Below are 48,898 nucleotides of genomic sequence, written 5' to 3' on the forward strand. Positions count from 1 at the left end.
ATCTATGTACTGGTTGTTACCGAAACCATTGTACTCCTCGTTACGAAAAACTCTGCACTTCTATTTACCGACTACAAGCCACCTTTTATAATTGGAAGTCGAAGTACGGAGGCATGGAAGCGTCCGATGTCAAGCGGCTAAAGGATTTGGAGGCGGAACATGCCGAACTGAAGAAGATGTATGCCGAGCTGAGCATTGAGAACCGGGCGATGAAAAACCTGATCGAAAAAAAGCTATAACGCCTTCGGAGAAACGGGAAGCAGTTGGTTACCTGGTTGACCAGGAACAACTGAGTGTTCGCAAGGCGTGTAAGATCGTAGCTATCCCCAGAAGCACCTACGAGTATAAGGCCATCCCCAAAGACGACGCACCGGTCCAGGAGGCGCTGACAGCCTTAACGGACAAGCACGTTGACATTGGGTTTTGGCAATCCTATCATCGATTAAGGAATAAAGGGTTTATGTGGAATCACAAGCGGCTATACCGGGTTTATATACAGATGAGACTTAATATCCGGAGAAGACCCAAAAGGCGCCTGCCGGCCCGGATCCGGGAAGCCCTATTCATCCCGGAGGGTCCGAATGAGGTCTGGAGTATGGACTTCATGAGTGATGCCCTGGTCGACGGTAGAAAGTTCCGGGTATTGAACGTTATAGATGATTTTAACCGGGAATCATTAGCCATTGAGGTAGATACCTCTCTACCCGCGCGGCGAGTTATCCGGGTATTGGAAAGGATCATAGCACGTCGCGGCAAGCCAGCCTGTATCCGTACAGATAATGGGCCGGAATTTATCAGTCATCTGCTCCAGCAATGGTGCGACGCTAACGGAATCAGGTTGGTCTATATCCAGCCGGGAAAACCAACGCAGAATGCATTTATCGAGCGGAAAAACGGCACCATGCGAAGGGGACTACTGAATGCCTACCTGTTCTACAGCCTTACCGAGGTAAGGATGATGGCCGAAGAATGGCAGCTGGACTACAATATTGAACGACCGCATAAATCGCTGGGATATCTTTCTCCGGTCAAATATGCTGAACAGTATTACCAAAGCCGAGCAAAGGAACCGAAGCTTTATCCACAAACGGCGAACGAAAATCCTTCCAAAATTGAAGGGCGCCGTTTAGTGGATAAAATACTTGAAAGGTCGGAAAACTCTAATTGATCGTGGCCCAGTTTTAAGGGAAGCTTACAATAGGTTATTAAAGTATAAAGGCACCCCCTTTTTCGGAGAACCCTAAAGTAGAGATTTCGGGATTTTGAAGGCACCGACAAATAAGTGGGGAAATAAATCAATAAAAATTATTAAACTATTAAAGGGTTGATTTTCTGTAAGTTGTGTTTCCTTATTAATAATACTTTCAGGCTTTTATCCAAACAAACAAATAAAGAAAGATAATCTTTTTTAAAATTATATTGAATTTGACTAGTTCCAAATGGAATCTTAAGTGTTTATGTATGGGGGAAAACTATTCTTAATATGCAATTATAAAGAATTAACAACCCATTTTCCATTATTGGTATTTAAATTTGAAATCCCCTAATTTGGAAACCATTTCTGCCTCAAGAATGAAAGATTTGTTTCGGAATTAAATAAAAATGGTTAGTAAGATAACTTTTTGAGTGACGAGGTTTATATGTCGGTTTTCTATTTTAAAATGTTTAGTATATGAAAAAAAAATGGGTAATTATTGCATTGTTGTTTAATTCTACACAATTATTTTCTCAAGGTCTATTAAATGTTAAAAATAAACCTGCCATAAATTTCTCTGCTATAAAGAATTGGCCAAAATTGGCAAATTCAATTAGAATAAGTCCCAATGGAGAATATATATTGTACACTATTATAAATCAACCTATTGGAGGGTCTACCGTTATTGCCCAGGCCGTTAATAATTCATGGACAAAAGAATTTGTTGGAGTCGAAAGTGATGAATTTTCTGATGATAGCCAGTGGGCAATTTTGAAAGAAGGGGACAGTCTTGGACTTTTGTCCCTTGGTAATAATGATATAGCATGGCTTACTAAAATTGGACAGTATGTAAGTATTATGAAGAATAATAGGTCTTGTGTTGCTTATATGCGAAATAATGGAGATCGGGATTTGGTTATTAGGGAATTAGGTAGTGGTAAAAATGAAAGTTTTCATGATGTAATTGACTTTCAACTTGATGACCAAAAAAAATATCTTACCTGGAGATCATGCAAAAAGAACGATATTGGTTTTTTGTATGATTTTCATTTTATGAACCTAGTAAATGACCAAAAGAAAATAATTTGCCAAAACGCAGCGATTCCGTTTAATAACATGGGATTCAATCAACGTGGAAATTCTTTGTTATATAGTTGTATTAGTCAGACAGATAAGGACACTCTTTATTTTCTGCATTTGTATGAGTCAGGTACTAATTTGGATCAGATAATATGGGAGAATAAACGAGCTCCCGGAAATTGCACATGGGACAAGAGCGGACAACAAATCACTTTTTATACTCGCGATACAATTTGGTATTTTAAAAAAGGGATGGTAAAAATGAAACCTCTTATAACAAATTCAACTGCAGGAATAAGTGAAGGTTTTAAAATTAATCCCGATGGCCCTGTAACATTTAATCAGACTGGAAAGATAATAATGTTTTATATAGTTGAGAGAGAGAAAGTATTGCCTCTGCCCTCTCCAAATTCAATTAAGGTAGATGTTTGGCATTATCGAGATAAGGAACTTCAATCTGTACAATTAGGATCCGACGGTGTTTCTTTTAAATCATTTGCGGCAGCTGCGAATATTGTCGACTCAAAGGTAATACGTATTGAGCAAGAAGGGGAGCGATCTAGTTCCCCCCTTTGGAATGCAAAAAACCATTTAATCCTTTTGCCAGAATCAAATTCAGCTACAATTGAAAATTTTTGGCAAAAAGGGAAGAAGGATACCAGTTCTTTCCTTTTTTCATTAAAGGACGGGTCCCGGACACCTTTAAAAATTGAAATTGGATACTTTGACCCTGTCTTGGAATTATCTCCAAAAGATGACTATGTTTTGTATTATGACCCTTTTGAAGATGGTTATTGCAGTTATCAGATTTCGCAAGGAATTACCAGACATCTGACAAAAAAATTGGGGCTTTCTTGGCGTAGAACGCAGTTTTATCAGTATTTTAATACCCCAAACCCTTTTTTTGAAAAGGATCCTCGACCTCGTGGAATTGCTGGTTGGACAGAAGGAGATACTTCTTTGCTGGTTTATGATAGTTATGACCTTTGGAAGATTGATCCTTCAGGAGTTAAAAACCCGGTAAATATTACTCACGGGTATGGGCGCAAAAATCATGTAGTACTTGAAATTAACTCAATTTGTCGGTTTGAGGATAGAGATGTATTTAATGAAACTTCATTAATTTTCAATGCATTTAATGAAGACACTAAACACTCAGGATATTTTCGGATTCCCTCAGATTTTGACCGGAACCAAAGCTCTGAACCTTTATCGATGGGACCTTATTCTAACATTGATTTGCTAAAAGCGACCAATTCTGATACTTGGATTTTAACTCGAGGCAGTTTTAATAATGCCCCAAATCTTTATGCTACTAATGATTTTAAAAGGTTTACCCGGCTAAGCAATATTCAACCTCATAAGGAGTTTAATTGGTATACTACTGAGCTAGTAAATTGGAAGCTGTCGAATGGAGAAAATTGCCAAGGCCTTCTTTTCAAACCGGAGAATTTGGATTCAAGTAAAAAATATCCTCTTTTATTTAATTATTATCAGAGCTCCTCTGATGGTGCATTTACTTATTTTGAGCCAAAATTTGCATATGCAAGTAACATTAATATTCCATACTTTGTAAGTAAAGAATACTTAGTATTCATGCCGGACATACATTTCAGGATGGGCCATCCTGGAGAAAGCGTGCTTAATTCCCTCATTTCTGTTGTTCAAGAACTATCGAAGCGTTCGTATGTTGATTTAAAAAGGATGGGCTTAGCTGGTCATAGTTGGGGCGGCTATGAGACGAATTATTTGGTTACTCATAGCCATCTATTTGAGGCGGCATCAGAAGGTGCTGGACCATCTGATTTTATTAGCGATTATAATGGAATCAATGGATTAAACGGAATTGGCCCATGCCACCAATCACTTTATGAGGTGGGACAATCCAGAATAGGAGGAACACTTTGGCAAAAGCCAGACCTTTTTATCGAAAATTCTCCAATATTTAACGCAGATCAAGTTACGACTCCATTATTGATTGTTCATAATAAAAATGATAAGTCTGTACCTTGGTCACAAGGCGTAGAGATGTTTACAGCACTTCGTCGATTAGGAAAGAGAGTCTGGATGCTGCAATACGATAATGAAGAACATAATTTAACCCAAGCAGGGAATATTATAGATTATACGATTCGGCTAACCCAATTTTTTGATCACTATTTGAAAAACCTGCCTGCTCCTAAATGGATGACTGAAGGAATACCTGCGTCTCAAAAAGGGATAGTCGATGGTCTTGAATTAGATTTGTCGAGAAATGAGCCATGATAATAAAGATATAAAATGTCCCGTTCAAAAAAAATGATAAAAAAGTGCTTTCATGGAATGACTTTAGAAATGTAACAATTAGGCGATTGACATTATGGAAGCAATTGCTTCTGTAATTTTTCAGTTGATCTTGTAGTTTCATCGTCTTTCTAATTTCTGTTGACGTTTATTCATTCCTGCGAAGGATACAATATCGGTGAAGGCTATGAAGGCTTATCGCTTTTAAAGGCATCGCTGATATTGACCTCCTCCTCATAAATCGGACTTTATAAATCAGAGAAATGGGCAGATTTCCATAACTTAAAAAAATGAAAATTTGCTCATTCTGTAACCGACCATTCATTCGCAAGCTTATCGAGAAAGCCCCGTTCATATCAGTTTCCAGAGGCTTAATCTTTTTCTGCGCTTGTGGTAAACCAAAAGTGAGGAGAGGCTTCACACCTCAATTATATTAATGCACGGGAAACAGTTAAAAGTATAATATAATCAAATATATAACTTGCAACAATGTACGTAGAATTCTAAAGCCCGTCTAAATTTGTATCACTTTATCTTCCGTACACTGGACAGAGTAATACCTTTTAGTATCATGTCTCGTCTGTCTCGTCCAAGAAAAGCTTTACACGGATTGACTTTCCGGAAAAGATTAATGCATTTCAGTTTTCTTATAAAAACTTTTGCTAAGTATTATAATAGATTCTTTGGGTTTACAAGTTTTGATCTGTATTGAGATGGCGTTAAACCTTGTGTTTTTTTAAAATAATCTCCAAAATGACTTGGGGTCTTGTACCCAATCTTATTTGCAATTTCTTTTACGGAAAGGTCAAAATCAGAGAGCAATAGTTTTGCATTTTCCATTCGAACTTTAATAAGATAGTCGTGCAAACCCATGCCTGTTTTTTTTTTAATTCCTTGCTGAAGTTTTCTAATAGGTAATGAAAATATTTCAGCTAAATCAGTAGAAGTAAAATCTTTCATAAAATGATCTTGCACATATGTGATGGACTGATCAATTGCTTTTAATTCAATCGGTCTGAATTGAACGATGCCGGCAATCCTTATGCTCATAATAAAATTGTTTAATCAAAAAATAAGGTTTATTTGCTCCTAAGAAAGGCATACCAACTAGACAATTTAAATTTTAGGCGTGATCATGTAAATTTAGGTTTTCTCCCTGCATGTAACATGCAGGGAAAATTGATACCTTTCCTCTATTTACAATCTTAAGCAGGTGCCTAAATTTAGAATCTATGAAGGAAGGGAAATTTGCGCCATTTTATTTTTTGCGATCTTTGCATTTCTTTTAGGAATATCATATGGGTATAGTCAGATTCCTATTGCTAAAGTTGGCTTCAAAGATACACTTCCGAAAAAAATACAGACAGATTCAAGCTTCCATAAATATGATACCCTGACGATGGTGATTGTTACTCCAAGAACGGCCACGCCACATTTGAGGGGTGATACTTTAGAGTATAATGTATCAAACCTGAAATTACATATCAATGCTAATGTGGAAGAAATGCTGGCTCGATTACCAGGGGTCCAGATTGATCCAGACGGCGGTATCACGGTAAATGGGAAAAAAATTCAGCGATTATTATTGGATGGGGAAGATTTTTTTGGCGGTGATCCTACTGTTGTAACGCGTAATTTTAACGCAGACATGATTGCAAAGGTCCAGATTCTGGATAAAAAGAGCCGGCAAGCGGAATTTACCGGGGTGAATGATGGCCAGACGACGAAGACTATAAATCTTACCTTAAAAGATAATAGTAAACAAGGCTTTTTTTCCAAGGTTGGTGCCGGAACTTCTCCGCAGGGTTATTATAATATTAACGGGATCCTGGGAGCTTTCAAAGGGCGACGGCAATTGGGGGTCTTGGGTTTGGTGGCAAATAACGGAGCTACTGGTTTTGGTGGAAACGTGGGAGAGATGGGCGCAGGTCTTTCGTTGGGTGGAGGTGGTGGAGATGCATTCGGTGCATCGGCGGGAGCAGGAATTCCTAATGCTATTGCCGGAGGAATTCATTATGCCGATAAATGGAATGGGTTGGAAGATCATTTAGTAGCGAATTATCATTTTGGCCAAATAAACACCAACCCCTTTTCTTCTAATATTTCCCGGCAGGTCCTTCCGGATTCCATTTATACTCAAGCGCAAAAGAACAGTTCGATCAACCGGCAACATCAGCATGCCTTCTCCGGAGAGTATGATTATACTCCGGATTCCATCTCCGCCTTTCATTTTGCTTTTGGAGCAGGAACCATGAAAGGGAATAATCGACTAAGTTCCACTGGCCGCAGTGCATTTAACGATACCCTGATCAATAGTAGTCAAAGGAATATTGAATCTGCCGTACAGAACCAAAATTTTAATGGGAGTGTCATGTGGTCGATACATGGCGCTAAAGAAAAAAGGCGGAATTTTTCTATATTGGCAGGAATGGCCACAGATGACAATACCACCAATGGCTTCATTAAATCTGTCAATAATTTCTATCGACCAAATGGAACTTTGCTGAAGGCTGATACGACTGATCAGCGGAAGGTGTTTAAGACAAATGGACTGATTGTTAACGCGAATATGTATTATATCGAACCGCTTTGGAATGCTACAGTCCTGGCCGCCAGTTATGGTTTGTCTTTTAACAAAAGCGGATCATTGATGAATACCTATAATAAAGGGGATGGAAAATACCAGGATTATATAGATAGCCTGAGTAATAATTACCAAACTAATCTTACTACCCAACGGCTGACACTCAATCTGCAGAGCGATGGAAAAAAAATCAGTTATACCATTGGAGCAGATTTACTTCATTTTTCCTATCGTCAGGCAGATTTGTTGAAAGATACCGTTTTTAGGTATCAGTATGTAAACATTGCCCCCCGTATCGATGCCCGGTATAATATAGATAATTACCGAAATTTTTCTTTTGGGTATAGCAGCAGTACCCAGCAGCCATCGATTACACAATTGCAGCCGGTACAAAATAATAATGATCAGCTCCATATTGTGATAGGTAATCCCGGTCTGCGATCCAGCTTTACCCAGAATTTTGCATTTGGGTTTACCGATCTGAAACCTTTTGTATGGACTCTTGGAGGGACATATAGTTTTACCAGCAATGATATTAGCACAAAGACTATTACTGACAGTCTGGGCCAACAGATCAGCCAGGCTGTAAATGTAAATGGTTCAAAAAATGCTAGCGTTAATTTCTCGATCAATAAAAAATTAAAACCCATCGATTGGGATCTTGCTTTTAACACCAACTTGTTATATAGCCATAGCCTGAATTATCTCAACCAATACTTAAGCAGAAATGATAATTATAATACCGCGGCAAGTATTTCTCTTACAAAATATGTAGCAGAAAAGTATACTTTCATGGTTAGATCGAATTTTACCTATACTGATCTGAAAAGTTCCGTAAATACAGCAGCCCTCACGAGTTTTTGGACGCAAAATCATTCTGTTTCTGTAGTCCTTTATCCTTTTCCCGGATTTAGAATTCACTCCAATTTTGACTATTCCTGGCGGCAAAAGTTGGACAATTTTGATAAAAACAATTCCGTTGCCTATTGGGTGATTGGACTGCATAAAGAACTCTTCCAGCACCGGTTGGATTTGGACTGGATAATGCCGGATATCCTGGGACAGAATAAAGGTATTACCCGGACTAATATTAACAATACGATCAATGAAAGTACCGCACAAGTGATTGGTCGTTACTGGATGTTATCCGCCGTATATCACATTATAAGTAAGGGAAAATCAAAGTAATCTTATAGTTCCTGTTCAGTAATATTGAACACCTACGGTTTCCGGTAAAGAGGGCTGAAATTGTCGTAAATGTTCTTTTAAACGGGGAATTTCCAGCGAATCCAGGGCAAAAAAGGATACCTGGTCATTGGCGCACATGACGTTATTCTGGATTTGCCAGATCCCGCATTTATGCCAGCGTCGTAATAAGTCTGGTGGAAACCATTTATCATATACGATCGCTATTTTTACTTTTTCTGATCTGGCCAGGCTATCCAGAAAATCCGGTCCCCAATAATATTCTTTCCTGGCCCTGGCTACGGCGATATTTCCCAGGCCGATCATATCCAGGTTCTTTCCTTCGGTTAGATAGGAGACCGCGCCTATATCGTTAAAGGCAACTGGAGTAGTATTATAATACCGGTTCAGGAACCGGCCCATCTGGTATTGCTGCTCATAGATATTGACACAAGCCTGCTCTTCTACCCGGAAGGCTTCCTTGGTCCGGTATGGCAGCGGCAGAGCTAAGAGCAATACCAATAAAGCCGTCCCCCAGGCGGCGGCTCCCATTTTTTTGGTGAAAACTTCTTTCCCATAACGATCTATTAGTGCGCCTAGAACAGGAATGGCGCTGGTCACTAAATAGGCTTCATACCGGGGATATTGCCTGGTTGCGGCCAGCGCGATATGAAAGAATAAGGAACCTATTACCAGGACGAGTATGGACATATAGGTTTTCGCTTGTTTGATCTGATCGATAAAAAACAAATAAAAAAAGAGGAGCAGGAGTAGTAGTCGTTGCACCATCGCCGTATTGATGCCAAAGCTGGTATAGGTAAAGTTGTTGAAAAGATCTTCTGTAAAAAAGAGGACAAGTCCATCGAAGGTAAGGGGGGGAGCCCCTGACTTTAATAGTACAGAATTCGGGATAAAATAACTTCCTTTAGAAACCGAAATAATACCGAAGATCAATATCGGCAGCAGCCCGATAAAACCCAATTGAAGGGAAAGAAACAACTTCCGGTAATATAGTAATAAGAGGCAGGCAATCATGACCGTAAATACCCCTTCATAACGGGTGGCTATTAACAGCGCCGCATACAAATAGATCGTCCATGGTAATTTTCCAATTTTCTCACCCGAACGAACCTGTTTGCCCAACCATCCGGCAAAGGTATAAATGAACAAAAATGTGAACAGACAATGCATGGTATGTTCCATCCCGGTGATCACCATAACAGAAAGGGGGGTAAAAATGGTCGTAGCCAGCAGAATACAGGCCTGCCCGATTATGCTGACTTCCTGTTGCCTCAGCCATAACTGGATGGCAACCAATAAGATAATAGCCGTTATCAGGTTGAGGATAAAGGGTAAGGCCAATTGGGCCCCCGCTATTTTGAAGGCCCCTGCCAGCAAAACGGTTTCCAGGGGAGAGGAGGAGGCTGAGGCGAATTCATGCGGGGAGATTCCCCAGACTCCATGAAAGGCCAGGTTCTTCGCAATGGCCATATGGATAAAAGTATCGTCCTGAGGATAGGAAAAAATGCCTTTTGTGGCCTGCAGGACAGACGTTTCGATATAAATGATCGGTAGTAATAAGACTCCCAGGGATATTATTAATACCAGGCTGTCCTGCGTGGTCCATTTGGCGGTAGTCATGATAACGGAGATTAAGGGAATAAATATACCCTCCCTCCCTGCGATAGGATTGCAAGCAAAAGGCCGAAAAAATTAATTTTCACCATATAGAAAAAAAATATCGCATATGACTAGTACTTTTTTTGGGTATAAGTGTTTCTATGTAGAAGAATTATTTATTTGGTAGATAATTCATTTTATAACCTAAATCCTTATTATGCGCAGAAAACTAATCCTGTTAGTCTTACTGGTGCCCTATCTTTTACAGATACATGGGCAGCCTAACCTTTTTGCGGACACCAAGAACAAATTTGTCGTTCAGATTGGCTTCCTACAGACAAACAAATTTGAGGAACACGGCACTGGCCTGATTACCTATTTTTTAATTGACACCTGCCAGGTCGTATGTATTATTACGGCCAGACATATCATCGACGATTTTGTCAATACTAAAAAATCCTTTTTAATCCGTCCGGCCTGGGCGGATAGTTTAAAGACCACGGATTATTTTGGAATACTTACTCCTTTGGAACTAAATTTCAAGAAAAATTACTTTACGGCAAAAGATACGGGAGTCGATCTGGGTTGTATCTTATTGCATATTGATTTCGATCCGGTCGCCAAAATGTACTACCAATCCAATAAATTATTTACTTTCCCCCTTAATCTGATCGTCGATCCGGAAGTTGGGATGTCCGTATTTATTCCCGGGTATCCGCAGAACATGGAGAAATTTTTGAACCAAGCAGGCTATTCACAATGCACCAACCTGCATGGTTCTATTACCTGGATGGCACAAACTAATAACCCTTCTGTATTGGATAATTACCTGATGATTAATTCTGATGCTTCTCACGGCAATAGTGGGGGACCAGTATTTACCAATCCTAAAAATGATTTGGATTCGATCAGACTGGCAGGGATTGTTCATGGAGAATTGATGGAAAACCAGGAATTTTTCCTTAAGGTAAACGGTAAGAACTATATAGAACCCTCTACGGGTAAACCCATTTCGGTCATTATCCCTAAACCCGGGAGCACATTGATCGTTAAAGCCAGTGTAGTTCGTAATTTTATCGATGAGGTCAGACAGTATCTGCAAAAAAATAAGGAAACCTATTTTGGGAACGGGGGATAAACGTAATTATAAAGGCAACAAATCTGAAAAATAGTTCTCCCCGGACTAGTTCTTTTTGGTGACTTAAGTGTTTTATGATTGGCAATAACCTGTTTCAAGGTCAAAATTTTATGTAAATTCCTTAAAAGCACGGTTCTGTTATTCATCCTTAAGCTTTTATCTGTTATGAAAAAATTCCCGCTGGCACTGGCTATCCTTATTTGTTATTTGGCCGGTCAGGCTCAATCTATCGATAAAAATATTTCCGTTGATTTTGCCCGGAAGGGGGCGGAGATCTCGCCAACGATGTATGGGGTCTTTTTTGAGGAAATCGGCCATGCCGGCGAAGGCGGCCTTTACGGTGAGTTGCTTCGGAACCGGAGTTTTGAGGACAATATCCTGGTACCCACGACTACCTATAAGGACGGGTTTATGGTTGCCCCGCATTCGCTCAACTATGTTCCGCAGCGTTCTCCCAAAACGGGAGGCTATTCGGATTTTAAGATAAAATTCGATACCAGCCAGCTCCAGGGATGGACTTTGCGCTTATCCGGAAATGCCGGGGCTGCCGTCACTCAGACCGCCCTGGATCCCTTATTTCCCACCTCGCCGCATAACCTTCAGCTTACCATTGGGAAAGGGGACAAACAGAACGAAGTCAGCCTGCTGAACAGTGGATTCTCCGGTCAGCACTACGATACCCAGGGACAACCTTACCGGTATAATGTGTTTAACCCGCCCATAGAGTTGGCTCCCTACGGGATTCATTTTTTAAAAAACGAACCCTACAATATTCGCATCCTGGTCAAGGCTAAAGGTGACTATAAGGGCAATATCATTGCGCGGATGTTAGATGCCGATGGCAAGGTGGTCGGCGAACAATCTTTCCCGGTAAAAAAGAAAAATACCTGGCAGGAATACAACTGTCAATTAAAACCCAGCCAGACCGTATCAAACGGTAAATTCGCCCTGAGCTTCGATGGGCAAGGCACGGTATGGGTAGATTTTGTATCAGTTATGCCTGCCAATAGCTTTAATAACCGGCCGAATGGTCTTCGCCGGGATATGGCTACATTATTGGCCAACTTGAAACCCGGATTTATCCGTTGGCCCGGCGGTTGTATCGTAGAAGGGCTTACCCTGGAAAACCGGTTCAAATGGAAAGAGACCCTGGGGGACCCAGCCTCCCGTCCCGGAAATTTCGATTTGTGGGGTTACCGGAATTCCTATGGTTTTGGGTATCACGAATTTCTACAGTATTGCGAGGACATAGGCGCTGCCGGTATGTTTGTTTGTAATGTCGGTCTTTCCTGTCTGTATCGGAACGGGGACTATTGCCCGAAGGAGGATGTGCCCAAATTCATACAGGACGCCCTGGATGCTATCGAATATGCGCTCGGAGACGTGGGCACAACCTGGGGGGCAAAAAGAGCAGCAGCAGGACATCCCTCACCATTTCCGCTAAAGTATATCGAAGTGGGTAACGAGAACCGTTTTGAAATGTACAATGAACGGTATGATCAGTTCTACAAAGCTATCAAGGCCAAATATCCCCAACTGGTAATCATTTCCGATTATGGCATCGAAGAGGCAGAAGCCTATTCCGCGCCCGGCAGGACCATGGAGATGATCGACCCGCATTGGTATGATACGCCGGACTTTTTTTTCAGGAACCATAATTTATTCGATTCCGTACAGCCGCGTCCCAATTATAAAATGTACGTAGGAGAATATTCAGCCAATCAGAACATCGGGCTGGGTGATATGGAAGGAGCGTTAAGTGAAGCGGTGTTTGCGATGGGGATGGAACGAAATGCCGACCTGGTCAAAATGTGTTCCTATGCGCCCTTATTACAACATAAAGACGATAATACCTGGCCGGTGAATATGATCATCTTTAATACCGATACCGTTTACGGGCGGACTTCCTATTATGTTCAGAAAATGTTAGGGGGCAACAAACCGGATATCAACCTGAAGACGACCATCAGCAGTGAAGTAAATGATCAGGCTACCCATGCCGAAGGCGTGCCCCTCTGGCAATATTCCATTGCGGGCTATGATAACAAGACCAATGAGATCATCATCAAAGTGATCAATAGCGAGCCGACTATCTTCCGTACGCATATCGATCTGAAAAATGCCGGTCCGCTGGCTGCTGACGGAACGGCGATTATTTTATCCGCCGAGTCGGGCAAACAAGAAAATTCTTTTGCTGCCCCGGAAAAAATAGCTCCAAAAACAGAAACACTCAGGGGCGTGAAGGATTCCTTCGATTATGCCTTTAAACCCTATTCCTTTACCGTGCTAAGAATAAAACGTATTACCAGGGGGTAAGTACCCTGGCCTCTACCATTGATTACTAACCGCTGGGTGTATCACTTTCCTGTAGGAAATGGGGTACACCCTTTCTGCATTTTTGCTGCAGTGGAACAATTTATATTTATAGGCTTTCCCATTACCATTAATAAAAGCCGATAAAATTAACTGCACATGGCAGCGCAAAAACTTTTTGTGACGATAAAATATCTTTTCGTTGCCTTTAGCGTTCTTTTTTCTTTTGCCGCTGTCTATGCCTATACGGCTTCGGACTATTATTCCTTCCTGCTGAATTTTCTCCTTTCCACGGAACGGACAAAAGAATATATACCCCTCCTCCAAACCGACCCTTACTTTACCAATATACACCATCCTTTTTCCAAAGAAGAATACGAGTCCCTGGCCAATAATGCCATCCTCCAGGTGATCTATTCCGTTGTCAAATTCGAGCTTGTGTTTCTATTGGGTTTGCTCTTATTCTGGATACATGACCTGATGACGGCCGGGAAGACCCGTTTATCAATTTTTGTTCATCGTATACTAAGAGGGTTAACCAATTCTATCATCCAAAATTTCGGTTATGTCAAAGCATGGAAACCCTTCATCAAATGGTCGATGGGACTCCTTTTTTTGATCCAGGCGATTTTCCTTTTGTTTTTTCTGCTGAATATTCCCTTTGAATATGACGAGATGATGAGTTATTTCTGTTTTTCTTCGCGGAGTTTCTTACAAACGGCCACCTTTTATCCTTTTCCCAATAATCATATTCTCTATAGTCATATGGCCACCCTTTTTGCCCATTTACCCCTTTCTCCAGCGATAACCACCCGGATCCCCAGTTTCCTTTTTTATTTTATGGCTGAGTATTATTTTTTTAAACTATCCCGGCGTTACTTTTCCGATGCTATATCCCTGGTCATTACTACCCTGTACACTGTCTCCTATCCTGTCATTTTTTATGCGATCATGGCCAGGGGGTATACCTTCATGTATTGTTTTACAATTTTGCTGTTCTACGCAGCTGATAATTTAGTCGCCGATCCTGGCAGTAGAAAATACCGGGCTCTTTATTTTTTTTCCATGCTTGCTGCTGTATACACGATCCCTTCCTGTCTGTTTATACTTTTCGGAATGGGGCTTGCCGTGTCTTCTTATTACCTGTATACCCGACGATGGCAAGTACTCATTAGATTTGTCCTGGACAATTGCCTGATCATTATTTGTATCCTTTTATTATATCTTCCCATCGTTCTTTGTAACGGGTTGTCGAAGATCAGTGACCCTACCGGTGCACCCCATTTATCCCTGAGAGCGGCGTTCTCCGCTGCCTATCCTCTTTTTGAGCGGACATGGACATACCTGGCCCGGGGATTTTACCTTCCACTGCTTGCCATCATTCCCCTGATACTGGCTGCTTTTTATGCTGGAGGCAAAAAGGACAAAAATGCCTTTGGCGGCTGGATGACCGGCGTTATGTTAATCTCACCGATCCTTATTTTTTTTCTTCACCGGGTGGAAACGGCCGAAAGGGTGCATGGTTACCTGATCGTTCCAATCTGTCTCTCGGCAGGGTTTTTATTATCCCTGCTTTTACCTTATGCCAAAAGAGGGCTCGATCGACTAAAGGCCCTGGCACTTTTCTTTAAATGGAAGGAACAATTGCTGCTTTGCTGGATGGTCCTGTTAACCGTGTTGTTATTCGCCACTTACCGGTCCTATCATCAGGAGACCCGGCCTGTGGTTTATTTTGCAGATAACCTATTCAGAAAGATCGGTCATGATATGGAGCATATCCAAACCATCGGGTACACCCCTGATTATTTTAGTGAATATATCTGCGAATGTATCCTGATGCGCTGTTATATGCTTGATCCGGAAAAAAAGTTCGAATTAGGTCAGATAAAACCAGGAGTTCCGAACGATGCTGAGATAAGATTTCCGGATGGGAAGGATAGCCTGCGATCGGATCAATATACCTATCTGAATTCCTATTACTTCTACCAACAGAGTCATGTGGATGCATACTTAAGGAAGAGATAAGGATAATACTATTTCTTTGATGCAGGTATTCCCTCAGTCATCCACAAAGGAGCAGAAACACCTTTCAGGTAATGATCAAAGAATTGTGTTAGCCGGATCGTATAATCTTTTATATTCTTTTCCTGGAATAAGGAATGGTCTTCTCCATCATATTGCAACATCCAAGCCCGACGGCCTAATCGGCGGAGCGCCGTGAATAACTCAACACCCTGGGCCCAGGGTACTGCCTTGTCTCCTTTATTATGAAGGATCAATAATGGGGTAGTTACCTGGTTCGCCTTTATTATCGGGGAATTCTCCCAGTACAGTTTCGGGTTTTGCCAAAGCGTACAGCCCATCCTGGATTGAGCCACCTCATAGACCCATTGTTTGCTGAATCCGATTCCATTTACTCCATCAATTCCATTATAATCTCCGATAAAATCAGAGGGCCCTGCCCCTTCCGCTGCTGCAACAAAGAGATGACTATGTGTGATGATATAATTCGTTTCATAACCGCCCCAGCTATGACCGGCTAGTCCCATTTTGGTGGAATCTACATAAGGACGTTGGGATAAGATTTTCGCTGCAGAGACGACGGAATTAAGTGCGCTTTCCCCGGGATACCCGATCCGGTAATGAATATCAGGCATAAAGACCAGGTAGCCCCTGCTCACAAAATAGGGCACATTAATATTGCAGGAAGCGGCCAACGCAGGAGGAAAGTAAGCAAAAGCTCCTTGGGAGGAAGTCTCGTAGTAATTAAATAATAGAGGGTATTTTTTCTTCGGATCAAAATTACCCGGTTTGAAAAGGAGGCCCTGGCAGGTATCTCCGTCCGGCAGTTGCCAATTCACCAATTCCGTTGTATACCAGTTATAGTCTTTTTGGGGTTGATTATTACTCAACCGCGTATAGGTTTTAAAATCCTTTGTCTCATAGAGGTTAGGGGCATCGGAAAAACAGGTTCGTTGAGTGACCCATACCTGGACATCTCTTGCTTTCTCCGGGTGACCAATGGAATAAGGGCTCATTATTAACAACTCCGGGTCTCCCTTTTTCTCCGGAATTATTCGGTAGAAACCTTGTTGTTTGTTGTCTTCATTGAATGCCCCCAGAATCCAGGATTCACGGCTGGATAACTGGTTGCTATATGGACTAATGGGGAAAAATTCGAACTTTATATGGTGTTTTCGTCCGTAGCCGTTAGTTACATTTACTGGAGCTTTGGTGCCTGAAGGATCCAGTTTCCAGATATCGTAACTTTCATAGACGAGCAAACTGTTGTCTCCATCAACCCAACCGGCAATTCCTGCCGGTCGGGGGTCAACCCCAAAATATGGGTTAGGTGTATTATAATACCGGTATTGTTCTCTTTTCCAGGAAACACCGCTTCCTTTGGTCAGTTGCCGGATGATCCCTTTGTTAATTTGGTAGCTGCAATACGCATCCGCAGCCGGGTCATAATAGATGACGTAGTCATCGTGCGGAGATATCAACAATACAGGGCTAATATATCGGGTATCGATCTGCAACGATTTCCGGGAACCATCCGTCAGCGATAATAAGGTAAAGGATGGTTGGCTTCCGGTCTGCCACCATTCACGAATATTCCGTTCCCCTGGGAAAAGTAGCGCATAATGATTCACCTCCCAGAAGGAATCCCAAAGTTTTTCTCCTTTTTCTTCCATCCGTCTCACCTTGGGGGCATTGATAGCCAAGACTGCAGCAAAAGAAGACCGGGTCGATGCTGCAGACATCAATTGGACGGATTGCAGTTCTTTATCCCGGTAATTCCAGACGTCCACCTTAACCATATCGTCAGATCTAGGAGGCATGGCCGTCGGCTTTTCCACCAGGTAAAAAAATAATTGATTACCATCCTTGCTGAACAATAAGGTTTCCTGTGTATTCAGTTTAAGATCTTTGTCTATTCCTGGCGAATAGTTTGTGGAAAGAGGCAGCATTTTCTCCATTCCCTTTTTGTAGTACCAGAGTGTATCTCCGGAAAAAAAGGCAAGCTGATCCCCTGTCTGATCAAATACATAAGCACCCGGAACCAGCCTGTCCTTCCAGATCAGTTTCTCTTTATTATTACTGGCTTCATACCAATGCAGAGAATACAGCGTATCTGTTTCGCTAGGTTCTATCTTAATATACAATAAATCCCCACCTGGGTCATTAAACACATAATTGGAGACAGGCATTGGCGCATCTTGTACTATCAGTTGTTCCTGACTGGTCATCAGGTTAAGGTAATGGAGGGAAAATAAAGACGCAAGACTAGTGACTTTTTGTGATTGCCAGATCAGGGCTTTTTTTTGAGTATCTAATTGAAAACCGGTTACCCCTGTAAATGTATTCTCCTGGCCACTATGCAGATCGCGTAGAATCAATTCCTTCTCTTCCGTATTCTTTATATAAGCCAGCCAGGAATCCTTGTTTTTTATAAATAATTCAAATTGGCCAATATGGGAAAGATAAGCCATTGTATCCTTTCCCAGGGATAACAGGCAAAGGCTATCCCCTTTCTTCAGGACAGCCCAGCGGCTATCTTCGCTGATCTCGCCATTTTGCCATCCAATGAATTCCCGCTTCCAGAAGTTGTCTATCGATTGGGCAATGAGCGTAGATTTACCGGTCGGCTGGTTATGGATAGAGTAAAGTAAATAGTTGCCATCAGGGCTGATCCTATTCACGCCGCCGACTTCCGGCCAATTTTCTATGGCGGGTAAATCAATTTCCTGTTTCTCATTGGTTCCAGATATATTTTGAGAGTGGGAATAAAAACCAAGGATTGCAAAAAATGCTAAAAGAAAAATAGGTTTCATATGGCGGCCTTTCTTATTTCAATTTTACAAAAATGCATAACCTTAAAATACAATAGTTTCCTGCACCTAAATTGCAGAATTCAAAGATAATTCGGGAATTCATATTTATCACCGAGGTGGAAACAATGAAAGTCTAGATGTCAAAGAACAAAAATATTATATTGAATATCTTATAATTAACACGTTGCGATAGTTCCAATCACTTATAAGATTCTTATAAATACGATAATAAAAAAAGTCGTTTTTTTTATAGTGATAGACTTGTTTAGGAGTGTTTATCCGTTGTATATTGTATCAGATCCATTTCCTGGTGATTAATCAATTTTATTTCATCATTTTTTTAATTTTTGTTAATCAAAGTTTTATTGCTTTTGAATCTAAAAGCAGCAGATTTATGAAACGTTCAAGAGTATTTTTAGGAATTACTACCACTTTATTAGCGATTGCAGGTATCGCTGCCACAAAGGCATATCGAAATCCATTGAAGAAATCATTTACCTGTACAAAAGTAGTTTCTCCAATTCAAACCTGCCCTATTGCCGTGTTCACTAGATGTGCCTCAGAGTCAATTGGGTTGACATGTTTTTATCGTCAGGGATCTCATAGGCATGCTATTTACACAGAAGGAGGAGCTGGCGTGCCTTGTGTAAAATTAGTAAAATATAACCCCCAGTAGACATTTTTAGATTTCAAAGAAAGATATAATGGCAGGGTAGAATCTCATCCAAAAAATGCTTTTCCTATTGTTCCGAAAAATATTAAAAGGGCTAGCCTTTTGTTTTACCCGAGCCAATTTTCTATGGCTGGTAAATCGATTTCCTGCTTTTCCTCTGCCGGTGTTAAATTTTGTGTTTAGGAAGGAAGAAAAAGAGTAATAAAAGTGGCCAAATTTTTTTATTGCTTTTTGAATGTAAAAAGCGCGCTAATTTACGAAACCATATAGATTATTTTTAGGGGTAACGACAGCCATATTGGCCATTGCCGGTGTGGCGGCTACAAAGGTAAACCGCGCACCTAAAGTACAGCGATTCACCTATACCCGCGTGGCTGCGAACCCCAACTTTCAAACCTGCAATATAGGATTGTTCACTTCCTGTACCCTTCATGCGACGGGAGATGTATGTTATTATCTAAAGGGCCCAAACATATTCCCCGTCTAGACACAAGGTAATGCGGGTAAATTGTGCAAGACTTTGGTGTTCCATAATAATCAGTGAAAAGTTCATTGTTAAATATTCAACTCATTTCCCTTTTGCGAGGCCGCTCACGGACTGGAGTACCGAGCTCTCCGGGAGATCGCTGATGTCAAAACTATCAGGCGATAGGGTGGTCATCATATCTTTCAGATCAGGCATGTCCTTCAAGTTTTTTTCCTGCTTTAGCAAACAGATCTCCAGCCCGTCGGCGCGGCCGTTGTAAAAAGCCGATACCCGGAGCAAATATTTAAATGCCGGAATAGGATGCCCACCAGGAATATCAACAGGGTCACCAGGCAGGACTTAATTCCAAATTGGGAATTGGATTTGAAATGTTTGTCCATTACTGTCTATCCTCAAACAAACCTGCAATTCTGTTAGGCCACTCACAGGAAGGGTCATATATCAAACATGCGATACCCAATTTCCTCAAAACGTTTATGCACATTTTCTCCGAGCCTTCGTCATGGGTCTTTCTAATGATCAGGACCGGATTCAAGCTGTCATAATCGTCTTTCATCGCCTCGCAATAATAGGCTAGTTGAAAAGAGCCTTTCGCCGATTGGGCGAATAAATTAACCTCGTTCGTGCTTTTGATTTCGTAGATATTTATTCGGCCGGCCCATCGTATCATCAGATCGACGGATCTGGTTTCATAGGGAATGATTCCCCTGGATATCATATAGGTTGTAATGTCCCGTAACATGTCCTGGTGGAATTTTTCAGCCGTTTCCGTCTTGGCTAGCGCGGCCTCCAGGTCGACGATATGATCGGAGTCGACGAACTCTCTGGCATAGATTGATTCCGGATCTATCTCGGTGAACTCTGTGTCGACTATTCGCCTGATTTCGGACGAATGGTTTTCGGGTTCGGATGTCCGATCCTTCGTCTCTAAAAGAATATTTAGCGGATCATAGGTTCGAAGATATGATAGGCATTCTGCGGCGACCAAGGGACCGAAGCGGTCACTTATTAATGCATGGGCGAAATTGGCGAATGGACCGAGTTTATTCACTGATCCAGTGCACCATATCGTATCGAGACTATAATTTCGAACGATGCGGTTTATGGCAATTTTGGCTAATGAAGCTCTTCTCTTCGGGGCATTTTCCAAAACAATGTCCTTGATCGAGGAGGTCGGCGGGGGCGTAAACTTTCTTTGTACTTTCGAACGGACGAAATCGAATATCCGCAGCTTCGATTCGGCGTCGATCTCATTTATTCCCATGGGGAAAGAATTAAATGCCTCGGCAAAGAAAAGACTGCCATCGGCATTCGGCGATCCGATCCTAAATGAGGAAGTCAAATTCGCATGTAAAAGATAATCTCCTTTATAATAGGTATCAGTAAATCTTTCGATCCTCCATGGTTTTATGAATCCAGCCACCTCGTCTCGTCGTCCTCTAACGACCACCCAGACGCCTGACCGAACCAAGGATCCCTCATGGCCGTGCATCATCTCCGCGGGTATGACGTAGGCCGGGGAAATCCCGCCTTTTTTTAAGCCATAATAAAGCTCGGTCGATATTATCCAGGCAAAATATTTATCCATCCGGCGATAATTCTTTTAAGGCTTCGTCTAACGAGGTAGGCCAGGAGACGCGGTCCTGCAATAGGTGATGCTGTTTCATCTCCTTTTCCCGAAGTCTGACTATTTCCGTCTCCTCTATCGTTCCTTCGCAGGCGATGAGGTAATAATTCACATGGTCCGACTCTTGCCCGCGTCTATGAATTCTGTCTAGGGATTGCAGGTAATGGGCAGCCTGGTTGGAATAAGATATATACGCCGCATCATATGAGGCGTGCAAGGTAATCCCCGCCCCCGCGGCGGCCGGGTTTCCGATAAAAAGCACCGTAGATGGGTCTTCCTGGAAGGATCGGACCGCCTCCTTTCTCCGGACCGACGGAATGGATCCGTCCACTCTCACCGGATTATACCGAGCATAACGCGTCATTAAGTCGTCCAGGCTCTTTTTATAGTACGACCATATGATGACCTTTCTTCCCGAGGAAGTCAATCGTTCGACGAGTTCGTCGAGTACCTTGTATTTCACTGGCGTCTCTGTCAAGGAGGGGTCTATCGCTTTCGGGTAACTGCATATTTGCAGGAGAACAGAGCGGCGTTGGAAGTACGATAGCAGACTCTTTTTAAAGGTCTCGTTGTCCAGTGTCTTCAGTTCCAGGGCCAATTCGCTCTTCGCCTTTTCGTACATCAGCGCCTGTCGGCCTTCCAACGGAACTCGAACGACATGAAAATTCTTCTCAGGAACATAATCCAGAATCTCCGTCTTTAGGCGGCGAATGAAAAGCCCTTTATTTTCTACGAGCTCCGATATGGAGTCCCAATCCGCCGCGGGGTCTTTAGATTTTACGAATCCTCCGAAGGTATATCCCAAATCGGCCAAATCGAATTGGTGTATGAGGTCGTGAGCTGAATTCGGCGCCGGCGTACCGCATAGCACGAAACACCGTTCGCAATAGCTTCGCAATTTCGATACGTTTACCGAGCGAACCGAGCCCCCATTCTTGAGATAATAGGATTCGTCTACGACCAATAAATAGCGAACCAGAGCTGCGATCCCCGTAAGGGAAGTCATCATGACGTCCACGCCTTCGTAGTTGGTGATCAGGACCTGAAAATCCGTTAGTGCCGCTTCATATTTAAGCCTTCGGTCTCCCTCGGCCTGCACGATCTTATATTTTCCAGGAAGAAATCTTTCTAAATCCTTATTCCATTCGCTGACCATGCTCTTGGGGCATACGACGATCATGGCGTCGACGGCCTTATTTTCCATAAGTAGGTCGAAGGAGGCCAGCGCCATCACCGTCTTTCCGCTGCCTTGCTCGTCGAAGAGGCAGAGACCGAGAAGCCCCGGCAGGGTCATAGCCGCCACCGCCGTTGCTTGGGGGGGGTCGAGGACTTTTAGCCATCGTTCCGGTAGGGCCGCCACGTCTTCGTTTTCCAAGATTTCGTGGGCCTTTCCTCTTGCAACGCCATGGATCTCGAACTTCTCGATATATTTCCGTAACGGCTCGGAGCCGAGGGCCTTCGGGTCCAAAAGATCTTGGACGGTCGACAAAGCCGAAGCCGGAATCTTGATGGTGTCGCGACCGGTAACTCCCAGCGACCCTATGCGTCTATATATGGCAGCCTTAAGGCGTAAGAATTCCATGCCGGAGGCCTTAATATTCACTTCGTTGTTTTCTAGCGAGATTTCCATCGATTATTCCGCCGTTGCGGCTTTGCTCATTTTTATCACCATTTCCAATGACTCCTCCAGCTTTTCTCTTGACGACTGGGGAAGGGCCTTGATTTCCTTCGCGGTCATGTCATGGAGGAATCGTACGAAAGTCTCGATTCGACCTGCGGCCTCCTCCGTGGACCTGGAGACGCGCATGTTATAGTCGATGATGGCTTTGGCAGCCTTGGCGGCAGTCGGTTCCGGCTGCATCAGTGCTGCCAGGGCCTCGGGGTTCTTCCAGGCGCTATAGGCAACCCGTACCTCGGGAAAACTGGAAAATTTACCTTCGTCGACCCATTTGAAGAATTGGATCTTAAATTGGATGTCCGTCTTTAAAGGATCGAAGAAAGATTTTTGGGCCTCGTTGAAATATTGATAATTTTTGGCGGCGACTCTTTCCGCATCGTTCTCGGAAAGATTTAAGCCTCCGCCGCTCGGGTCTTCAAGGTCGATGGGAGAGGTGGCGAAAGTGGTGAATTCCTCAATGATTTCGTGTATCTTCAAGGTCTCTCGAATCTTGCTCTTCGCCCAACTGAATTTCTTGGAGATTTGATCGACTGTTAGGCCTTCTTGACTTGCATCGACTATCTTGGTTGCCTTGACATAATCCGGCCATTCCAATTTTAAGGAGGCCGAGAAATTCTCTTCGACCAATACGAAATGCTCGTCCTCCTCGGTGGCTGTATCGGATAGGGCGTAGGCCTCCACCATTTGAAGATCCTGCTTGTTTGGATACGTGTCCCCCATCGTCATTAAGGCGTATTTTAATGCGAAGAAACGTCTATTGCCGTCCAGGAGAGTACCGCTAAATGACAGGGTTAGAGGCTCCCGGAGACCGTTTTTGAGTATGTCATCACGCAAGTCGCCGAGTTTGACGTCCGGATCGGTCTTCATCAAATCGAAGATCTCGTCTTGGGTAAGGTCTCTTTCGCCGATACGGGATCTTAATTTTTTCTTCGCCAATTCGATCCTTGGGTTGTCCACCCATCCTTGAATGGAAGAGACATTTACCTTCCCCTCCCAGACCATGAGCTTGCGCCCGTTGTAGAGACGTTGTTTCATGACCGGTGCGGGTTTGGGGAGTAAGAATGAAGGTGCATTCATGATTCGTTAGTTTTTCATTTGAGGTTTAATATCTAATTCCGTTAGCCTGTAAGAGTCCTTCGAAATAGGCGATTCGATTTTTTAATTCTTCGAGCTCGGTCTTCGGGGATAGACCGCTGGAAACTCGAATTTTATCTACCAAGGGTTCATAAGCATTGCAAAATGGACTCGCTAGATGTCTTGCCAATATATGCTCCTTCTTGATCTTATCTATCCAGAATTCGGACAACTCGGCTGAGAATTTTTTTCCAAGTAATATAGTTAATGCGTCTATACAATTTTTTGCGTGCGAATCGGGAATCGGCATGTCGCGTACGACAAATACCGCTAGGTCCGTAAAAAAGGTGGATCCGGTTATTTCGGAAAAGAACCGAGGTAAGTTTTTCGCCCAGTCCGTGTGACGAACGATCCCCCATTTGACGCCCGATGCAGCCTGTCCCAGGTTCATCAGGGGGGCGGGCCGCTTGGGGTAATAATAGGGGGCGGCTTGTTTGGAGGCGTTCTTTAAGGGGACGGTTAAAAAATTGGAAGAGATCCTTTTTTCCGGCATAGTACCGTCTTTGGCGATTTTTCCCAGTTCGTAAACCTGATATGGATGGCCATCTGCATTTCCAAGTAGGACAAGCTTGGTAAACTCAAATTCAATGGCTTTTCTGGCATGGATTCCATCGGTCTTATCGGGATTGCAATCCAGATAGGTCTCGTCGGTATTTTTCAACACGGCTTCGAATGCTAGGAAATACATTAGCCCCGAGGTACGTTCTAGCGCGGTCTTCCCCGACGACTTGCTGGACTTCAAGCGTTTGAAACAGGTTAGTACCTGTTCCGCGCAAAAGTATTTTGGCATTTACAATCATTTACGTTTCGTTTTCTTTTCCTTCGAAAAAACAACGTCCCTGTCGCATGCGCGGAGGGGCTTGCCCGCCTTTACGAATTGGTCGAAGCTCAGGTAGTCGGAGAAGTCCTCGCGTAGGTCCTTGCCTTGGAGGGCCTCCGATATGCGACCCGCGATCTCGTAAGCCAGTCGGGGCGGAACCGCGTTGCCGATCTGCTTATACTTCGATTTGACGGTCCGTCCTTCGAAATCGAACCAGTCCGGAAAGGATTGGATCCTGGCGATTTCCCTGACAGAAAATATTCTTTTCTCCAATGGATGCCATACGCCGGCATTCTCCGGCTTAAAGGCGGCGGTAATGGTCCCGGCGATCTCGTCCCTGTGGAAACGCCGATAGAATTTTGGCCAACGATACCGCTCGATATTATCCCAAATCTTCTGCAGCCTCGGAGGCAATCGCTCGTACGGAATGCTCTTCCAAGATCCCCCTTCGGGCACCATATCGCCGATGGCGATTGCCTGGGGATTCAGCTGCATAAGCTCCGACTGGTTCTTGGCGTCTTTCGGCAGGTCCAATATCGTGTGCCGCAGCGTCAGATCTTTTCTCTCGATAGAAGGGGGAAAGGAAAAAACGCCATGTTTTTTACTACGCTCGATTCCAACGATGACGACTCTAAGCCGTTTTTGCGGGACGTTATGGTGGGAGGCGTCGACCAGGCTGAACGTGACATCGTAGCCCAGGTCGTTCAATTGTTCGCAAATGCCCTCGATGAGCAATTTTTCGCCATCCATAAAAGATAAAATGCCACGTACGTTCTCGAAGACGACTGAACGAGGCTTAAGCCGTTTTACGATGTCGATGGCTGTCTGATATAACATGCCTCGGTCGTCGGTGAGTCCCTTCCTGGATCCCGCATTTGAGAACGGTTGACAGGGAAAGCCCGCGGTCAGTACGTCCGGTCGCCTTTTCAGTTTGGGGAGTTCTACGTTCCTAAGATCTCCTTCGACTATTTCACCTAAGTTCGCCCTATAAGTGAGACAAGCATCGGGATCAATATCGTTCGCCAGAATCGTTTTAAACCCCGCTTGGCGAAATCCAAGGTCGAATCCGCCGCACCCGGAAAAAAGACTGACATGTGTGTAGTCGCAATCGACTTCGGATGCAGGCCGGTCTCCGAAAACGCTCCATGGCCGACTACCTGTTTCCGATATTTCGACCGCTTTGAAGGTTTGCGATGAAATATTTTCTAAAGTTAACTGCCTTTTACGGGAAGCCGCAAAGGCTTTCATACCTGATTTTCGGTCGATCCTTACAACGACAGCCTCCAAAGCAGGCTTTTTACCCTTTTTTACGGCTGAAACCGTAGCGGAGCTCAAACGGCTATCCTTTGTATCGATTTTAGAAGTTGTAGTAAACATGGAAAACCTGGGCTATCTAATTATTTGGCTATTATTGTCTAACGGTAAACATAAGAATTTCAATCCTTTAAAAAAAACAAGATTTTTTTAATAGTGTTAGGCTTCTTAAGCTCACATTCCCATAAAATTAAGCATTTCCATCCCAATTTCTTTAGTTTTTTTTTGTTGGCTAAATCTCTATTTTTATTTTTTGATATTTTCGTAGCCCAGAATTCAGTATTAGTCTTTGGCAATTTGCCAGTTCTACAAATGTGGCCGTGCCAGAAGCAACCATTTACAAATATTATTTTTTTCTTAGGTTTGAAAACAAGGTCAGGAGTTCCCGGTAAGTTCTTCGAATGCAACCTGTATCGGAAACTTGCCTTCCATACAATGCTACGAACCATCATTTCAGGCTTCGTATCCTTGCTCTTGATTTTTGACATTAATAATCCTCTTTCCATCTTGATCAAACCCAATTTAGTTGCTTGACAATTTCGACAAATACAATACACATACAAATATCAAACGAGGGAGTTTACTTCTCATCTTGATACGATGAAAATCGCCACTCCAGATGTTTGCAAAAGCCGTCAATATCCGGGAAAATGGTTGAATTATTGACTCCTAGTACGTGCAGTTGCTTTCTAATAGCTGGAAATCCCGAATAAGGTATTATGCACTTAACTAACTTATCCTTAAAACTTTTATTTGTTTCAAATTTGACCATTTTCCCCGTAGAGTTTATTTTATGCACTGTAAAAACTCCCGCTTGAGCAGAGATTCGCCTTGAAATCACTGACGATCTGAAAATTTCAGTGATTTTATTTGTGAAAGGATCGATTTCCCCCGTATTTGTTCTAAAATCATCAACAACACCTGATAATATCCATACGACTCCGTCTTCAACGATTCCTGTTTCATTTTTTATCGGCGGTTTTTCCACGGCAAACCACAGTGTGACTAAAGCGCTATAGGTCCAATCCAAGAGTCTAGTAGGCAATCCATGATGTTGGGCCAGCGCGAGTAGATCCCAATTATTTTCTGGCTTAAATTCAGTCAAAGGTAAAACTCCGCGCCTAAATTCACCAAGCATAATCTTTTCAAGTGCGGTAATATTACCTTTCATTCTAATTCTCGCAAGTTTTGGCAACAATGGCCTGTCGACCGGTTGGCCCCTAAATAGTAAGTCCGAATTGTTACCTGCTTTTTTATTGTCTGCCTTTACCTTCTCAATTATACCTATAAAATCCCTTACGCTCGATATTTTTGGCGGTCGCTTATTTACCATCTATACATTTATTATATTGTGCATTTAAACCATTTTGAATACCTCAAAATCCGATCGTGAATTAATGCCATGATTGGCCAATGTGTTCATTTTTTTCCTTCCTCCTTCACTTTCTTTACTGTGAGATAACAATCATTCGTTTGAATCAAGAAAACAAATCAGGAACGATAAACGGAGTTAGAAATACTGAAAATAATGTAAAAAAGCCGAATAGGGATAAACGACATTAATGAAAACACCTATTCCCTATGGGTTTCAGGATGGGATAAGATAGCTTTTCCCCGGCATATGCAGGATGAGATCGTCTATACCCTGTTTTGGTATCAACTGGGACAGCACCGTCCCTATCACTTTTTATCGCTAAAAGACGCATTACCCGTTAAATAAGATTTAATAATATTTTACCTCCACGCCCTTAGGCAACAGATGCCGATAGGGAGGATATTTGTTTTCAGATCGGGAGTCGCAGAAGGTTTTATGGCATAAAAAGAAACGATGGCATCACTGTAGGTGACATTGTTCTGGATCTGCCACGTGGCTATCTTGTTCAACGTTGTATAAAATAGGGGCAGTCTAATCGTTCATGGACAATGGCAATCTGCAGGCTGTCGCGCCGGCAGATTGAATCCAAGAAATCCAGGGTATAATAAGACTCCCTTTTGCTTCGGGCTAATTCTTTATTGGCAATTCTGACCAGGTCGAAATTTTTTCCATCGGTCAGGTTAGATGCCGCTCTGATATCTCAGAGAAAATAGCCACGCCTGACACCCAGATCTTAAATGAATTATGAAATGCCGTGATAGTTAAGGTTTAAAAATTACCCAAACAAGAATATCAATATATAATGCATATAATACCGCGCCACTACACCTTTCGAAGGGATGGTTGGAAAGAATGTAGGTTATTTTTCAGATCCGAAATCAATCAGACAGGAAACTGATCATGAATCGTCCGCCTTCTTTATAATAATAACTTTTTCGTTGCCGGGAGTATTGGACCGGCGCGCCGAAGTCTTTCATGAGCCGTATGTATTCATACGTGCTTCTTTCGGACATACCGATCTTATTGGCTAATTCATTGGGCGTTCCCGTTCCTTTGATCCGGATCAGGGAGTCGATGCGCGTAAGGCGGTGAAAGATTTCTTTTTGCATGGATAAGGTGGTTTTTTATTAATGAGACTGTTCTGGAAAGGTAGTACTATCAGCAGCAATCATATATTGACTTTTGTCGATATTAGATACTTTACTATAAAACCTTATATAGGGAAACCCCGACTTAACACAAAAAACTTGGCTGCCGGTACCTTTCAGTGAGTATTTAAAGGAATAACCAGGGTATATAATGATTGCGGTTATGTATAACTGGTAGATTAGTGTTCACCCATCCAACAAATCCGGCCTTCTCTCCTGTGTCCTCCTCACCGATTCTTCATACCGCCAATCCTCAATCTTCTTAGGATCCCCGCTCAGCAGGATCTCCGGCACCTTAGCGCCCCGCCAATCGGCAGGTCTTGTATATACCGGCGGAGCAAGCAGATTGTCCTGGAAGGAGTCAAATAACGCAGAGGTCTCGTCATTCAGAACGCCTGGGAGTAACCTTCCAATGGCATCTACAAGAATGGCGGCGGCGAGTTCTCCCCCGCTGAGGACATAATCTCCGATAGAGATCTCCCGGGTGACATATTTGTCCCTGATGCGTTGATCGATCCCTTTATAATGACCGCAGATAAGGAGCAGATTCTCAGACATCGAGAGATGGTTGGCGATCGATTGATTCAATCGCTCTCCATCCGGAGTGAGATAGATAATAGCATCATATTTTACTTCTTTCGAGAGCGATTCGATGGCATTGGCCAATGGCTCGGGCATCATCACCATACCGGCGCCACCTCCATATTGGTAGTCATCGATTTGTCCATATTCATTCAGCGCCCATTGCCGTAAATGGTGGGTCCGGATCTCCAGCAATCCCTTTTCCTTTGCTCTCTTTAAGATACTATGGGAAAAGGGGCTCTCCAGCAGCTCGGGAAGGACGGTCAATATATCGATACGCATGGGGCAAAGATAATCAGAGCAATTTGACCAGGAGCGATTTTAAGGAAATGGTGAATCATTCCCTAAGTGTAAACCCGTAATAAACCGTTAAACCACCCCGATTAGGTATAAAACTGCTCTTCCGCGGTGTCTATTAATAAAAATTTGTATATTTAATGATCCTACCAACACCTGCCGCCTGTTTAGTTCCTCTATTCGTTAATCATTAAATCTTAACAATGGCAAGCAAAAAAAAGGCTGTCAAAAAGGCTCCTGTGAAAAAAGCCGCCACCAAAAAGGCCCCTGCCAGGAAGGCCGCCGTCAAAAAATCGGCTACTAAGGCCAAAGGAGTGATCGCACCGACTCCGGCCGTAGCTACCCTGCTCCGAAAACTGCAGATCCAGTTAGGCTCCAAAACCATTAAGTTCACGGCGAGGGACATCGCACAAGCCAGTTCATGTCTGAAAAGAACAGGTGTGATCAAGATCCAGTTCAAGGGTGTGTCTATCATCAATGAACCACCGGATGGCGGAACCCCTCCCGGACCAGTCGATTAGTAGTAACGAAAGTTCACAATTGGTCTTTCATGCATGATGTAAACAGGAATGCGGACATCCGTGTCGGCATAGCGTACAATCATTACCTGGATGCGTTGCAGGATAGTCAGATGGAAGGCTTCGATTACATCGAAGTTCCGTTTGAGCTCCTCAACTTCGATGGCAAACTTATTCATACCCTGAATAAGAAGCCCCTGGTATTGCATTGCGCCAGCTTATCGCTGGCAGGATATACCGCTGCCGACGAGCGGACGAAAACACAGTTGGCCCATTATATCAAAGAAACCAGGACACCCTGGCTGGGGGAGCATATTGCCTTTATAACCGGTGACCGGATCGATGATAATTATTACGAGGCCTATGCTGAAGGAGAGCCCTATAATATAGGGTATACCGTCAGCTCGGTCATGAATAAGGAATCCGTGGATAATATCATCAACAATGCCCGGATCAATGAGGAATATTTCCAGATCCCCATTATCATGGAGAATTCTCCCCTGTATTTTTCGCTGCCCGGCAGTACGATGAATCAAACGGAGTTCCTTTCCACGATCTGCCGGAATTCGGAGACCGAACTGCTGCTCGATCTGACGCACTGGTATATTTCATCCAAGAATTTTTCCTTCGATGCGAAAAAAGAATTGACCAGGCTACCCCTCGACCGGGTCGTCGAAGTGCATATCTCCGGCGTCTCTTTCGACGGGGAATCGCATTGGGACAACCACGCGGAAAAAGCCCCGGCGATCATTTTCGAATTGCTGGAGATATTGTTGAAGCATACCCGGCCCCAGGCTATTACCCTGGAATACAACTGGCATTCCAATTTCCCGTTATCCGTCCTGCAGGAAGAACTGACAAAAGTAAAAACCACTATTAGTAAATATTAATACCTTTCCATTGATTAGCAACAAATACATCCAATCCGTTTTAGCTAAAGCGATCGGAGATGCAAAATTCCTCGACTATCTGCAAAATGATAAAACCGCCGCCGGTCGTCTCCTTGGCAAGAACAAAGCGCTCTATGCCTCCATCCGGAAATTCAGTGCCTTTATCTGTAGGGTGCAGCATAATTTTATGTTGGGCGAATATCCCCTCACCTTTATGATGCTGGACAAATTCAAGATGAACCAGGCCGTATTTTCCGGTTATTTGACCCTTCATCAGGGTTTGAAACTAAAAAAAGCGCCCAACCTGGAAAAGGAAAGCCTCTTTACCCTTTACCTGACCAAATACCTGAGCAAACGTTCGGCCGTGATGTACAAATTGATGGCCGATACCCTGAACCATGAGTCCACCTTAAAAAGTCTGCGTTTCAGACAGCAGCATAATGTTCAGGATCTGCCCAAGGGCAAACGTCTCGAGTTCAATATCGATCTGCCTATTAAACCCATTGGGAATTATACCCTGCTCAATCTTCATTTTAATCCGCGGGAGATTTCCCTGATGAAAGAGACCGGGAAGAATCCCAGGTACCATTCAAAAGTGAGGACCTATTGTTACTGGCTGGAAAATGGTCAACGGGATGCCACCATTTTAGAGGCTGATCCGATCCTGGTCCAGGCCCTGCTGGGAATAAATGGAAAAAATACGGTCCTGACGCTCATGACCAAACTGGAAAAGAAACAGGAGATAGCGACCCTGCTGATCAATTTCCAGATGCTCTTTGATATGGATCTTATCTTTTTTGCAAAGAAAGCCGTGAAGACCCGATCGGAAAGGGGCGCTGGCAGTATAGACTGAAGACCCGATAAACTGGCTGAATAGTTATTTATGGAAATACTCCTGGTAGATAACTTATTGTTAAAACAGGAAAATAATATCCGCGAGATGGAACTACAGCCCCATTTGGGTTTGATCTCGCTGATCGCCGTCCTGGAAAAAGAAGGATATGGAGCCAGTCTCTATGATCCCAAGCTGGCTATTGCCAAAGGCGAATTGTCCATCGACCGGGATCTATACAGAAATATCGCCCGCCGGATATTGGACATGGTCCCCGATATTATAGGGTTTACTTCCCTGGGCTGCAATTTTATCTGCACCCTGAAGATTGCACACTATGTCCGGCAGGAACGGCCGAACATTCCCATTTTGTTAGGGGGACCACATGCCACTGTCTTACATGCCGAGATCATGGCGCAATTCCCGGATTTTGATATTATCGTCAGAAATGAGGCGGAGGGAAAGATCATTCCGATCATAGAAGCTATAGCTGAAGGACTACATGCCGGGAAAAGAGACATGACCAAACTCCATGGGATCGAGGGAATAAGTTTCCGGGAGAAGGGAAGGATTATCTCCACCTCCGGAGCAAGCACGATCCACGATCTTAGCCAGCTCCCTTTTCCGGCCTATCATGCCTATCCCATCGAAAAACTACATATAAAAAAGTTGCGGGTGGAAGCGGGTAGGGGATGCCCTTTTTCCTGTACCTTTTGTTCCACCGCCTCCTTTTTTGGACGCAGTTACCGGTTAAAATCGGCCGCGACCCTTTCCCGGGAATTGACTCACCTGCATTTGACTTACGGAATAAAGGAATTCGGTCTTAGCCATGATCTGTTCACGGTCAATGAAACGAAGGTCCGGGAGTTCTGCCGGGAAATTGCGTCCAAAAAATTCCAATGGACCTGTTCGGCCCGGATGGATTGTGTCAACAAGGATTTGTTGACCGTTATGAAAAAGGCTGGTTGTAAGGCCATCTTTTATGGTATCGAAACCGGTTCTCCCACCATGCAGCGGATATCCAAAAAGAAACTGGATCTCTCCTTGTTTCACGATACCCTTCGTTATACGTTGGAACTCGGGATCCGACCCACACTTTCTTTTATCGCAGGTTATCCGGAAGAAACCAAACAGGACCTGGATGATACCCTGGATCTGCTTGGTTCCTGTTATACTTATCATTATCCTACGGACATCAATCTGCAATTGCATCTGCTGACTCCGGAGCCAGGGACAGCCCTGATCCTGGAGCATAAAGACAAACTGAGGTTTGATAATTATATCAGCGATTTTAATTTCCCGACCCTGGAAGACGATGATCCGGCCATTATGCAACAGAACCCGGCCATCTTTATGAACCATCATTATTATGAAGCTGTCCTGCCGAGGGAATTATACATTCTTACCACCTCTTTATTTGGCGCCCTTCGTCCATTGGGAGCTACGGTTTGTAAATACCTGCTCAGTTTTTATAATGGTTCCCTGCATCAGCTGAATGATGCCGTTTATGCCTGGGCAACCAAGATGAATATCGGGAAGATCACGATAGGAATTTTTGGTCAATACCTGGTTCGGCAATTCGGGAAGGATAGTATCATCGTATCCCTCACCCGTTGGCGCTATGAAGTTGATCATCTTAAAGGACAATTATTTTCCAGTGAATACCATACAAAAGTTAGGGAGGATGGCAATAGTGCCATCCAAGGCTCTGCGGGTAAGGATAATTTTGTCTCCAAACCTAATTCAGACCAAAACCCGGGTTTCAGCCTGATCCGACAGATTCATCCCTGTCCGCAGATCCTGCGATTACTGGAGGAAGGGAAAAAGATCCCAGCCCGCTTAATCAGCAAAAGAGAGGATATCCTTGTCCAGGTAGTAGAAGACAAACGGGGAAAATGCCGGGTAGAGACTTATTATCCCGATAAGGAAATATTACGATTGATCAAACCCATTGAAAAGAAAATTCTGTCCCGGGCAGACAAAGAATTTTGTTAATTTATGCCGAAACAAACGACTGCTGCCGCAACAAAAAAAAATGTTTTCGATCTGATAGAGGGCTATTATATTTCTCATTTGATACTGTACCTGCACAAAAAGGGGTATTTGGATCCGGACCAGAAAAAAAGGACAGTTAGTTTTGCCCGAATGTCCCGACAGGATAGTACCCTGCTGCAGATCATGACCGACCGGACAGATATCATTCTTAAAGTCGGAACAGACGGCTTTGCACTGAACCCGGCTTATAGTTCTTATAACGATCTGGCCTTTCCTATCGATAAGTTCTTAGGGGCCTATGGAAAATTCTCCCTTCCGGGATCGGTACCCCGGATCAAACTAAATCCGCTGTCCTTTTCCCGGGCCTTTGAAAAGGCGCATGCCGGCAATGACCAGGTAAAAATGCTGGGTCTGCTCGCGGACCTGGGGGCAAAGAATATCCTGGATCTGGGTTGTGGCCCCAGCCGACTGATCGAATTGTTCTGTGAGAAAGACCCCGGCCACCGGGGATTTGGGATAGACCAGAACAAACATCTTGTCTCCGGCGCCAATGGCCGTATCCGAAAGAAAAAATTGTTTAACCGGGCCCGATTGATCCGGGGAGACGTGCATGATTTTGGTAGTTTACTGAATCCCGATGAACTCCGGTCTATCGATGTGGTGATTGCCTCCAATATCCTCAACGAATTTTTTGAAGACGACAAACGACTTCTGCGCCTGCTCAAAAGGTTGCGGTCCTCTTTTAAAGGCAAGACCTTGATCGTGCAGGATTATTATGGTGTCTTGAATACGCGTAGAGCGGAAGGTGCACTATACCAGCATACGGTGGTACATGATATGGTTCAATTATTTACCGGGCAGGGTATTCCACCCGGAGACCATGAGGGCTGGCAAGCCTATTATGAAAAGGCGAACTGTACCCTTGTTCAGGTCAATAACGGATCTTCGGATGGGATCAGCTGGTTCGTTCACCTGGTGCAGCTGGGCTAAGAATACTTTTGTCTATTAACCTGTCGGTTTAAACGGTCGATATGAAAAATAACAACCACGCAAATTTTTCGGTAGAAGGAGGTACCCTGGTCGCCAACTTTACCCTAAGCCTGCCTTCCCGCCGGTTTAAAAAAGCCAATTACCTGGTTTTGCCCAATTTCCTTTCCCCAAAGGAATTGGAGGCCTTGTTTGCATTTACCCTGCAAAAAGAAAAAGAATTACTGCCCTCGAAAGTCTACAAAACCGGAACAGGGAATGGACAGATAGACCGCAGCTTTCGCCGATCAAAAGTTCTTACCGCTCCTGCAGAATTCCGGACCTTGTTCACCAATAAGATCCTGAAGAAGCTGCCCCTGATCCTGGAGAAGTTGACGATAAAGGAATTTGCCGTTGATCATATCGATGCCCAGATCACCGCTACCAACGATGGCGAATTCTTTAAATCGCATACGGATAATGGCAGTCCGTTGCAGAAACGGCGACAAATATCCTATGTGTTCTATTATTACAGCGAGCCCAAGCCTTATACCGGTGGGGAGTTGCGTTTATATGAACCGGTGAAGGCAATGAAAAAAACAGACTCCCAAAAGACGGGTGCTGTCGAATCCCAACCTGAAAAGACATTTAAGACGATTGTTCCTGTTCAGAATTCGATCGTCTTTTTTGATAGCGGCACCTTACATGAGGTCGCCAAGGTCAAATGTCTCTCCCGGGAATTCAGGGATAGCCGGTTTACGCTGAATGGTTGGATTTATAAATGATGTCGACTATGGAATGGGAGAAAAAAGGTTACCTGGTCCTGCGGAAGCTCATACCTAAGGATCTTTTAAAAATTGTTGCGGACTATCTTGTCTTTCAATCCCGGATCGGGGAGCTGGAAAACGACGGTATTTCCAAATTTGCCCGTTATGGCGATAGCCTGACAGAGGCCCTGTTGCTCCATTGCCTGCCCATAGCAGAAAAACAATGCGGCAAAAAACTATTCCCTACCTATTCCTATGCCCGTATTTACCAGAAAGGAGATCTCCTGAAACCACACCAGGATAGGGAAGCCTGTGAGTATAGCCTGACGATCCCCATTGACTACCAGGCCCAAGCCCTTTGGCCCCTATACCTGATCAAAGGCGTAGGACGGACACGAAAGAAAATACCGATTCGCCTGGATAAAGGGGATCTTTTGCTGTATAAAGGCTGTGCTATCATACATGGACGGGATGCTTTTCCCGGAACCAGTTGGACCCAGGTATTTCTTCATTATGTAGATGCAAAAGGGCAGCATGCCAACTGGAAATTCGATACACGGAAGCGGATTGGGGACCGTTGGCCGACCTCTACGGCAACGGTTCTCAAAAAAATATAAACAATTTATAAAAATAGTTGCTTTTGGACTAGTTCGATTGGATGGTTTTGGTGTTTTTATATGTGGGCTACCATTGATTAATAACATACTTAGGTTTGCCAGACTAAGCAGAGCCTTTACCTTGTTTAATTGACTATTGACAAAGGGTGTATCTTTTTCCTGAGGGAAGGGGGTACGCCTTATTTTTTTTGGAGTTGGAACTACTCATTTATCCCAAATAACGGCCATGGGAAAGGGCTTTAAAATACGCCAGACGTATTCGTGTTTAGTAGTAAACCCTTAGGCCGGATGAAAAGGTTTTGAGAAAAGGATTCAAAAAATTGGAAGTTTAAATAAAACTTCTACATTCGCCCTACCGTAGCCTATCTGTATTCTTTACCCCTAATTAATAAACACCTGACCATGAAATCAACTAATTTACGAGCAATCGGCTTGCTATATAGCCGGGCGCATACTTCCTGTTTCGCCTCGTCCGACCGGACACCAATTCCACTTCTGTTTTAATTTTTTCCTGATTTTATTTAACTGAACTGATACAATTTGTATTGGTAATGCTATGACTATTTTATACAAAATAACCATAGGCCTTTTTATGGGCCTGATATTCTGCCAAAGCCTGTCCTATGGCCAATCTGGTGAAGAACCTGCTTCGGGAAAGTTGACGGGGTTTCCTTTCCGGTTATTGGACAGGATTCATCATAAGACTGCGGGCCTGAATGATCAACTTACCTGGCAGACGGAAAAATACCTGGCGCGTTTGGCAAAACGTGAGGCCCGCATGCAAAAAAAATTATACAAGATTGACTCAACGGCAGCTAAAAATTTATTTTCAAATTCGCAGTTGGAATATGCGGATCTGGCCCGAAAACTTCGTCAGGATACAGGCAGCCGTTCGATGTCAAACGGCGGGGAATATCAACCGTATACGGATTCTTTAAAAGGGAGTCTGGCATTTCTGCAAAAGAACCCGCAATTGCTTGTATCGAAAGGAACTGCCTTGGTACAGCTGCAAAACTCAGTCGGGGAGTTGCAAGCCTTACAGGCAAAGCTCCAGGATGCGGACCAGATCAAACAATTTATCAGGGAGCGCAAAGAACGGATCGGGCAATGTCTTAGTAAGTTTAATAATCTGCCTGCCAGCCTGAATAAGGACGTACAGGGAATGGGGCGTGAATTAACATACTATTCCCTGCAGGTTAGGGAATACAAACAGCTCCTGAATTCTCCTGACGCTATGGAGCAGAAAGCCCTGTCTCTTCTGAATAAATTGCCGGCCTTTCAGACATTTATGAAAGAGAACGGAGCCCTCGCCGGATTATTCAATTTGCCTGGTAATTATGGAGACCCGCAGGCCTTGGTTGGGTTGCAGACACGCACGCAGATAAATCAGCTTATCCAAAGCCAGGTAGCAACAGGTGGCGCAGGAGGGGCGGCGGCTCTGCAGGGTAATCTGCAATCCGCCCAAAGCCAATTGGATGGCTACAAGGATAAATTAAACAAATTGGGTGGCGGGAGCGGTGATATCGATATGCCAAACTTTAAGCCGAATGATCAAAAAACAAAAACCTTCTTAAAAAGACTGGAATTTGGCGTAAACTTCCAGACTTCGCGAAATAACCAATATTACCCGACGGTAGCCGATCTGGGCGCATCAGTTGGTTATAAACTCGGTGGAGGAAATATTGCGGGATTGGGATTTAGTACAAAAATTGGCCTGGGCAATGGTTGGAATCATATTGCCTTTACAGGAAACGGTCTATCCGTCAGATCCTTTCTGGATATAAAAGTAAAAGGCAGTTTCTTTCTTTCGGGAGGGTTGGAATTCAACCGAACCACTCCCTTTTCTTCCGTCCGGCAACTGCGTGAAATGAATTATTGGACAAGGTCAGGGTTGCTGGGCGTTAGTAAGACTGTTTCCGTAAAAAGCCGGGTGTTTAAGAAGACGAAGCTAAGTCTGCTTTGGGATTATCTTAGTTATTCCCAAAAACCAAATACTCAGGCTATTCTGTTTCGCGTCGGCTATAATTTTTAAGTGTTAATAATAAATTTCATGTATATGTCTATCCGGATCAAAGTAATGAAAGCTATTTTCCTGCTGCTTTGCTTTTTTTATACTGGTATTGTTTTTCCTCAGACCGTTGGGGTTGATCCACAGAATGTACCCACTATTTTCCCCCCCTCTCCCAATGCTGCCTCTCTCGGTATTTATGGACAAATACCTGTCTCCCTGTTTAATGGTCTTGCCCAGATAAATATTCCGATCGGGAACCTTTCGGTTAATGAGGCCAATTTTGATATCAGCTTGAATTATCATGGCGGTGGGATCAGACCGGATCAACATGCCGGATGGACGGGCTTGGGATGGGATTTAAATGCCGGCGGGGTTATTACCCGGAAAATGAATGATGGTATGGATGAATTCCTTACTACGCCTGAAATACCGAGCACAAAGTATGGGTACTATTATAATTATTTCCTTGGTGACACCAGCAATTGGTATTCAACTGCCCTGCTTAATTATAGTAACCCAATGCAAAATTTTGCCCATCCTTCTGCTGATGAGTTCATATTCAATTTTGGAAAATATTCAGGTTCCTTTTTTTATAATCATAAAGGTAAATGGCAGGTAAAATCTACTGACCCTATATCTTTAAAGGTCCAGGAAGAATTAAAGGATGATTTTAGTCTGGCTTCTTCCCCTTATGGCAGGGGGCCGATTATACTTAAACGGATATTTTACAAGTTCACCCTCACAACACCCGACGGATGTAAATATATATTCGGGGGAACCCCGGAATCAATAGAATTCACCAGGGATGCAGGAGAATCGCCATTTGGGGATGGTTATCATGCGAATGTCGTTGCTTCATCCTGGAATTTAACAAAGGTCATCACCAGTAAAGGGCAGGAAATTACCTTTATTTATGAGCGCGATGGGATAAACGCAACAGTATCTTCCAACCTGGTGAGATATCACTACAAGAATGGTGTAGCACAGGACGAGGATGCTGTTTCCCTCAATCAAAAAAATTGCAGTATCATTAACCCCTCGTACCTGACGACCATTATTGCGCCAAATCAAACGATTGCTTTTTCGAGATCGATTAGTAATGAATTGCTTTATTCCTATGAAGCCTTATTAAAACCATCGGATACTTATGAAGACTTAACCCGCTCCGAAAGCTCGGTTGATATAGAGAACGATATTCACTGGATGAAATTAGATTCTATATCCTTTTATTCTACAGATCCCGGGTTTTTAAAAAAAATAGCCTTTTATTACAAGGAACAGCCGACTTCCCGGTTAAGGCTGGATAGTATAAAAGAAATTGGTTCCACAGGGATTACCAAGCCTTCCTATCAATTTACTTATGATGCTACACCACTTCCCGCTTATAATGTTCAACAGTTGGATCATTGGGGCTATTACAATGGCAGAAATTTCTTTGCTTTAAATCCCAGAAATAATATCGCCGACTATGTCAAAGGGGATATTCCTGCCTATACCACAAGCCGAAATTCAGATCTGACCCTTATGCGGGCGGGTATCCTTACCTCCATAAAATATCCGACGGGAGGAACGACTACGCTGCAATACGAACCACATGAGTATGCTAAGATAGCCAAACGATTCCCTTTTGTTGTTTCCGATACGAATGCGAATGTACCCTGTGGAGGCTTACGAATTAGAAAGATCATAAATTCAGATGCTCTGGGCAATGCAGCAACTACCAAAGAATACAAATATGTCCTTAATTACAATAGCGGAGGGAACGTTTCCAGCGGCATTTTAGCTGGTTATCCGCAATACCTGGATGAGGGCCAGTTAACAGGTATGGCCGGAACAACGACCTATTGGTATTGGTATGATTTCTCGATAGAGCCGATGAGTTTTACCGATGGTAATCATATAACCTATAGTGAAGTGTCGGAAAAGTTGAACGATGGGAGTTTTACGATCTATAAATTTGCCAATCACAATTCTCCGCAAAGCATGGATACTTCTTCGCTGATGGGGATCTATAGTGCAAATTTGCAATGGAATCTGGACCCGAATACCAGTAAGGCCCTGGAGAGGGGTAAGTTATTGGATAAAAGGGATTACAATGCGTCCGGTATTTTACTGAAAAAGACAAATTATGAATATGATACGAGTTCTACTAAATATAACGAGGCTATCCGAATGGTAAATTTACGGACAAGAACTTTTGGTGATGGGAATGACCGTAGAGTCACTTCCTATTTAATTTATACATATCCACGGTTCCTGACCAAAGAAATTGATACGATCTGGGATCAGAATGGTGGCAACCCATTAAGAACGGTTCAAAGTCACCAATATAACGGGTATCGGTTAAAAGCCATCGATTCCAGCGGAAATAGTATGGGCGATACCCTGAAAGTAACCTATAAATATCCGTTTGATATGATTCCGGGAAGTGACCCTACCGGCATATATCAAAAGATGGTGGACAGCAACCTTATTGAACCTGTGATAGAACAACGAAAGTTTCTGAACGGTACCCAGATCAACCTGGTCAGAACAAATTATTATTCACCGTTTACAAAGATATATGTTCCGCAAACCGTAGAAGTGCAGAACAAGAGTTTCCCTGTCGAAACAAGATTGCGTTACCAGGCCTATGATGGGAAAGGGAATATAGTTGGAGTTTCCAAGGAAAATGACCTTCCTGCCAGTTATATCTGGAATTATTCCCAAATGCTGCCTGTCGCAGAAGTTAAGAATGCCTTGCCGGCTGATATCGCCTATACCAGCTTTGAAAGCGACGGAACAGGGAATTGGAATGCTTATACTGGGACCATTTCAACAGCTGCGGCAGGTAACCTTCCTCCCACAGGAAATAAATATTACAATCTTACTCCTTCTGTTGTTCTTATTAAAACCGGACTCACTGCTGCTAAAACCTATATAGTTTCTTACTGGACAAAGAATAGCGTGGCTTTTACCATTCCCGGGGCGATTAGCGGATATCCGAAGCAAGGTAAAACCATTAATGGATGGACTTATTTTGAACACCAGGTTACCGGGCAAACTTCTGTTACGCTCTCGGGTACCGGAACTTTGGATGAGGTACGGTTATACCCGAATACTGCCCAAATGACAACTTATGCTTATTTTCCGGTAATTGGTACAAGCAGCATTTGCGATGTTAATAATAGGATGACTTATTATGAGTATGATGGATTAAGCAGATTAAATCTGGTTCGAGATCAGGACTGGAATGTAATAAAAAAAATCGGATATAAATTTTATAACCAGCCCGGTGATGGTGAATTTTCAAATTCTCAGCAAACTTTTTCTGCAACAAAATCGACTTGCCCTATTGGACAATCGGGTAGCTTGGTAACCTACATCGTTCCGGAAGGCAAGTATGTTTCCACCAAGGGCAAGGCATACGTGGATTCACTCGCCGGGGCCGATGGAAACGCCAATAAGCAGACTTATGCCGACAATAACGGGTTTTGCACGGCACTCCCGGTTACGGTAACTATATCCGGCTATAATGGAGGAAGTGTTATTGTTTATTTCCGAAGTGCTTCCCATACCTATCATATCCAGGCGGGCGGGGGAAATTCATTGATAACCATTCCCTGGGATACCTATAACATTACCTGTGAAGTGAAATCTGGGAGCAAAATAACTTTCAGCCTTAACGGAGTACTAAAAACAGACAGCTTCGCTATTTATAATAATGTAGATATCCATTCTGCCTCTTCGATCCTGATGGGAGTATATGGAAATACAATACAAACGATTACCAAACAAAGAAGTAACTGCAACGCGGGTGAACTCCCTTCATCGGTGACGTATACCGTACCGGCTAATACTTATGTTTCAACGTTATCCCTGCCCGATGCCAATACCCAGGCGATAAATGTTAGCCAGACGGCCGCTCAGAATTATGCCAATGCCAACGGGACCTGTACCGTCATACCCACCACGACCAGTATTATATATACCAATGATCTGGCGAAGAAGGTAACGCTTACGTTAACCAATGTTTCCACAAGTGTGGTATATACGTTTACGTTGAATATTACCAATACCCCCACCACTGCCGGCTCGGTTCCGACTGGGAACTATAATGTAATAATGACAGCGAATGGACCATCAACTTCTTATTCCATAAACTCATATGTCCAGAATATACCCGATACAGACCTGAATTTGACGAATATTCCGTTGAATACGGCTACTACGACTGTAGCAGCCCATAGGTGACAGGATAGGTATCAAGCAGAGAAAAGACATTAAATCATTTCATACATAATCAAAGTTTATGTACAAGCCCAGAGAAGCATCACTTTTTATTTTTTTCATATTGGTGGCAAATTTTTTTAATGCCCTTTTTGCGCAAACATTACCGCCTGCCTACCCCCTGACTTCTAAGGTAAATTATGTCCGGACATGGGAAGCGCAGGCCCCGCAAACAGACCCGAGTAAGATTACTTATCTTTCTCCAATCGATAGTTTTGTAATGGTCACCCAATATCTTGATGGATTAGGTAGACCTGTACAGAGCGTTACCAAGCAGTCCAGTCCGAATAGAAAGGATTTGGTTGTGCCTGTGGTTTATGATTCCCTTGGCCGGGAACAATATAAGTACCTTCCTTTTATAGCCAATGCTACCGGAGGGAATACCTTAATCTCCGATGGGCAGTTCAAATTCAATCCCTTTCAGCAGGATTCAGCCTTCAACCAGGCACAATATGCCGGGGAAACCTATTACTTTAATGAGGTAAAAATAGAGTTATCTCCATTAGCGAGGGTAATGAAAACTTATGCTCCTGGTAATAGCTGGGCAAAAAGCAGTGGGAACAGACCTTCAGAACAACAATACATGACCAATACATTAAGTGATTCTGTGCGGATCTGGTCTATTTTATCAACATCCGGTAGTATTCCTACTACCGGAAAAATGTATGCTGCGGGTCAATTATTTAAGAATATATTCATCGACGAACAAAACCATCAATCCATTGAATATAAGGATAAGGATGGTCGGGTTGTACTTAAAAAAACACAATTATCCAATACCCCGGGCACAGCTCATATCGGCTGGCTAAATACGTATTATATATATGATGAATTGAATAACCTAAGGTTTGTGCTCTCACCCAAGGCAGTCGACTTAATCAACACCGGTACGATGCTATGGGGTTTAAGCCAGACCATTGCAGATGAACTCTGTTTCCGGTATGAATATGATGGCAGAAATCGGATGAGCGTCAAAAAAGTTCCTGGTGCAGGAGCGGTCTGGATGGTTTATGATGTAAGGGACCGTTTGGTTATGACCCAGGACTCGGCATTGCGTATCCAGGGAAAATGGCTGGTTACCGAGTACGATAGTTTAAACAGGCCGGATAGTACTGGATTGATGACCGATTCCCATAACCAGACCTATCATCAGAACCTTGCGGGAGTAAGTATCAATTACCCCCTGGTTGCCTCTTATAATTATCAATTGTTGACGTTGACTTATTATGATAACTATAACTGGATGAACGGTCTGGGTCTTCCAATAAGTTCAACGCTGAATACGACGAACAATTCGAATAGTAGCTATTTTAATACCTCCTACAATACGGCTCCTGCCTATTCAGTGCCTATCGCGGATTATGGCTTAACAAGGGGGCAGGTGACAGGAACCAGCACCAGGGTACTCCCAACAGGGGGCCAATTCCTACCCTCTGTTTTTTTCTACGATGATCGTGGCAGAACGATCCAGACCCAGAAAATAAATATAAGCAACGGCTGGGATATCATTACTACCCAATACAATTTTATTGGGAAGCCCTTGCGCAATCTACTGGTTCACCGGAAAAATGGTCTTCCGGCGGCACAGACGCATACTATATCGACCAAGATCAATTATGATGCAGGTCTTCGGGTGAAAGGAATCTGGAAAAATATTGATGGAGCTGCTTCGGATCAGCTGATTGACACCATGCAATATAATGAGTTGGGCCAACTCCGGGCAAAATACCTGGGTAATAATATTGACAGCCTTATTTATGAATATAATATTCGGGGATGGCTTACGGGAATTAATAAAAAGTTCGTCGCGGGGACTTCGACCAATTATTTCGGTATGGAACTAGGATATGATAAATCGACTACCGCTCCCGGAACCACCACTTTCCCGAATCTGGCTTATAATGGCAATATCGCCGGTACGATATGGAAAAGTGCGGGAGACGGGATTAACCGGAAATACGATTTTACCTACGATAATGTCAATAGGCTGACGGGAGCTTTCTTTTTGCAAAATACTACCGGGTCAACATGGGATAGTACTTTAACCAATTTTACGGTGAACGGATTGAGTTATGATGCAAATGGGAACATATTATCCCTGAAACAGAAAGGTTTTAAAGTAGGAGGTTCTGCCACGATTGATTCCCTGGTCTATTCGTATATGAATGGTGGCCAAAATAACAAATTGCAGAAAGTGATCGATGGGGCTAATGATTCGACCTCGAAGCTGGGTGATTTTCACTATAATGCTTCCACCAAAGGAACTACGGATTATGCTTATGATGGAAATGGAAATATGTACAGGGATAATAACAAGGGGATTGATACTATTATCTATAATCATCTCAATCTTCCCCAACAAGTTCATATTAAAGGGAAAGGTAATATTATTTATACGTACGATGCCTCCGGCAACAAGTGGAAGAAGGTTGTAATGGACAGTTTAGCCAAACATGCAAGCACCACTTTGTATATTGAAGGGTTTGTATATCAGCATAATGATACCATTACCAGCCCTGCAAGCGGCATCGATACTTTGCAGTTCATGGCGCATGAAGAGGGAAGAGCCAGATGGGCCTTTCATAAATATACCACCGTACCTTCTGCATATGGATGGGAATATGATTTTATGGAAAAGGATCACCTGGGAAATACGAGGGTGTTATTAAGCCAGCAGAAAGATACCGCCCAATATTTAGCTACGATGGAAGGGGCATACCGGAATACCGAAAATGCTTTATTCTATAATATCCCCGGTACAAGTGTTGCCCGTACTGCTGCTTCAGGATATCCTGCGGACCTCACGGTAACCAGTCCCAATGATAGTGTGGCCAAATTAGATGGCGTTTCCAAGAAAGTGGGACCGGGTATTATCCTTAAAGTAATGAGTGGTGATTTTGTGAAATTGGGGGTTCAGTATTATTTTACCGGCACGGGTACAGATGGCTCTAATCTCTCTGCCTCAGATCTGCTTACTTCCCTTGCCACGGGTATCGTTTCGCTAACCGGCGGAGCCCACGGCTCTTTGTCCGACCTGACAGGAGCGGGAAATCCCTTATCAGCTGTCCTTACCAGCTTCCTTACTACGAAAAATTCAACGCTTTCTGGTAAACCTACGGCCTATCTAAACTGGATCCTCCTGGATAATCGGTTCAATTATGTTAGCACGTTTGGGCAAAGCGGAGCACTTCCTGTTTTGGCAGGGGGCACAAATGGCGGTATTCTCCAGGATAAACTGGCAAATCCAGGGATTCCGATAAAAACTAGTGGATATTTGTATATTTACGTGAGTAATGCCACTTCCAACTGGCCGGTGTTCTTTGATAATCTTTGTGTAACTACATTTAGCGGTCCGATGCTGGAAGAAAATCATTATTATCCATTTGGACTGACCATGGCCGGGATATCCGATAAGGCACTGAAGACGCAATACGCTCAGAATAAATACAGATACAACGGGAAGGAACTGCAGAACCAAGAATTCAGCGATGGGACGGGATTAGAAGAATATGATTATGGAGCAAGGTTCCAAGACCCACAGTTAGGGGTTTGGCATAATATAGATCCGAAAGCCGATCAGATGCGAAGGTTCTCCCCGTATGTATATGCCTTTGACAATCCTATTCGTTTTATTGATCCGGATGGAAAGGCTCCGGACTGGATCGTGGGCACTGATGGGAAGGCTGTTAGTTATCAAATTGACAAAGACGGCAAAGTAAGTTGGTCATCGAATGCTTCTGCCGATGTTCAACGCGTGGGAAATGAGATGGCAAAGAGCGATGTAGGTAGGCAGGTGTTAAGCGATATGAAAGATTCCAAAACGGCTATTACGGTTAATGTTGATAATAAAACCATAAAAGATGATGGTACTTATACAAGAGCTCAAACAAATTATGGCAAAGATAAAGACGGCAACCCCACTGCAACAATTTCTATTCATGAAGGAAGTATAATTGATCTGAAAGAGTATGTAACAGATAGGGGGACATTGCCAATAGGTGATAAAGATGTTCCTGCGAATCAAGTGACAACTAATGATATTATAGGTAGTGAAGGTGTACATGAAGGCACACATGTGACAGATAAAAATTCAAACAATACTGACGGAGGCAAGAGAACGTATGAACAAAAAGAACAAAAGCCAAATGAAAATCAGGGAAAACATATTGACGCAGTTATTAAAGCAAAAACAGAAGAAAAAAACCATAGCTAGTCTGATGAATTATAAAATAATTTTACCTGTTTTTCTTATTTTAAGTAGCATTTCTTCAGTTGCTCAAATAAGCAGTGATATAAAAGACCATTTCTCTGACAGTATAGTGTCATCATATCTAGTGAAATTATATCCAAGTCTTGATGAAAATGTTTTAGGAAATGGAAGGAACTACAGGTATTTATCTTTTAGATTGCCGATAGAAAATAAATCTGATACGATTGAAATATTAAATTTCGGAGAAAATAGTACACATAGACCTTCTCTAATGTTAGTATTAATTGTATCAGGAAACTCAAGCTCAAAGCAGTTATTACTCGGGTTGGAATCATTAGAACTCGACCTTGCATCTATAAAGAACTTCTTTTTGCTTTATCCGGGGGTAAAGAAAAGGTACAAGCTTGAAATATTAGATATTTGGTTGCAATCGAGAAAAGGGGTAATAAAAACCGATTGTTACATACATTGATTTATTGTTGGTTAAATGGGTAAATCAATACAGCCTCCGAAAAGGTTTAGGGGCCTTTGCATTTTAGGAAGCGTGAGCCTTTTTTACTTTAAATTCACGCAGAGCCATATCGACGAGATTAAGGACGAACTTTTTACTCTTGTCGGGAATGTTTGAAATATCTTCCAACCGCTTTAGAGCCTGTTCATCCATTTCCATTTTCTTTGAACAGTATAAAATCCGAGCGCCAGCAAAACGGGGTTCGGGTTAAAAAGGGGTATGGTAGTTATTATCCATTTGGGCTGACCATGGCAGGGATTAGTGATAAGGCGCTGAAAGCACAATATGCCCAGAATAAATATCGTTTCAATGGGAAGGAGTTGCAGAGCCAGGAATTTGGAGATGGGTCCGGGTTGGAAGAATATGATTATGGAGCCAGATTTCAGGATCCGCAATTAGGGAGATGGCATAATATCGACCCGCTGGCTGATAAATCCAGGCGGTGGAGTCCTTACACCTATGCGGTGAATAACCCTATCCGGTTCATTGATCCGGATGGAATGGCAGAGGAATCTGTCCATGTGAATGGCCTAGGTGCAGTTCTGAGAAATTATAACGACGGGGATAATTCCGTTTTCTTACATTCTAATGAAACTACAGGGGAAGAAGTTGACAAGAAATATATAAATACCGACGGAAATAGTGCAGGGGGAAGGAAAATTGGCGAATTAGGCGGTAACATTAATATCAATCGGTTTTTCTCAAACCTAATGGTGTCGGATAGAATTGCTGCTAAGGGTCTTGGCATGATAAGTTGGGGTAATATGGTAAAGCAAGACGCCCCATGGGATCTAAAGGATGATTATAAGGGTAAAAATCCTACGATTTTTGGAGTTGCATGGAAATTCGACCTGGACGCAAAAAAAGCAGATCCAAACGCTGCAAATACGAGTTTTACATATGGTGCCTATAAATTTAGCAGTGCGGCAGATGTCGGAAATTATCATGCAGGTTATACGGGAACCTATGCTGGGGTTGATTATGATGCTCAATGGAAAGGTGCAGGGATTGCTGAAATATTGAAAAACAAAAAATATTTGCAGTTGATTAACCCTTCGACTTTTGCCTCACCTCCATATGGGGATAATCCAATTGATTACAAATGGAATACTCAGGGAATGACGGATGCTGCCAAACAACAGGGGAAAATCTTGCCAGCTAATTGGGCGGATTATAAGAAAATGTTTAATGAAGACTAAAGAGATAGAAAATAGTTTTAGATATGGTAAAACACATTGATATGCGTGCACCTATATGTATTGGTTTAAGTATTTTATTATTTGTTGGTTGCCAAAGTGATAGATCTAAGACCGGTGAACATTCTACTTTACCTTTGTGCGACCACCGTTTTTTTGTAGAGGTTTATACTATTAACGGTGGCGGGGCATTTGGAGGCGATCGTGTATCAGCTTACCTCACAGATTCTATAAATTTCAGAAAATATCTTGGTACATATATCAATAGCAATGAGAGTATAGCCACTGTATGCAAAGGGGACAGTCTTTATATTTATCGCACAATAACCGATGAATCCACACAAAAACCTAAAATAGTAAACACAACGATTTACAGTGCGGAAAATCTAAAGAAAAATAGGGAATTTGAATAAAATGTCTATAAAAAACCCTCAACTTTCATTGAGGGCAAATTACAACCTAGCCGATAAGTTCGTTTTATCGGTTATTATGCTCACTTCTATAATTTAATGGCTTTTCCGGATAAGGCTTTTCCGTTTAACGATACAGTATATACATAAATACCTGATGCCAGACTTGTGCCGTTAAAAGGTAAATTATAAGTGCCTTTCTTCTTATTTGCACTTTCGAGCGTAGCTACTTTGGTACCGCTGATCGTATAAAGTTCAATAAGTGAGATGTTTTAATTTATCCGGACAGTCAAGTTGCTTAAATTTGAACAACAATGACTGGAAAGAGCAAAAAAAGA

At 43.0% G+C, this 48,898-nt stretch carries 34 protein-coding genes and 1 pseudogene; 22 read left to right on the forward strand and 13 right to left on the reverse strand.

Going from position 1 to position 48,898, the window contains the following annotated elements; genetic code table 11:
* The 3 genes from ACX0G9_RS26790 to ACX0G9_RS26800 form a co-directional block, all read left to right on the forward strand.
* The coding region (locus ACX0G9_RS26790) for a transposase (protein WP_459068051.1) at positions 1 to 239 on the forward strand (239 nt) is incomplete at its 5' end.
* Positions 236 to 1,168 (forward strand): IS3 family transposase, encoded by a 933-nt coding sequence (locus ACX0G9_RS26795; protein ID WP_459068081.1) that lies wholly within the window; start codon positions 236 to 238, stop codon positions 1,166 to 1,168. The genes ACX0G9_RS26790 and ACX0G9_RS26795, both read left to right, overlap by 4 nt.
* 504 nt (positions 1,169 to 1,672) lie before the next feature.
* Complete coding sequence (locus tag ACX0G9_RS26800; RefSeq protein WP_459068052.1) at positions 1,673 to 4,540, forward strand: alpha/beta hydrolase family protein; 2,868 nt, start codon at positions 1,673 to 1,675, stop codon at positions 4,538 to 4,540.
* Positions 4,541 to 5,227: 687 nt separating this feature from the next.
* Here ACX0G9_RS26800 and ACX0G9_RS26805 read toward each other — a convergent pair.
* The gene (locus ACX0G9_RS26805) at positions 5,228 to 5,608 is read right to left on the reverse strand and encodes a helix-turn-helix domain-containing protein (RefSeq protein ID WP_459068053.1); all 381 of its coding nucleotides are present in this window, start codon (positions 5,606 to 5,608) and stop codon (positions 5,228 to 5,230) included.
* Between the two features lie 349 nt (positions 5,609 to 5,957).
* Here ACX0G9_RS26805 and ACX0G9_RS26810 point away from each other — a divergent pair, with 349 nt between their 5' ends.
* Entirely contained in the window at positions 5,958 to 8,330 is a 2,373-nt protein-coding gene (locus ACX0G9_RS26810) for an outer membrane beta-barrel protein (protein WP_459068054.1), read from the forward strand.
* Between the two features lie 15 nt (positions 8,331 to 8,345).
* Here the strand turns inward: ACX0G9_RS26810 and ACX0G9_RS26815 are convergent, their stop codons facing one another.
* On the reverse strand, positions 8,346 to 9,968 hold the full coding sequence (locus ACX0G9_RS26815) for a hypothetical protein (RefSeq protein WP_459068055.1): 1,623 nt from the start codon (positions 9,966 to 9,968) through the stop codon (positions 8,346 to 8,348).
* Between the two features lie 196 nt (positions 9,969 to 10,164).
* Here ACX0G9_RS26815 and ACX0G9_RS26820 point away from each other — a divergent pair, with 196 nt between their 5' ends.
* From ACX0G9_RS26820 to ACX0G9_RS26830, 3 genes are all read left to right on the forward strand, one after another.
* Positions 10,165 to 11,085 carry a trypsin-like serine peptidase gene (locus tag ACX0G9_RS26820; protein ID WP_459068056.1) on the forward strand — a complete coding sequence of 307 codons (921 nt, stop codon included), beginning with the start codon at positions 10,165 to 10,167 and terminating at the stop codon, positions 11,083 to 11,085.
* A 165-nt stretch (positions 11,086 to 11,250) separates the two neighbouring features.
* On the forward strand, positions 11,251 to 13,401 hold the full coding sequence (locus ACX0G9_RS26825) for an alpha-L-arabinofuranosidase C-terminal domain-containing protein (protein WP_459068057.1): 2,151 nt from the start codon (positions 11,251 to 11,253) through the stop codon (positions 13,399 to 13,401).
* Positions 13,402 to 13,557: 156 nt separating this feature from the next.
* Positions 13,558 to 15,423, forward strand: coding sequence for a hypothetical protein (locus ACX0G9_RS26830; protein WP_459068058.1), 1,866 nt, complete (start codon positions 13,558 to 13,560; stop codon positions 15,421 to 15,423).
* Between the two features lie 8 nt (positions 15,424 to 15,431).
* On the opposite strand, the gene ACX0G9_RS26835 is transcribed toward ACX0G9_RS26830, so the two are convergent.
* Positions 15,432 to 18,233 (reverse strand): alpha/beta hydrolase family protein, encoded by a 2,802-nt coding sequence (locus tag ACX0G9_RS26835; RefSeq protein ID WP_459068059.1) that lies wholly within the window; start codon positions 18,231 to 18,233, stop codon positions 15,432 to 15,434.
* Between the two features lie 394 nt (positions 18,234 to 18,627).
* Between ACX0G9_RS26835 and ACX0G9_RS26840 the strand changes: the two genes are divergently transcribed.
* Positions 18,628 to 18,909 carry a hypothetical protein gene (locus ACX0G9_RS26840; protein ID WP_459068060.1) on the forward strand — a complete coding sequence of 94 codons (282 nt, stop codon included), beginning with the start codon at positions 18,628 to 18,630 and terminating at the stop codon, positions 18,907 to 18,909.
* A gap of 863 nt (positions 18,910 to 19,772) precedes the next feature.
* On the opposite strand, the gene ACX0G9_RS26845 is transcribed toward ACX0G9_RS26840, so the two are convergent.
* The 9 genes from ACX0G9_RS26845 to trmD form a co-directional block, all read right to left on the reverse strand.
* Positions 19,773 to 20,981, reverse strand: a complete 1,209-nt coding sequence (locus tag ACX0G9_RS26845) for a hypothetical protein (protein ID WP_459068061.1) — start codon at positions 20,979 to 20,981, stop codon at positions 19,773 to 19,775.
* Positions 20,974 to 22,314, reverse strand: coding sequence for a DEAD/DEAH box helicase (locus ACX0G9_RS26850; protein WP_459068082.1), 1,341 nt, complete (start codon positions 22,312 to 22,314; stop codon positions 20,974 to 20,976). The genes ACX0G9_RS26845 and ACX0G9_RS26850 overlap by 8 nt, the downstream gene beginning before the upstream one ends.
* 339 nt (positions 22,315 to 22,653) lie before the next feature.
* Entirely contained in the window at positions 22,654 to 23,775 is a 1,122-nt protein-coding gene (locus tag ACX0G9_RS26855; protein ID WP_459068062.1) for a ParB N-terminal domain-containing protein, read from the reverse strand.
* A 25-nt stretch (positions 23,776 to 23,800) separates the two neighbouring features.
* Positions 23,801 to 24,520 (reverse strand): hypothetical protein, encoded by a 720-nt coding sequence (locus ACX0G9_RS26860; RefSeq protein WP_459068063.1) that lies wholly within the window; start codon positions 24,518 to 24,520, stop codon positions 23,801 to 23,803.
* Positions 24,521 to 24,628: 108 nt separating this feature from the next.
* Complete coding sequence (locus ACX0G9_RS26865; protein ID WP_459068064.1) at positions 24,629 to 26,029, reverse strand: DNA cytosine methyltransferase; 1,401 nt, start codon at positions 26,027 to 26,029, stop codon at positions 24,629 to 24,631.
* 59 nt (positions 26,030 to 26,088) lie between these two features.
* On the reverse strand, positions 26,089 to 26,472 hold the full coding sequence (locus ACX0G9_RS26870) for a very short patch repair endonuclease (protein ID WP_459068065.1): 384 nt from the start codon (positions 26,470 to 26,472) through the stop codon (positions 26,089 to 26,091).
* A 74-nt stretch (positions 26,473 to 26,546) separates the two neighbouring features.
* Positions 26,547 to 27,299, reverse strand: a complete 753-nt coding sequence (locus ACX0G9_RS26875) for an FRG domain-containing protein (RefSeq protein WP_459068066.1) — start codon at positions 27,297 to 27,299, stop codon at positions 26,547 to 26,549.
* Positions 27,300 to 28,219: 920 nt separating this feature from the next.
* Positions 28,220 to 28,450, reverse strand: a complete 231-nt coding sequence (locus tag ACX0G9_RS26880) for a hypothetical protein (protein WP_459068067.1) — start codon at positions 28,448 to 28,450, stop codon at positions 28,220 to 28,222.
* Positions 28,451 to 28,675: 225 nt separating this feature from the next.
* Positions 28,676 to 29,353, reverse strand: a complete 678-nt coding sequence (gene trmD / locus ACX0G9_RS26885; RefSeq protein ID WP_459068068.1) for a tRNA (guanosine(37)-N1)-methyltransferase TrmD — start codon at positions 29,351 to 29,353, stop codon at positions 28,676 to 28,678.
* Positions 29,354 to 29,571: 218 nt separating this feature from the next.
* On the opposite strand from trmD, the gene ACX0G9_RS26890 reads away from it, so the two are divergent.
* From ACX0G9_RS26890 to ACX0G9_RS26955, 14 genes and pseudogenes are all read left to right on the forward strand, one after another.
* Positions 29,572 to 29,889, forward strand: coding sequence for a hypothetical protein (locus ACX0G9_RS26890; RefSeq protein WP_459068069.1), 318 nt, complete (start codon positions 29,572 to 29,574; stop codon positions 29,887 to 29,889).
* A gap of 29 nt (positions 29,890 to 29,918) precedes the next feature.
* A complete protein-coding gene (locus ACX0G9_RS26895; RefSeq protein ID WP_459068070.1) occupies positions 29,919 to 30,776 on the forward strand; it encodes a multinuclear nonheme iron-dependent oxidase in 858 nt (285 codons plus the stop codon).
* Between the two features lie 10 nt (positions 30,777 to 30,786).
* Positions 30,787 to 31,629, forward strand: coding sequence for a hypothetical protein (locus ACX0G9_RS26900; RefSeq protein WP_459068071.1), 843 nt, complete (start codon positions 30,787 to 30,789; stop codon positions 31,627 to 31,629).
* 30 nt (positions 31,630 to 31,659) lie between these two features.
* Entirely contained in the window at positions 31,660 to 33,603 is a 1,944-nt protein-coding gene (locus ACX0G9_RS26905) for a B12-binding domain-containing radical SAM protein (protein ID WP_459068072.1), read from the forward strand.
* Positions 33,604 to 33,606: 3 nt separating this feature from the next.
* Positions 33,607 to 34,593: a methyltransferase domain-containing protein gene (locus ACX0G9_RS26910; RefSeq protein WP_459068073.1), complete on the forward strand. Its 987-nt coding sequence runs from the start codon at positions 33,607 to 33,609 to the stop codon at positions 34,591 to 34,593.
* 41 nt (positions 34,594 to 34,634) lie between these two features.
* Positions 34,635 to 35,354, forward strand: coding sequence for a 2OG-Fe(II) oxygenase (locus ACX0G9_RS26915; RefSeq protein ID WP_459068074.1), 720 nt, complete (start codon positions 34,635 to 34,637; stop codon positions 35,352 to 35,354).
* An 8-nt stretch (positions 35,355 to 35,362) separates the two neighbouring features.
* Entirely contained in the window at positions 35,363 to 35,953 is a 591-nt protein-coding gene (locus ACX0G9_RS26920; RefSeq protein WP_459068075.1) for a hypothetical protein, read from the forward strand.
* 592 nt (positions 35,954 to 36,545) lie between these two features.
* Entirely contained in the window at positions 36,546 to 37,985 is a 1,440-nt protein-coding gene (locus ACX0G9_RS26925) for a hypothetical protein (protein WP_459068076.1), read from the forward strand.
* A 24-nt stretch (positions 37,986 to 38,009) separates the two neighbouring features.
* The gene (locus ACX0G9_RS26930; protein ID WP_459068077.1) at positions 38,010 to 42,197 is read left to right on the forward strand and encodes a DUF5977 domain-containing protein; all 4,188 of its coding nucleotides are present in this window, start codon (positions 38,010 to 38,012) and stop codon (positions 42,195 to 42,197) included.
* Positions 42,198 to 42,255: 58 nt separating this feature from the next.
* On the forward strand, positions 42,256 to 46,446 hold the full coding sequence (locus tag ACX0G9_RS26935; RefSeq protein ID WP_459068078.1) for a DUF6443 domain-containing protein: 4,191 nt from the start codon (positions 42,256 to 42,258) through the stop codon (positions 46,444 to 46,446).
* Between the two features lie 4 nt (positions 46,447 to 46,450).
* Positions 46,451 to 46,915, forward strand: coding sequence for a hypothetical protein (locus tag ACX0G9_RS26940; protein WP_459068079.1), 465 nt, complete (start codon positions 46,451 to 46,453; stop codon positions 46,913 to 46,915).
* A gap of 287 nt (positions 46,916 to 47,202) precedes the next feature.
* A pseudogene (locus ACX0G9_RS26945) lies at positions 47,203 to 47,397 on the forward strand (hypothetical protein); the annotation flags it as partial.
* 57 nt (positions 47,398 to 47,454) lie between these two features.
* Complete coding sequence (locus ACX0G9_RS26950) at positions 47,455 to 48,153, forward strand: polymorphic toxin type 44 domain-containing protein (protein WP_459068083.1); 699 nt, start codon at positions 47,455 to 47,457, stop codon at positions 48,151 to 48,153.
* Positions 48,154 to 48,194: 41 nt separating this feature from the next.
* Positions 48,195 to 48,563 (forward strand): hypothetical protein, encoded by a 369-nt coding sequence (locus ACX0G9_RS26955; RefSeq protein ID WP_459068080.1) that lies wholly within the window; start codon positions 48,195 to 48,197, stop codon positions 48,561 to 48,563.
* A gap of 86 nt (positions 48,564 to 48,649) precedes the next feature.
* Here ACX0G9_RS26955 and ACX0G9_RS26960 read toward each other — a convergent pair whose 3' ends face one another.
* On the reverse strand, positions 48,650 to 48,829 hold the full coding sequence (locus ACX0G9_RS26960; protein WP_459068084.1) for a T9SS type A sorting domain-containing protein: 180 nt from the start codon (positions 48,827 to 48,829) through the stop codon (positions 48,650 to 48,652).
* Positions 48,830 to 48,898: the final 69 nt, after the last annotated feature.

The sequence above is a fragment of the Flavitalea flava genome (assembly GCF_054461575.1).

What these genes read in the sequence shown, in the direction of transcription:
- ACX0G9_RS26870 (WP_459068065.1), bottom strand. Translation starts at nt 26,472, where the DNA reads ATGGAAAGAGGATTATTAATGTCAAAAATCAAGAGCAAGGATACGAAG.
- ACX0G9_RS26815 (WP_459068055.1), bottom strand. Translation starts at nt 9,968, where the DNA reads ATGACTACCGCCAAATGGACCACGCAGGACAGCCTGGTATTAATAATA.
- ACX0G9_RS26875 (WP_459068066.1), bottom strand. Translation starts at nt 27,299, where the DNA reads ATGGTAAATAAGCGACCGCCAAAAATATCGAGCGTAAGGGATTTTATA.
- ACX0G9_RS26930 (WP_459068077.1), top strand. Translation starts at nt 38,010, where the DNA reads ATGTCTATCCGGATCAAAGTAATGAAAGCTATTTTCCTGCTGCTTTGC.
- ACX0G9_RS26955 (WP_459068080.1), top strand. Translation starts at nt 48,195, where the DNA reads ATGCGTGCACCTATATGTATTGGTTTAAGTATTTTATTATTTGTTGGT.
- ACX0G9_RS26895 (WP_459068070.1), top strand. Translation starts at nt 29,919, where the DNA reads ATGCATGATGTAAACAGGAATGCGGACATCCGTGTCGGCATAGCGTAC.
- ACX0G9_RS26905 (WP_459068072.1), top strand. Translation starts at nt 31,660, where the DNA reads ATGGAAATACTCCTGGTAGATAACTTATTGTTAAAACAGGAAAATAAT.
- ACX0G9_RS26910 (WP_459068073.1), top strand. Translation starts at nt 33,607, where the DNA reads ATGCCGAAACAAACGACTGCTGCCGCAACAAAAAAAAATGTTTTCGAT.
- ACX0G9_RS26890 (WP_459068069.1), top strand. Translation starts at nt 29,572, where the DNA reads ATGGCAAGCAAAAAAAAGGCTGTCAAAAAGGCTCCTGTGAAAAAAGCC.
- ACX0G9_RS26800 (WP_459068052.1), top strand. Translation starts at nt 1,673, where the DNA reads ATGAAAAAAAAATGGGTAATTATTGCATTGTTGTTTAATTCTACACAA.
- ACX0G9_RS26840 (WP_459068060.1), top strand. Translation starts at nt 18,628, where the DNA reads ATGAAACGTTCAAGAGTATTTTTAGGAATTACTACCACTTTATTAGCG.
- ACX0G9_RS26825 (WP_459068057.1), top strand. Translation starts at nt 11,251, where the DNA reads ATGAAAAAATTCCCGCTGGCACTGGCTATCCTTATTTGTTATTTGGCC.
- ACX0G9_RS26935 (WP_459068078.1), top strand. Translation starts at nt 42,256, where the DNA reads ATGTACAAGCCCAGAGAAGCATCACTTTTTATTTTTTTCATATTGGTG.
- ACX0G9_RS26835 (WP_459068059.1), bottom strand. Translation starts at nt 18,233, where the DNA reads ATGAAACCTATTTTTCTTTTAGCATTTTTTGCAATCCTTGGTTTTTAT.
- trmD (WP_459068068.1), bottom strand. Translation starts at nt 29,353, where the DNA reads ATGCGTATCGATATATTGACCGTCCTTCCCGAGCTGCTGGAGAGCCCC.
- ACX0G9_RS26820 (WP_459068056.1), top strand. Translation starts at nt 10,165, where the DNA reads ATGCGCAGAAAACTAATCCTGTTAGTCTTACTGGTGCCCTATCTTTTA.
- ACX0G9_RS26860 (WP_459068063.1), bottom strand. Translation starts at nt 24,520, where the DNA reads ATGTATTTCCTAGCATTCGAAGCCGTGTTGAAAAATACCGACGAGACC.
- ACX0G9_RS26865 (WP_459068064.1), bottom strand. Translation starts at nt 26,029, where the DNA reads ATGTTTACTACAACTTCTAAAATCGATACAAAGGATAGCCGTTTGAGC.
- ACX0G9_RS26920 (WP_459068075.1), top strand. Translation starts at nt 35,363, where the DNA reads ATGGAATGGGAGAAAAAAGGTTACCTGGTCCTGCGGAAGCTCATACCT.
- ACX0G9_RS26810 (WP_459068054.1), top strand. Translation starts at nt 5,958, where the DNA reads ATGGTGATTGTTACTCCAAGAACGGCCACGCCACATTTGAGGGGTGAT.
- ACX0G9_RS26805 (WP_459068053.1), bottom strand. Translation starts at nt 5,608, where the DNA reads ATGAGCATAAGGATTGCCGGCATCGTTCAATTCAGACCGATTGAATTA.
- ACX0G9_RS26925 (WP_459068076.1), top strand. Translation starts at nt 36,546, where the DNA reads ATGGGCCTGATATTCTGCCAAAGCCTGTCCTATGGCCAATCTGGTGAA.
- ACX0G9_RS26880 (WP_459068067.1), bottom strand. Translation starts at nt 28,450, where the DNA reads ATGCAAAAAGAAATCTTTCACCGCCTTACGCGCATCGACTCCCTGATC.
- ACX0G9_RS26950 (WP_459068083.1), top strand. Translation starts at nt 47,455, where the DNA reads ATGGCAGAGGAATCTGTCCATGTGAATGGCCTAGGTGCAGTTCTGAGA.
- ACX0G9_RS26830 (WP_459068058.1), top strand. Translation starts at nt 13,558, where the DNA reads ATGGCAGCGCAAAAACTTTTTGTGACGATAAAATATCTTTTCGTTGCC.
- ACX0G9_RS26940 (WP_459068079.1), top strand. Translation starts at nt 46,451, where the DNA reads ATGAATTATAAAATAATTTTACCTGTTTTTCTTATTTTAAGTAGCATT.
- ACX0G9_RS26850 (WP_459068082.1), bottom strand. Translation starts at nt 22,314, where the DNA reads ATGACCCTGCCGGGGCTTCTCGGTCTCTGCCTCTTCGACGAGCAAGGC.
- ACX0G9_RS26845 (WP_459068061.1), bottom strand. Translation starts at nt 20,981, where the DNA reads ATGGATAAATATTTTGCCTGGATAATATCGACCGAGCTTTATTATGGC.
- ACX0G9_RS26855 (WP_459068062.1), bottom strand. Translation starts at nt 23,775, where the DNA reads ATGAATGCACCTTCATTCTTACTCCCCAAACCCGCACCGGTCATGAAA.
- ACX0G9_RS26915 (WP_459068074.1), top strand. Translation starts at nt 34,635, where the DNA reads ATGAAAAATAACAACCACGCAAATTTTTCGGTAGAAGGAGGTACCCTG.